The sequence below is a fragment of the Pseudomonas iridis genome, assembly GCF_017980685.1.
Lineage (GTDB): Bacteria > Pseudomonadota > Gammaproteobacteria > Pseudomonadales > Pseudomonadaceae > Aquipseudomonas > Aquipseudomonas iridis.
The window spans coordinates 572,526-628,239 of sequence record NZ_JACXXO010000002.1 but is presented as its reverse complement, the minus strand read 5'-3'; the positions used below and the strand labels follow the sequence as shown (position 1 = coordinate 628,239).

The window sequence follows — 55,714 nt, the reverse complement described above, 5'->3', positions numbered from 1 at the left end:
CTCTCAGACCAGTTACGGATCGTCGCCTTGGTGAGCCATTACCTCACCAACTAGCTAATCCGACCTAGGCTCATCTGATAGCGCAAGGCCCGAAGGTCCCCTGCTTTCTCCCGTAGGACGTATGCGGTATTAGCGTTCCTTTCGAAACGTTGTCCCCCACTACCAGGCAGATTCCTAGGCATTACTCACCCGTCCGCCGCTGAATTCAGGAGCAAGCTCCTGTCATCCGCTCGACTTGCATGTGTTAGGCCTGCCGCCAGCGTTCAATCTGAGCCATGATCAAACTCTTCAGTTCAAACATCTTTGGGTTTTTAAGAAACCCTAAACTTGGCTCAGCAATCGTTGGTTACATCTTTGATTTCTCGCGGAGTAACTTGTGATGCTGATAATCTTGTTGACTATCAGTCTGACTCCACAAGCACCCACACGAATTGCTTGATTCAGTTGTTAAAGAGCGGTTGGTTAAGATCTTTCGTCTCAACCGAGGCGCGCATTCTACAGCAGCCTCATTTGCTGTCAAGTGATTATTTTCAGAAGTTTTCGAAGAATTCTTCAACAACTTCAACCACTTGCGCTTCCGATCTCTCGTTAGCGGGAGGCGAATTCTACAGCGTTACTCGCTGTTGTCAACACCTCTTTTTCTCCGCTTTCGACCGAGAAGATCGAACCGTTAAAAGAGCCAAACATCACCGCTCTTTCAACTCCTTCCAGACTTCGATGAACTGAAGCGACCTCTCTCGAAACCTACTTAACTCATTGAATCTCAAGGAGTTTTCCGTTTCGACTGCGCCGGAAGTGGGGCGAATTATAGACGTCTGGAATCTGCCGTCAACCGCTATTTTCATAATTCTGTCATATCAGTCAAAAAAGCCCGAAAACACAAAGGCCGACCTTAATAGGTCGGCCTTCTGCATGCCCTTCTACTTATAAGCTAGGGAATGCGAACTGCGAAGCCTCATGGCTCGCACGCTGAGGCCAGCGCTGAGTGATCGCCTTGCGACGGGTATAGAAGCGCACGCCATCCGGGCCGTAGGCATGCAGATCGCCGAACAGCGAACGCTTCCAGCCGCCAAAGCTGTGGTAAGCCACCGGCACCGGCAGAGGAACGTTGACGCCAACCATGCCGACTTCGATCTCATCACAGAACAGACGCGCCGCTTCACCATCACGGGTGAAGATGCAGGTGCCGTTACCGTATTCGTGATCGTTGATCAGTTGCATAGCCTCTTCCAGGCTGTTGACGCGAACAACGCACAGCACCGGACCGAAGATCTCTTCTTTATAGATGCGCATCTCAGGGGTGACGTTGTCGAACAGGCAGCCACCCAGGAAGAAGCCTTCCTCATGCCCTGCCACGCTCAGACCACGACCGTCGACCACCAGAGTCGCGCCCGCCGCCACGCCGTCATCCACATAGCCGCTGACCTTGTCGCGAGCCTGACCGGTAACCAGCGGTCCCATGTCCAGACCACAGGAAGTGCCGGCACCAATTTTCAGCGCCTTGATCTGTGGAACCAGTTTGGCCACCAGCGCATCCGCAACCTGGTCGCCCACACACACGGCTACCGAAATCGCCATGCAGCGCTCACCGCAGGAACCGTAAGCCGCGCCCATCAGTGCGCTGACCGCGTTGTCCAGATCTGCATCGGGCATCAGCACCGCATGATTCTTCGCGCCGCCCAGTGCCTGAACGCGTTTGCCCCGCTTGGTGCCTTCGGCGTAGATGTATTCCGCAATCGGCGTCGAACCGACGAAGCTCAGCGCTTTGACTTCCGGCGCTTCGATCAACGCGTCTACCGCAGTCTTGTCACCGTGTACCACGCTCATTACGCCTTTTGGCAGACCCGCTTCCAGCAGCAGTTGAGCGATCAGCAGCGTGGAACTTGGATCACGCTCGGACGGTTTGAGGATGAAGCAGTTGCCGCAGACGATCGCCAACGGGTACATCCACAGCGGCACCATGGCCGGGAAGTTGAACGGCGTGATACCGGCAACAATGCCCAGCGGCTGGAAGTCCGACCAGGCGTCGATGTTCGGGCCGACGTTGCGGCTGTACTCGCCCTTGAGGATTTCCGGGGCAGCGCAGGCGAACTCGACGTTCTCGATACCGCGCTTCAGCTCGCCGGCAGCGTCTTCCAGGGTCTTGCCGTGTTCTTCGCTGATCAATTGCGAGATGCGCGCCTCGTTCTGCTCCAGCAGTTGCTTGAAGCGGAACATCACCTGGGCACGCTTGGCCGGTGGCGTGTTGCGCCAGGCCGGGAACGCAGCCTTGGCGGCATCGATGGCTTTCTGGATGGTTTCGCGGGTGGCCAGTGGCAGCTTGTGGATCGCCTGGCCAGTAGACGGGTTGAATACATCAACCGCGCGACCGTTCTCGGTCACCAGTTCACCATTGATCAAATGCGGGATAACGCTCATCGAAAACTCCTGAAATTTTGTCCACAGACACCCGAGCGGGGTGCCTGTGTTTTGTAGGTATATATAGAAGGAAAAATCAGTCGAGCTTGTTCAGCACTTCGCCGACCGCGTCGAACAGACGATCCAGGTCTTGCGGCTTGCTGTTGAAGGTTGGGCCGAACTGCAGGGTGTCGCCGCCGAAGCGCACGTAGAACCCGGCTTTCCATAACGCCATGCCCGCTTCGAACGGACGCACGATGGCATCGCCATCACGACCGGCAATCTGAATCGCGCCGGCCAGACCGTAGTTGCGGATGTCGATGACGTTCTTCGAGCCTTTCAGCCCGTGCAGCGCGTTCTCGAAATGCGGAGCGACTTCGGCGACGCTCTGCACCAGGTTTTCCTTTTGCAGCAGATCCAGTGCTGCCAGGCCAGCGGCGCACGCCACCGGGTGCGCCGAGTAGGTGTAGCCGTGCGGGAATTCCACGGCGTATTCCGGGGTCGCCTGGTTCATGAAGGTCTGGTAGATCTCGGAGCTGGCAATCACCGCGCCCATCGGGATCGCGCCGTTGGTGATTTGTTTGGCGATGCACATCAGGTCCGGGGTGACGCCAAAGCTGTCGGAACCGAACATCGAGCCGGTGCGGCCGAAACCGGTGATCACTTCGTCGAAGACCAGCAGGATGTTGTGCTGGTCACAGATTTCACGCAGACGTTTCAGGTAACCCTGCGGCGGCACCAATACACCGGCGGAACCGGCCATCGGTTCAACGAACACCGCGGCGATGTTCGATGCGTCGTGCAGTTCGATCAGCTTCAGCAACTCGTCGGCCAGGGCGATACCGCCCTGCTCCGGCATGCCACGGGAGAACGCATTGCTCGCCAGCAACGTGTGCGGCAGGTGATCGACGTCCATCATCGACTGGCCGAACAGCTTGCGGTTGCCGTTCACGCCGCCGAGGCTGGTGCCGGCGATGTTCACGCCGTGATACCCCCGGGAACGACCGATCATTTTGGTCTTGGTCGCCTGACCTTTCAGACGCCAGTAGGCACGGACCATTTTCACCGCCGTGTCGGCGCACTCGGAGCCGGAGTCGGTGAAGAACACGTGGTTCAGGTTGCCCGGGGTCAGGTCAGTGATTTTTTCGGCCAGTTGAAAGGACAACGGATGGCCGTACTGGAAGCCCGGCGAGTAATCGAGGGTGCCCAGTTGTTTCGAAACCGCTTCCTGAATTTCCTTGCGGGTGTGCCCGGCGCCGCAGGTCCACAGACCCGACAGCGAGTCGTACACCTTGCGGCCTTTGTCATCGATGAGCCAACTGCCTTCTGCACCAACAATCAGACGCGGATCGCGCTGAAAGTTACGGTTGGCGGTGTACGGCATCCAGTGCGCGTCCAGCTTCAGTTGGCTGGCCAGTGGCGACGGAGCGTTTTCGGGCATGTTCATCGGGCAAAACCTCGCAGGGCTTAAGCTTCAGGGAGATAAAAGTCGTTGTTGCAGCTAAATTGCCACGCGGATAAAGTCGGTGAAATCCAACTCTTCTAACCTTCAGTTAGACCATCACTAAACTTTGAGCGATTAAACATGAGCAGCCGCCGCCCCGATCCGCTGGCCCAGGTCAGTGACTTTGATATTCGCCTGCTGCGGATCTTTCGCAGCGTGGTGGAATCCGGCGGCTTCTCGGCGGCGGAAACCGTGCTCGGCATCGGGCGCTCGGCGATCAGCCAGCAGATGAGCGATCTGGAGCAACGCCTCGGATTGCGTTTGTGTCAGCGTGGCCGTGCCGGATTCTCCCTGACCGAAGAAGGTCGCGAGGTCTATCAATCAGCCCTGCAGTTATTGAGTGCGCTGGAAAGTTTTCGCACCGAAGTTAACGGCCTGCACCAACACTTGCGTGGCGAGTTGATCATCGGCCTGACCGATAACCTGGTCACCCTGCCCCACATGCGCATCACCCACGCCCTCGCCCAATTGAAGGAGCGCGGGCCGGATGTGCAAATCCAGATCCGCATGATTGCGCCGAATGAAGTCGAACAAGGCGTGCTGGACGGTCGCCTGCATGTCGGCGTGGTGCCGCAGGCCAGTGCGCTTTCCGGGTTGGAATATCAACCGTTGTACAGCGAGCGCTCACTGCTTTATTGCGCGGTCGGTCATCCACTGTTTTATGTCGATGACAAACAACTCGATGACGAACGCCTTGATAGTCAGGACGCCATCGCCCCGACATTTCGCTTGCCGGGGGAAATCCAGGCGCATTATCAGGCGCTCAACTGCACTGCCAGTGCCTCCGACCGTGAGGGCATGGCGTTTCTGATTCTGACCGGCCGCTACATTGGTTATCTGCCGGATCATTACGCCAGCCTTTGGGTGCAGCAAGGGCGTTTACGCGCACTCAAGGCCGACACACGTTTTTATGATTTGAGTCTGGCATCGGTCACGCGCAAGGGACGGCGCCCTCATTTGGTGCTGGAAAGCTTTCTGGAGAGTCTGGCGGCGACACGTTAAAAATTGCCCGCCGCCCAGCCACGTTAGGCCTTAGAGACAAAACCAAGCAATAACCTGAGCAAGTGGACAGCTTTTTGCAAAGCAGGATCAACCTCGATCCTTCAACAAGAAGCCCAACGCCATGCAGCCAGATTCCGAACCGTCCAGCGACTTGATCTACGGCCTCAACGACCGCCCGAAACCGCTGGCCGCAACCCTCGCCGCCCTGCAACACGTGCTCGCCAGTTTCGTCGGCATCATCACCCCACCGCTGGTGATCGGGTCGGCGCTTGGGCTTACCGCGCATTTGCCTTACCTGATCAGCATGGCGCTGATGGTGTCCGGGGTCGGCACGTTTATTCAGGCTCGCCGGCCGTTCGGGATCGGCGCCGGGATGATCTGCTTGCAAGGCACCAGTTTCGCCTTTCTCGGCGCGGTGCTGTCGGCCGGGTTTCTGGTCAAGCAGCGCGGCGGTAGCCCGGAAGACATTTTGGCGATGATCTTTGGCGTGTGCTTTTTCGGCGCGATTGTGCAGATCGTGCTCAGCCGTTTCATTGGTCAATTGCGCAGGGTGGTCACGCCGCTGGTGACCGGGATTGTCATCACGCTGATCGGCATCAGCCTGATCAAGGTCGGCATCACCGATCTCGGCGGAGGCTTCAATGCCCCGGACTTCGGCGCGCCGGGCAATCTGGCGCTGGGCGTATTCGTGTTGCTGACGATCATTTTGCTCAACCGCTCGAACACGCCGTGGGTGCGGCTGTCGGCAATCATCATTGGCCTGCTGCTCGGGAGCCTGGCGGCGTGGTTCAGTGGGAAACTGGTCCCGCAGCCATTGCCTGGATTGCCGCTGGTGAGTTTTCCTACACCGTTCAAGTTCGGATTCAGTTTTGACTGGACCGCTTTCCTGCCAGTCGCGCTGATCTATCTGATCAGCACCATCGAAACCGTCGGCGACCTCACCGCCAATTGCATGCTCGCCCGCCAACCCATCAGCGGCCCTTCTTATATAAGCCGCTTGCGCGGCGGTGTACTGGGTGATGGCGTGAGCTGCATGATCGCCGCAACGTTCAGCGCCTTCCCCAACACCACGTTTGCGCAGAACAACGGCGTGATTCAGCTGACCGGCGTTGCCAGCCGCTACGTTGGCCTTTACATCGGCGCGATCCTGTTTTGTCTCGGCTTGTTTCCAATGATTGGTGCGGTGCTGCAACAGATACCGAAACCAGTACTCGGCGGCGCCACTCTGGTTATGTTCGGTGCCGTCGCCGCTGCCGGTGTGCGCATCCTCGCGCAGTCGCCGCTGGATCGGCGCAGCATGCTGATCATCGCCACTTCGTTCGGCGTCGGCCTGGGCATCGCTGCGCAACCGAACCTGCTGCACCTGCTGCCGAAACTGGTGCAAAACCTGTTCGACTCGGCGATTACCAGCGGCGGGCTGACGGCAATCATCCTTTGCCTGCTGCTGCCGGAAGCCAAAACGGCACCCGCTGAAGTGCAAGTGCCGCTGAACAAGATCGAACAGGCGTAACGGTTTTATCGCCTGAGGACTTGTCGGATGCTTGTGGGTGCGCTATCAACGCAACTGGTTGCACCCACAGACAAACCCGGAAGTGCCTATGACCTTTGAAGTCCCCGCTCACGGCGGCAAGCCCGCCAGCCGCATTCGTCAGAAGAACGAAGAGACCATTCTCAAAGCCGCCGAAGACGAGTTTGCCCGCCACGGGTACAAAGGCACCAGCATGAACACCATCGCCCAGAATGCCGGGTTGCCCAAGGCTAACCTGCATTACTACTTCACCAACAAATTGGGGCTGTACGTGGCGGTGCTGAGCAACATCATCGAGTTGTGGGACAGCACCTTCAACACCCTCACCGCCGAAGACGATCCGGCCGAAGCGCTGACCCGTTACATTCGCGCCAAAATGGAATACTCGCGCCGCCAGCCACAAGCCTCGCGAATCTTTGCGATGGAAGTGATCAGCGGCGGCGAATGCCTGAGCGAGTATTTCAATCAGGATTACCGCGCCTGGTTCCAGGGCCGCGCGGCGGTGTTTCAGGCGTGGATCGATGCCGGCAAAATGGACCCGGTCGACCCGGTGCACCTGATCTTCCTGTTGTGGGGCAGCACCCAGCACTACGCCGACTTCGCCACGCAGATCTGCCGCGTCAGCGGGCGCAGCAAGTTGACCAAGCAGGACATGGAAGACGCCGGCAACAACCTGATCCGCATCATTCTCAAAGGCTGCGGCCTCACTCCTTCTCTATAAGACGTTTATGCCTTTCACCCTCAGCGGTTTTTGCGAGTACCGCGAAGAGATTCGCAAAAGCCGCTTTATCACTTTCGCTGCCCCCATCAACAGTTCCGCTGACGCGCAGGCGTTCTTCGAACAGCACAGCGACTTGAACGCCTCGCACAATTGCTGGGCGTGGAAACTCGGCGATCAATATCGCAGCAATGACGACGGCGAACCGGGCGGCACGGCCGGGCGACCGATTCTGGCAGCGATTGAAGCGCAGGATTGCGATCAGGTCGCGGTGCTGGTGATCCGCTGGTACGGCGGCATTCAACTGGGCACTGGCGGTTTGGCGCGAGCCTATGGCGGGGGTGCGAACAAGTGCCTGCAAACGGCGGCGAAAGTCGAGTTGATCAGCCGCGTACCATTGCGTTGTGCCTGCGGCTTTGCCGAGTTGGCGTTGGTGAAGCTGCGGGTGGCGGATCTGGATGGGTTGATTGTCGAAGAAAACTTCACGGCAAACGGCGTTGAGTTGAAGTTAGCTGTGGGAGAAGCGCAGATCGAGGTCTTGCAAACGCAGCTAGCCGATTTGAGTCGTGGGCGGATTTTGCTTCAACGATAAAAGATCAAAAGATCGTCCGATCGCGGCCCGAGCGTTCCGCAGCTCCTACACTTGAAATGCATTCCCCTGTAGGAGCTGCCGAAGGCTGCGATCTTTTAGGGCATCACCCTTTTCCGTTATTACCCGGACTTGCCCACATCGGCTGTGCACCCGGCTGTGGATAACCTGAGCACATACCGCTGTAACCCTTCTGTCATGCGGCTTTGCGCGATTTGTTCACTTTTCGTTCAATTCCCCCGACGAAATGAAAATCCCACGCAAAAACAATCAGTTATCTTGGTTTATCACCATTAGAAGAAAGCACCACGGTGCTTATGCCCTTGATTCCATGTTGCGCACAAATACTGTGGAACAACCTGTGGATAAGCCGTTCATGACTGGCGCAGTTGCAGATTGCACATAGCTCCGACGCAGTTGCTCGTTTTTTGATCAGTTGCCTGCGGGCAAAAGTGGAGCTTGATCAACGGCCTCGCCCCCAAGTGGTGCTCGTTGTTATGCCGAATTTACTGCAAGTGCTCTGCGACAGGCGCAAAGAATAGGTGTCTTCAGGTGTTCCTGACTCAATGGCCAGGAAATTGCTTTATCCACAGGCACAACTCCAAGCAAGTCGAGCCTGTCATGCCCATCGCCCCTCCTGTCCCGCGCCTGCAACTGCGCCATATCAGCAAACGCTACCCCGGATGTCTGGCCAATGACGCTATTGATCTGAGCATTGCGCCCGGTGAAATCCATGCCTTGCTCGGTGAAAACGGCGCAGGCAAAAGCACGCTGATGAAGATCATCCACGGCGTCACTCAGGCCGACGCGGGCGAGATGCTCTGGCAAGGTCAGCGCGTGAACATGCGCAACCCGGCCCAGGCGCGACAGCTGGGGATCGGCATGGTCTTTCAACATTTCTCGCTGTTCGAAACCCTCAGCGTGGCGCAGAACATTGCCTTGGCGATGGGTGCGGCAGCGGGCACTCCGAAACAGCTTGAGCCAAAGATTCGCGAAGTGTCGCGGCGCTACGGCATGGCGCTGGAGCCTGAGCGACTTGTCCACAGCCTGTCGATTGGCGAGCGGCAACGGGTGGAAATCATTCGCTGCCTGATGCAAGACATCCGTCTGCTGATTCTCGACGAACCGACTTCGGTGCTGACGCCGCAGGAGGCCGACGATTTGTTCATCACCCTGCGCCGTCTCGCCGCTGAGGGGTGCAGCATTTTGTTTATCAGCCACAAGCTCGGAGAGGTTCGCGCCTTGTGCCACAGCGCAACGGTGTTGCGCGGCGGGCGGGTGGCCGGGCATTGCGTACCGGCCGAATGCTCGGATCAACAGTTGGCGCAGATGATGGTGGGCGAAGCGGCGGCGTTGATTGGCGACTATCAGAAGGTCAGCGGTGGCGCGGTGTTTTTGCAGATCAGCGGTTTGAGTTGGCATAACCCGGACCCGTTTGGCTGCTCACTGGCAGGCATCGACTTGCAGGTGCGCAGCGGTGAAATCGTTGGCATCGCCGGGGTCGCGGGCAATGGTCAGGACGAATTGCTTGCCCTGCTCAGTGGCGAGCAAACGCTGTCACGGGTCGAGGCCGAAACGATTCGTTTCGGTCATCAGGCCGTTGCTGATTTACGCCCCGATGCACGACGCAGACTCGGTCTGGCTTTCGTCCCGGCCGAGCGCCTCGGCCATGGCGCGGTGCCAGAGCTGAGTCTGGCCGACAACGCGCTGCTGACAGCCTTTCAACAAGGGCTGGTGAGCAACGGTTTGATCGAACGCGGCAAAGTCGATGCCCTCGCCCGGCAAATCATTCAACGCTTCGGGGTAAAAACGCCGAATACGCAAACCGCCGCCCGCAGCCTGTCCGGCGGCAATCTACAGAAATTCATCCTCGGCCGGGAAATCCTCCAGCAACCAAAACTGCTGATCGCCGCGCACCCGACCTGGGGCGTGGACGTCGGCGCCGCCGCGACCATCCACCGCGCGTTGATCGCCTTGCGCGATGCCGGCGCGGCGATTCTGGTGATTTCCGAAGACCTCGATGAACTGTTCCAGATCAGCGACCGCCTCGGCGCCTTGTGCGGCGGCAAGCTGTCGGCGCTGCAAAACACCACGGACACGCAACTGAGTGACGTCGGCGGCTGGATGGCCGGTCAGTTCGATACCCCTCAACAACACGCCACGGTTTAACGGAGTTTCAAACATGCTGCTTTCCCTCGAACCCCGTGGCCAGCAATCGCGCCTGATGCTCTGGTGCTCACCGCTGTTGGCGGCGGCGCTGACGCTCGGTTGCGGTTCGCTGCTGTTCATCGCCCTCGGTCATGATCCGCTGCAAACCTTGCACACGCTGCTGATCGCGCCGGTCAGCGACTTGTACGGTGTTTCGGAATTGCTGGTCAAAGCCTTGCCGATTCTGCTCTGCGCGCTGGGCCTGGCGGTGGCCTACCAAGCGCGAATCTGGAATATCGGCGCCGAAGGTCAATTGCTGCTGGGCGCGCTCGCCGGCAGTGCCTTGGCGGTGAATATCATCGACATGCAAAGCCGTTGGGCGCTGGTGCTGATTCTGCTGACCGGTACCCTCGCCGGCGCCGCATGGGCGGGGCTCACCGCATGGCTGCGCACACGCTTCAACGCCAACGAAATCCTCACCAGCATCATGCTCAATTACATCGCGCTGAACTTGCTGCTGTTCTGCGTACATGGGCCGCTGAAGGACCCCGCTGGTTTCAATTTTCCCGAGTCGGCAATGTTCGGCGACGCCAGTCGTTTGCCGCTGTTGCTGGAGGATGGCCGCGTGCATGCCGGGGTGTATTTCGCCCTGCTCGCGCTAGTCGCGGTGTGGGTGTTGTTGCAGAAAAGTTTTATCGGCTTCCAGATCAAAGTGCTCGGGCTGGACAAGCGTGCGGCAGGGTTCGTCGGCTTTCGCGAGAAGCGTTTGATCTGGCTTGCCCTGTTGATCAGCGGCGGGCTCGCGGGGCTTGCCGGGGTCTGCGAAGTCACCGGCCCCATCGGCCAATTGGTGCCGCAAGTGTCACCGGGTTACGGCTACGCGGCGATCACCGTGGCGTTTCTTGGGCGGCTCAACCCCATCGGGATTCTGTTCTCCAGTCTGCTGATGGCGCTGCTGTACATCGGGGGCGAGAACGCGCAGATGAGCCTCAATCTGCCGCAGGCGATCACGCAACTGTTTCAGGGAATGATGCTGTTTTTCCTGCTCGCCAGTGATGTGCTGATTCTCTATCGGCCACGCCTGAATCTGCGCTGGGCACGGCGCACACAGACCCCCACCGTAACCGCCGGAGCGCTGTGATGGATATCGATCTGCTGAGCAATATTTTCTTCGCGATGGTGCGTTGCGGCACGCCGCTGCTGTTGGTGGCGCTGGGTGAACTGATCTGCGAGAAGAGCGGCGTGCTCAACCTCGGGCAGGAAGGGATGATGCTGTTTGGTGCGGTGATCGGTTTTATCGTCGCGCTCAACAGCGGCAACCTGTGGCTCGGCGTATTGCTGGCGATGCTCGCCGGGATGCTGCTGTCGTCACTGTTTGCTTTGGTGGCGCTGGTGTTCAACGCCAATCAGGTAGCGACCGGGTTGGCCCTGACGATTTTTGGCGTGGGGTTGTCGACTTTCGTGGGGGCGGCGTGGGTCGGCAAACCATTGGCTGGATTCGAGCCGTTGGCGATTCCGTATCTGAGTGAAATCCCGCTGATCGGGCGGATGCTGTTCGCGCAGGATCTGCTGGTGTATCTGTCGTTCGGGCTGTTTGCCTTGGTGGCGTGGGTGATCATCAAAAGCCGTGTCGGGCTGATCATTCAAGCGGTCGGCGAGAACCCGGATGCGGCCAGTGCGATGGGCTTGCCGGTGTTGACCGTGCGCACCTTGGCGGTGCTTTTCGGCGGCGCGATGGCCGGGCTGGCCGGGGCGTATCTGTCGCTGGCGTACACGCCGATGTGGGCGGAAAACATGACTGCCGGGCGTGGCTGGATTGCCTTGGCGCTGGTGGTGTTTGCCAGTTGGCGGGTGTGGCGGTTGTTGCTTGGGGCGTATCTGTTTGGCCTCGCCAGCATCCTGCACCTGGTGGCGCAGGGGTTGGGGCTGGCGATTCCGTCGAGCCTGCTGGCGATGCTGCCGTACGTGGCGACGATTGTGGTGCTGGTGTTGTTGTCGCGCGATGCACTGCGGACACGGTTGTATGCGCCGGTGTCGTTGGGGCAGCCGTGGCAGTCGGGGCATTAATGCGGTGATTTCACGGGCATCATCGCTGGCAAGCCAGCTCCCACAAGGATCTCGGGTGTGAACGAGGTCCATGTCACACAACAGGAACCTGTGGGAGCTGGCTTGCCAGCGATGGGGCCCGAACAGGCAAAACCTGAGCAATGCCCCACGCCAGTTCGAAGACGAGGAAAATCAGCAGAATCGAACTGGCGCCATGGACCAGGGCATACCCCTGCCAAGCCGCAAACAGAAACCGCGCCACCGCGTCATAACGTCCATAACGCGCCTGCGGATCACGAATCCGCAGCACCGCCCACACACAAACCACCGAGCCCAAAAGATTCGCCATCAACATGTGCATCGGCGCGAACGCCGGCAACTCACCGGGCAGATCCAGCGCCTGACCGAGCGCGGTCAAAACTCCGTGCAACGCGGCAAAACTCCACGGCGTCACAAACGCAGCCGTGACGATCAGGTCGTACCAGGCGCTGCCGCGCACCACGTTTCGATATTGTGTTGAAGTCCACATCGTCCCTGCTCCAGAAATTTGAGGAGCAACCACGGTAAAGCCTGGAGTATGCTCCAGGGTCAAGCCCTCTTCAGAGCATCACAAATGCGCATCGGTGAATTGGCACAGGCCAGCGCAGTCAGTCGCGACACGCTGCGTTTCTATGAGCAACGCGGATTGATCGCGGCGCAACGCAGTGCCAATGGTTATCGCGACTACCCGCCGGAAATGCTGCAACTGGTGCTCTACATCAGGACGGCGCAGCGTTTGGGTTTTACCCTCGGCGAGATCGGCGACAGCGTTGCCGCACTGTGGAACACGCCCGATCCGCAAAACGCTGTGGCGCAATTGCTGCGCGACAAGCTACAACTGATTGAAACCCGCATGAGCGAACTCGACGCGCTACGACATGAGCTGCAACTACGGCTCGGTCAGGCCTGTCCATTGAACCCTGAACGATAATTTTCAAGGAACCCATCATGTCCCAGGCAAAAAATGCACTGATTATCGGCGCCTCCCGTGGCTTGGGCCTCGGCTTGGTGAAGACCCTGCTGGGCGACGGCTGGCAAGTGACCGCCACCGTGCGCAATCCCTCGAACGCCGAGGCGCTGCAAGCGCTGGGCAACGTGCGGATCGAGAAGCTCGACATGGATGACCAGCAAGCGGTGATCGCCTTGAGCCAACAGTTGAAGGGTGAAACTTTCGACCTGCTGTTCGTCAATGCCGGGGTCAAAGGCCCGGCAATACAGACCCCAGGCGGCGCGACCCTGGCGGAAGTCGGTCAGCTGTTTTTCACCAACGCGGTAGCGCCGATCAATCTGGCGCAACGCTTTGCCGGACAGATCCGCGATGGCAGCGGCGTGCTGGCGTTCATGAGTTCGGTACTCGGCAGCGTGACCATGCCGGATGCGCCGGAACTGGCGCTGTACAAGGCGAGCAAGGCTGCGCTGAACTCGATGACCAACAGTTTTGTCACGCAACTGGGCGAACAGAAACTGACCGTGCTGTCGCTGCATCCGGGTTGGGTGAAGACCGACATGGGCGGTGAAGGGGCTGACCTTGATGTGGACACCAGCACACGCGGTCTGATTGATCAGGTGAATGCGTTTACCGGCAAGGGTGGGCATCACTTCATCAATTACAAAGGCGAAACCATTCCCTGGTAAATGCACATATCCTGTGGGAGCCGGGCTTGCCCGCGATGACGGAGTACCAGTCGCCACATAAGGTGGCTGATCCGACGCATTCGCTGGCAAGCCAGCTCCCACAGGGATGAACGGTGTCCTGTCGGGTGGGGCTTGCCCGACGCAGTGATTTGTTTGAAACTGCGTACCTCGTCCGTCGCGGCGAACCTGGATCAGCAGACAGGGCAACACTGAGCTGGCAACCCTGAACCCACTTTCAGAGGAGCCGGCGACAATGCCTGCGACCCGTACCTGGTTAAAAAACCCCCTCGCCATTTTCACCTCCAACGAGCTCGATGCCCGTGGCGGTCTGGTGCTGCAAGACGGCGTGATCGTCGAAGTGCTCGCCGCCGGTCAACAGCCGTCAGCGCCGTGCAATGAAGTGTTCGATGCCCGCGAGCATGTGATCCTGCCGGGCCTGATCAACACCCACCATCACTTCTATCAAACCCTGACACGCGCCTGGGCGCCGGTGGTCAATCAGCCGTTGTTCCCGTGGCTGAAAACCCTGTACCCGGTGTGGGCACGTCTGACGCCGGAAAAACTCGCCCTCGCCACCAAAGTCGCTTTGGCCGAGTTGCTGCTGTCGGGTTGCACCACCGCTGCCGACCATCATTACCTGTTCCCGGACGGCCTGGAAAACGCCATCGACGTGCAAGTCGAAACCGTGCGTGAACTGGGCATGCGCGCCATGCTCACCCGTGGTTCGATGAGCCTCGGCGAGAAGGACGGCGGCCTGCCGCCGCAGCAGACCGTGCAAGAAGGCCAGGTGATTCTCGACGACAGTCAGCGCCTGATCCACGAGTACCACGAGCGTGGCGACGGTGCGCAAATCCAGATCGCGCTGGCACCATGCTCGCCGTTTTCAGTGACTCCGGAAATCATGTCGGCCAGCGCCGAACTGGCGAATAAGCTCGACGTGCGCCTGCACACGCACCTGGCCGAAACCCTCGACGAAGAAGATTTCTGCCTGCAGCGTTTCGGCCTGCGCACCGTCGACTATCTGGACAGCGTCGGCTGGCTCGGCCCGCGCACCTGGCTGGCCCACGGCATCCACTTCAACCCCGACGAAATCGCCCGCCTCGGCCAGGCCGGCACCGGCATCTGTCACTGCCCAAGCTCGAACATGCGTCTGGCCTCGGGCATTTGCCCAAGCATCGATTTGACTGACGCCGGTGCGCTGTTCGGTCTGGGCGTGGATGGCTCGGCGTCCAACGATGCGTCGAACATGATCCTTGAAGCGCGTCAGGCGCTGTACATCCAGCGCCTGCGTTATGGCGCCGAGAAAATTACCCCTGAGCGCGTGCTGGGCTGGGCGACCAAGGGGTCGGCGAGCCTGTTGGGCCGTACCGACATTGGTGAGCTGGCGGTGGGCAAACAGGCTGATCTGGCATTGTTCAAGCTCGATGAACTGCGCTTCTCTGGCAGCCACGATCCGATTTCGGCGCTGCTGCTGTGCGGCGCAGATCGAGCGGATCGGGTGATGATTGGCGGCAAGTGGCGCGTGGTTGATGGCCAGGTCGAAGGACTGGATCTGAAAGGCCTGATCGCCGATCACAGCCAGGCTGCTCGCCAGCTGATCGCCGGTACCTGATCCCAGCGGATCAAAACGGTGGGAGCGAGCCTGCTCGCGAAGAAGGAGCATCAGGCAACTTTTTTGTTGAATGACACTCCGCTTTCGCGAGCAGGCTCGCTCCCACAATTGTTTTGCAGTGGGCTTAAAGGCCTAGCAGGGACAGCATGATGAACGTCGCGAACAACACGAAGTGCGTCATGCCTTCAATGGCATTGGTCTCGCCGTCATTGAGATTGATCGCGCTGACGATCAATGTGAGAAAGATCATCACCGTCTGCACCGGGGTCATTGCCATCTGAAATGGCTGACCGGTGTACAGCGCCATCGCTTCCATCACCGGCACGGTGAGGATCACCGTCGACAGTGACGCACCCATCGCAATGTTGACCACCGACTGCATGCGGTTGGCCAACGCCGCACGCAACGCGGTCAAAATCTCCGGTGCCGCTGAAATCGCCGCCACCAGAATCGCCGTGATCACCGGCGGTGCGCCCGTGCCTTCCAGGCCCAGATCGAGGGTCTTGGACATCACCTCGGCCAATGCGCCGATCACCACAATGCCAAACACCAGAATGCCGATCGACAGGCCGATGCTCGGTGCTTTCGCCTGCGCGTCCTGCGGCTCTTTCTTGCGACGTTTGTCCGGGTAGCTGTAGCTGAAAAAGTAACTGTGCGGGCCGACCTGCATGCGCAGGAACAGCGCGTAAAGCAGCACCATTGCACCGATAGTGAACGCCGAATAGATCTTCCAATTGGCCTCGGGAATGAACTCCGGCACCACCATCGACACGCCCATCGCCGTGAGGATCATCACGCTGTAGCTGCGCGCCGAATCGTCGTTGTAGGACTGCTCGCCATGCTTGATCCCTCCCATCAGCGCAGCGAGGCCGAGGATGCCGTTGATGTCGAGCATCACGGCCGAATAAATCGTGTCGCGCACCAGTGTGGGCGACGCTTCGTTGCTCATCATGATCGCCAGAATCACCACTTCTACCAGCACGGCGGCCAGCGTGAGGATCATCGTGCCGTAGGGGTCGCCGACCTTTTCGGCGAGCAATTCGGCGTGATGGGCGACGCGCATCGAAGCGGCGACGATGAACGCGATCAGCACCAGACCGGCAGTCAGTGCGACGATCTGGCCGCTGTGCAGCATCCAGTGTTCCAACGGATAAGCGACGACTGCGGCGAGCAGGGCCAGCAGCAGCAAGCTTTCTTGCTTGAGGATTGAGAGCATGACAGGCCTTTTAACGCAGAGATTCCAATGAGCTACTGACTACGGCGCGGCGCTAACGTTTCGTTACACATTAGCGCACCAAGCAATGGCGAGACTTTTGCCTGATGCACTTTTATTGGCCTGACCGGCCCCTTCGCGAGCAGGCTCGCTCCCACCTTGGAATGCAATCCCCTGTGGGAGCGAGCGTGCTCGCGAAGGCGTTCACACGGTTTCAAACCAGTTTGTTGTCTTGTTGGTCAGCAATTTGCATTGCCCCTGACCACACACAACAAAATGGAGCTCCAATTCATGCATATACGTCCGCTGCACAAACTGCTGTGCGCCGCCATTGGTCTGGGGATAAGCCTGAGCGCCAGCGCTGCCGATCCGCTGAAGGTTGGTTTCGTCTACATCGACCCCATCGGTGACCACGGCTGGACGTATCAGCATGAACAGGGGCGCAAGGCGCTGGCGGAGAAATTCGGCGCGCAGATCACCACCAACTACGTGGAAAACGTCGCCGAAGGTGCCGACGCCGAGCGGGTGATCCGCAACATGGCGAAGGACAAGTACGACCTGATCTTCACCACGTCCTTCGGTTACATGAACCCGACGCTGAAAGTCGCCAAACAATTTCCCAAGGTGACCTTCGAGCACGCCACCGGCTACAAGCAGGACAAGAACCTCGGCACCTATCTGGCGCGCACCTACGAGGGCCGTTACGTCGGCGGCTTCCTCGCGGCGAAGATGACCAAGACCAAAAAGATCGGCTACGTCGCCTCCTTCCCGATCCCGGAAGTGATCCGCGACATCAACGCCATTCAACTGGCCCTGAACAAGTACAACCCCGGCACCGAGATCAAAGTGGTGTGGGTCAACTCATGGTTCGATCCGGGCAAGGAAGCCGATGCCGCCAACGCGCTGATCGATCAGGGTGTCGACGTGGTATTCCAGCACACCGACAGCCCGGCTCCGATTCAGGCTGCCGAACGCCGCGGTGTCTACGCGGTGGGTTACGCCTCCGACATGGCCCACTTCGGGCCGAAAGCGGTGCTGACCTCGATCGTCAACGACTGGGCGCCGCATTACATTCAGGCGACTCAAAGCGTGATCGATCACAGCTGGAAGTCCCAGGATTACTGGGGCGGGCTGAAGGAAGGCACGGTTGAACTGCCGATCAGCGACCTGGTGCCAGCACCGGTCAAAGCAGAAGCCGAGCAGATCATTGCCGATATCAAGAGCGGTGCGTTGCAGCCGTTTACCGGGCCGATCAAGGATCAGGCCGGGGTCGAGAAAATCCCCGCTGGTTTGAGTGCGACCACGGCGGAACTGGCGTCGATGAACTATTACGTGGAAGGCATGAAGGCCGAGATGCCGAAGTAATCCTCCCAGAAACACCACCGAACCTGTGGGAGCTGGCTTGCCAGCGATGAGGCCATTACCTTCAACATCATTGTTGCCTGGGAGATCGCTATCGCTGGCAAGCCAGCTCCCACAGAGATCTCCGTTGCTTTTCAGTCTGAGTTTCTTCAGGACAAACGTATGAACAGCCTTCCCATCATCGACATCAGCCCGCTCTACACCGACAACCAAAACGCCTGGCCCGCCGTTGCCGAGCAAATCGACCAGGCTTGCCGCGAGTGGGGTTTCTTCTACATCAAGGGGCATCCGATTTCCGCCCAGCGCATCGACGCCCTGCTCGATCACGCGCAGCGTTTTTTCGATCTGCCGGCGGCAGAGAAGCTCAAGATCGACATCACCCGGACCCGCCACCATCGCGGCTACGGCGCCATCGCCACCGAACAGCTCGACCCGAACAAACCCAGCGACCTCAAAGAAACCTTCGACATGGGCCTGCACCTGTCGGCGAACCATCCCGAAGTGCTGGCGGAAAAACCCTTGCGCGGGCCCAACCGCCATCCGGCAATTCCCGGTTGGGAGGCGCTGATGGAACAGCACTACCTCGACATGCAGGCCCTCGCGCAAACGCTGCTGCGCGCCATGACCCTTGCCCTGGACATCGAACGCGACTTCTTCGACAAGCGCTTTCTTGAGCCCGTGAGTGTGCTGCGCATGATCCATTACCCGCCGCGTCACACCGCCAGTTCCGCCGAGCAGCAAGGCGCCGGTGCGCACACCGATTACGGCTGCATCACCCTGCTGTATCAGGACAGCGCCGGTGGCTTGCAAGTGAAGAACGTCAAAGGCGAGTGGATCGACGCTCCACCGATTGACGGGACGTTCGTGGTCAACCTCGGCGACATGATGGCGCGCTGGAGCAATGACCGATATCGCTCGACACCGCACCGGGTGGTCAGCCCGCTCGGAGTGGATCGCTACTCGATGCCGTTCTTTGCCGAGCCTCACCCGGACACCCGTATCGAGTGCCTGCCCGGTTGCCAGAGCGCAGAATACCCGGCGAAATATCCGACGACCACTTGTGCTGAATTCCTGCTGTCGCGCTTCGCCGATACCTACGCTTATCGACGGGAACAGGAAGCGGTGTGACGGATCGCTTGGTCAGGTTTTGCCAATTATTTCAGCAAGCATCTGTAGAATGCCGCCATTGCACCTGATGAGAAAAGAATATGTACGACTGGCTCAACGCCCTGCCCAAGGCCGAACTGCACCTGCATCTGGAAGGCTCGCTGGAGCCTGAGTTGCTGTTCGCTTTGGCCGAACGCAACAAGATCGCCCTGCCGTGGAACGACGTCGAAACCCTGCGCAAGGCTTACGCCTTCAACAACCTGCAGGAATTCCTCGACCTGTATTACCAAGGCGCCGATGTGCTGCGCACCTCGCAGGATTTCTACGACCTGACCTGGGCCTACCTGCTGCGCTGCAAGGCGCAAAACGTGATTCACACCGAACCGTTCTTCGACCCGCAGACCCACACCGACCGTGGCATCCCGTTCGAAGTGGTGCTCAACGGCATCGCCGCCGCGTTGAAGGATGGCGAGCAGCAACTGGGCATCACCAGCGGTTTGATCCTCAGCTTCCTGCGCCACTTGAGCGAAGAAGAAGCCGAGAAAACCCTCGATCAGGCGCTGCCGTTCCGTGACGCGTTTGTCGCCGTAGGTCTGGACAGCTCCGAAATGGGCCATCCGCCAAGCAAGTTCCAGCGCGTGTTCGACCGTGCCCGTCACGAAGGCTTCCTGACCGTCGCCCACGCCGGTGAAGAAGGCCCGCCGGAATACATCTGGGAAGCCATCGACCTGCTGAAAATCCAACGCATCGACCACGGCGTACGCGCCATCGAAGACGAGCGCCTGATGCAGCGGATCATCGACGAGCAGATCCCGCTGACCGTGTGCCCGCTGTCGAACACCAAACTTTGCGTGTTCGATCACATGTCGCAGCACAACATCCTCGACATGCTTGAGCGTGGCGTTAAGGTGACGGTCAACTCCGATGACCCTGCGTACTTCGGTGGTTACGTGACCGAGAACTTCCATGCGCTGTACGAACACTTGGGCATGACCCAGGATCAGGCCAAACGCCTGGCACAGAACAGCCTGGATGCACGGCTCGTAAAACCTTAAGAGCAATACTAAAACTGTGGGAGCGGGCTTGCCCGCTCCCACAGGTACAGTGTTAGCTGATGGATTCGGGCTCAGGCAGCGATTTCACAGGCTCTGCTACGCCAGTTCCAGCTCTGTTTCCTTGGCGAATCGATGCAGCTCCCGCTGGCCAATAGCGGTCAGTTGCAACGCCCTGGAGTCATGGGGCAAGGTCAGCCAACCGGACTGCATGAACAACTGCAGCAACGCCGCGCCGAGTGAACCGCCCATGTGCGGACGACGCTCGCTCCAGTCCGGGCAGGCACAGGCCACTTGCACGTTGCGATGGGCCAGCGCCTGGATGAACACGCCACGCCCGGCCAACTTGCTCGCGCCTTTATGGGTCACCACCACGCGTTGCTCAAGCTGTTCGATCCAGCCGGCGTCGAGCAGGCGTTGATAAAGATCGGCCGCCAGCGTGCCGCCCAAATGGTCATCACAGAAACGAGCGCGCAGCAGTGAAGACGGCGCCGCCGCTACCTTGGCCATCGGCGTATTGCGTTTGAACACCTCGGCGACTTCTCGCGGGGCACTGGCGATGGTGGCGCTGGCCAACGCTTCGATCGCAGCCCCTACCTCCGGCGCCGAGAGGCGGAAAAACCGTTTACGCCCCCGGACTTCGACCTTCAACAGACCGCCAGTGGACAACCGTGCCAGATGCGCACTGGCCGACGACGGCGACAGCCCTGCCAGTAGCGCAAGCTCCTCGGTCTGCCGGGCCGAGCCATCCATCAACGCCCACATCATCGCGCTGCGCTTGGGGTCGGCCAGCAACGTGGCGATCTGGCTGATGCAAGGTGCATGTTCCATGTATTCACTCCCTGTGGAATCGTATCGTCTACTGCTCGGAGACATCTTGACCAGTAATGAGCCAGCGGCCAAGACGCGAAAAACGCCCTGAGCCGGGGCAAGGCAGGCCATTGGCACAACATGTTCCGGCGCCGAACCCGCAACCGCAGCAGTACCCGAAGTTAAACAAGGCAGCTCAGCATTGATGGCGTTCGGGCCGGGTTTCGGTACTGGCGTGAGGCGGGCGCTAGTATAAGCGGGATGCACGCGCCGTCCCGCGCTGCGGACTGCACGGGTGGTGATTGTTCCTGACAGAAATTTCTCTATTTACCTGCGACTAATGATCAACTTTCGAGAAAGCGGGAAATTGACTACTTAGATCAGCGCATCGGCTGGCGAGCATCTCCTTTAAAAGGTTCACAGGCTTACTCAATTGTGCGCGATGGGCGCACAACAAATTCAGCGGAGCGCGCTCACACAGCAGCTCCGGCAACAGCACTTTGAGGCGCCCGGCGAGAACATCGGCGCCCACGTCCAGCCAGGATTTATAGGCAATCCCGGCACCTGCCACGGCCCACAGACGTACCACGTCGGCGTCGTCACTGAAGCGGTCCCCCGTGACAGTAAGGCTGACTTCGCGCCTGCCGTCAGTGAAGCTCCAATGGTCATGGACCCGACTGCCGAGCATAAACAACAGGCAATTGTGCTGGGCCAGTTGTTCGAGTTGCCGCGGTTCGCCGTGCTGCGCCAGATACGCCGGTGACGCGCACAACACGCGGCGGTTGTGCGGCGCGATCGGCAAGGCAATCAGGCTGGAATCTTCCGGTTCGCCATACCGCAGGGCAATGTCCACCGGTTGGCGAAACAGGTCGGCAATGCGGTCGCCGAGCAGCAAGCGTACGGTCAGTTTCGGGTGCTCGCGCTGGAACTCGTCGAGCCACGGCAGCAACAGGTTGCGGCCAAAGTCCGAAGGCGCCGACAGTTGCAAGACCCCGCTGACCTGATCCTGCCCGCTGGCCAGCAAACGTCGCCCCTCATCGAGATTGCTCAACGCCGCCCGAGCGTATTCGAGGAAGCCTTCGCCCTCGGCCGTCAGGCGCAAGCTGCGCGTCGACCGGGCGAGCAGACGCGCACCGAGTTGCTGTTCGATCCGTTTCAGCGCCGCGCTGGCCACTGCCGAAGACATGTCCATCACCCGCGCCGCCGCCGACAGACTGCCCAGATCCGCTGCTCGGACGAACAATTGCAAGTCATCGAAACGCAGCATGTCAGCCTCGATTATCAAAAAAACATTGAAAGAGAGTGCTGTTTTAGCCGGTTTTATCTTGCAGAGAAATAGCTAATCATCAGCACCATCTTCTACTACCTGTGCGGAGCCTTCCATGAAAGCCATTGCCTATTACGCCTCACTGCCCATCAGCGACGCCAAATCCCTGCAAAACATCGATCTGCCGGAGCCTGTAGCCGGCCCGCGTGATTTGCTGGTAGAGGTCAAAGCCATTTCGGTCAACCCGGTCGACACCAAGGTGCGGCAGAATGTGGCGCCTGAAGGCGGGGCCGCGAAAGTGCTGGGCTGGGACGTGGCCGGCGTGGTCAAGGCGGTTGGCAGCGAGGTGACGCTGTTCAAGGCTGGCGACAAGGTTTTCTACGCCGGCTCCATCGCCCGCGCGGGCGGCAACAGTGAACTGCACGTGGTCGATGAGCGGATCGTCGGCCATATGCCCAAGTCCCTCGGTTTCGCCGAAGCCGCGGCCCTGCCGCTGACCGCGATTACCGCATGGGAGTTGCTCTTCGAACGCCTGCAAGTCAGCGAGGGACAAGTCGATAATGGCCAGAGCCTGCTGATCGTCGGTGCGGCGGGTGGCGTCGGTTCGATCCTCACCCAATTGGCCAAGCAACTGACCGGTCTCAAAGTGATCGGCACCGCCTCCCGTGCACAGACTCGCGATTGGGTCAGCGAACTGGGGGCGGATCTGGTCATCGACCACAGCCAACCGCTGAGTGAAGAACTCAAGCGCGCCGGCATCAACCACGTCACCCACGTCGCCAGCCTGACCCAGACCGATCAGCATCTGGATCAACTGGTCGAAGCCCTGGCGCCGCAAGGCAAACTGGCGCTGATCGACGACCCGAAGTCGCTGGACGTGACCAAACTCAAGCGCAAGAGCCTCTCGCTGCACTGGGAGTTCATGTACACCCGCTCGCTGTTCGAGACACCCGACATGATCGAACAGCACAAACTGCTCAACCGCGTGGCCGAGTTGATTGATGCAGGCACATTGAAGACGACCGTCGGCGAGCACTTCGGCGCGATCAATGCGGCGAACTTGCGTCGCGCGCATGAGTTGCTGGAGAGCGGCAAAGCCAAGGGGAAAATTGTTTTAGAAGGTTTCTAAGGATCGGAAGATCGCAGCCTGAGGTAGCTCCTGCAAGGCCTGCGATCTTCTTTTGCCGTCAGTCAGATGCTTGACCGTTGTCACAATTGCGATCGTATTCAGGTCTACAATCGAAGCCTCTGCGATACATCTTTTACGCAAGGGAGGTCAGCAATGAAGATCCTGATAAAAGAAGTTGCAAAGTCTCAATGGCAGGTCCGACTCGACCAGCACGCCGTGACATTCCGCAGTGAGGCCGAAGCGCTGGCCTTCACTCGCACCCTCGAAGCGCGACTCTGCGCGCCCCACAAGATTCCCGATCAAGGCCAGCAACGCGCGGCCGGCTGAGGTTCAAGCCTCGGCTTGGGCTTGAGCCAGGGCTCGGGCATTTTGCAGACGTCGGGTGAGCATCGCGACGCTCACCACCAGAAAACCGCACATGCTGATGACGATGGCCATCGGCACGGCTGTGCCATCGTGCAATATCCCCACCAGTGCCGAGGCGCCGGCCGCGACACTGAATTGCATGCAACCGAGCAACGCTGACGCGCTGCCGGCGCGCGCGCCCTGTCCGTTCATCGCGCAGGCGGCAGCGTTGGGGCTGATGCAGCCGAGGCTGGACACGCAGATGAACAATGGAATCAGCAACGGCCAAAGCGCATTGGTGTGCAAGGTGCTGACGGCCAGCAATGTCAGCCCGGCAGCCAGGTAAACCCAGACTGCACGCGACAGCAGAAACGCCGGGCCACGCTTGGCCAACAACCGCGCATTGACCTGCGCTACCAGAATGAACCCCGCCGCGTTCGTACCGAACAGCCAGCCGAAATGCTCGGCCGGGACGCCATACAGTTTGATGAAGATGAACGGTGAGCCGGCAATGTAAGCAAACATTCCGGCGATGGCGATGCCGCCGGTCAAGGCATGGCCGAGGTAAACCCGATCCTTCAGCAGCCTTCCATACTGACGCAGTGCACCGGACAGCGGCTGGCGCGGCATGTCCGCGGGCATACTTTCCGGCAGGCCGAGCGCCACGGCCAGACCTGCCAACGCGCTGAACCCGGTCAGCACCAAAAAGATCGACTGCCAACCCGTGGTGTTGACCAACAGCCCGCCGAGCATCGGCGCCAGTATCGGCGCCAGGCCCATCACCAGCATCAACTGCGAGAAGACTTTCGCCGAGCCCACGGCGTCGCATTTATCGCTGACCACCGCCCGGGCGATCACCATCCCTGCACAACCGCCCAACGCCTGCACGAAACGTGCGCCGATCAGCCATTCCAGGTTCGGTGCATAAGCACAGGCCAGAGATGCCAGCGTGAACAGCGCCAGACCAATGAGCAACGGAACCCGTCGACCGAAGCGATCGGCCACCGGGCCGTAAGCCAGCTGGCCGATGGACAGACCGAGAAAATACGCTGCCAACGTCATCTGCACATGTTTCTCGTCGGTGCCGAACGCGAGCGCCATGGACGGAAATGCAGGTAAATAGAAGTCGATCGCCAACGGACCGAAAGCGGTCAGGGCTCCGAGAATCAGAATGGTACGAAAGTTCATCAGGCATCCACGTTGGCAGGTCGGCAGCCCGACAGTCTAGCCGGGCATGGACGCCTTGAACATTCCGATAGCTGGCTAACAATCAGAAACCCGGATATCAAGATCAAAAGATCGCAGCCTTCGGCAGCTCCTACAGGGGATTTGCTTTGCTCTTGTAGGAGCTGCCGAAGGCTGCGATCTTTTGGCTTTTTTTAGTCAGGAACAATCAGGCGAGTTTCACCGCGTACCCTTCTTCGCTGATGATCTCGATGACCTGCTCGGCACTCAATGTACTTTCGACGCCGACCTCTTTTGCGGCCAGGTCAACGCGCACACTGGCCGAAGGATCCTTTGCCTGGACGGCTTGAGTGACGGCTTTGACGCAGTGACCGCAGGACATGCCTTGAACATTGAACACTTGCATGGGATGACTCCTTCAGTGAGATTGCCGGCAGTTTCGAGCTTGCCACGATGGCAAGGTCAAGTTCTTGAATAAACTGCCGGGCTGGCAATCGGCGTCGCGCTCGGCCAAGCTGCATCCATCAATGATATGAATTCAGGAGATTCAGCCATGCGCTGGTCAGCTTTCAGCCTGTTGGGCTTTCTCGGCCTCTTTGCCGCCATCCCTTCGGTGCACGCCGCAGGTGAAGACTATGGTGTGCTGATCATTTCCCGCGAGCGTCTTGAAGTAGCGACCTCCTGCGAAATCGGCGTGTACATCCAGGATCAACTGTCGGCGCGGCTGTTCCAGGAACAAAGTGCCTCGTTCAACCTGCCGCCAGGCACCGTGTCGTTGCGCCTGAAATTGCTGCCGGGGCAGGTCGTCGGTTGCAGTCCGGGAATGCTGGCGCCGGGCTCGCAGGAGATCAAATTGCAGGCCGGTGAAATCCAGAAGTACCGGATCGCGATGACGCAGGAAGGTATGTACCTCAAGCGCGCCGACCTCGGTTACTAAGCAAACTCATGTGGGAGCTAGCCTGCTCGCGAAAGCGGTGTGTCATGCAGCACGATATTGACTGACATGACGCCTTCGCGAGCAGGCTAGCTCCCACATTTTGGTTTTGCGACCACATCAAGATTGGCGCTTGACCTTGCCCGCATGGCAAGGTTGATCCTGTAGGCAACTTCTACAGGGAGCGTGACCGATGTCCGAATCCATCACTTTCGATCTGCCGATAGCCGGCATGACCTGCGCCAGTTGCGCCGGGCGTGTCGAGCGGGCCTTGAGTAAAGTCAGCGGCGCCAGTGCCGTCAGCGTCAACCTCGCCACCGAACAGGCCCGCGTGAAGGCGCCCGGGGACAGTCTGCCGGCGTTGATGGACGCCGTTGAACGTGCCGGTTACAGCGTGCCGCAACAGACCCTCGAATTGAGCATCGACGGCATGACCTGCGCGTCCTGCGTCGGTCGTGTCGAGCGCGCCCTGAACAAAGTTCCCGGGGTTAACAGCGTCAGCGTCAATCTGGCCAACGAACGCGCTCACCTCCAGTTGCTCGGTCAAATCGATCCGCAGGTCCTGCTCGACGCGGTGAGCAATGCCGGTTACGCCGCCAGCGTCTGGCAAGCCGAACACCCTCAAAGCGATAACCAGCAACAGCGTCTGCAACGTGAGCGCTTGGCACTGATCTGCGCCATCGCCCTGGCCTTGCCGCTGGTGTTGCCGATGTTGCTGCAACCGTTCGGCATCCATTGGATGCTCCCGGCCTGGGCGCAGTTTGCCCTCGCCACCCCCGTGCAATTCATCTTCGGTGCGCGGTTTTACGTGGCGGCGTGGAAAGCCGTGCGCGCCGGGGCCGGCAACATGGACTTGCTCGTCGCCCTCGGCACCAGCGCCGGTTACGGCTTGAGTCTCTACGAATGGGCCACCGCCGCCGGGCGCATGCCGCACCTGTATTTCGAAGCGTCGGCGGTGGTCATCGCGCTGGTCCTGCTTGGCAAATATCTGGAAAGCCGCGCCAAACGCCAGACCGCCAGCGCCATTCGCGCCCTCGAGGCTTTGCGTCCGGAGCGGGCGATTCAAGTGATTGACGGCCGCGAACAGGATGTCGCCATTAGCGCGCTGCGCCTCAACGATCGGGTGTTGGTCAAACCCGGCGAGCGCTTCCCGGTCGACGGCGAAGTGCTGGAAGGCCAAAGCCACGCTGACGAAGCGTTGATCAGCGGCGAGAGCCTTCCGGTGCCGAAACAGCCCGGGGACAACGTTACCGGCGGCGCCATCAACGGTGAAGGCCGGCTGCTGGTGCGCACCACCGCCCTCGGCGCGGAAAGCGTGCTGGCGCGCATCATTCGCCTGGTAGAAGACGCCCAAGCGGCGAAAGCACCGATCCAGAAACTGGTGGATAAAGTCAGCCAGGTGTTCGTCCCGACCGTGCTGGTATTGGCCTTGGCGACACTGGTCGGCTGGTGGCTGTACGGCGCGCCTCTGGAGACAGCGCTGATCAACGCCGTCGCGGTATTGGTGATCGCCTGCCCCTGCGCCCTCGGCCTCGCCACACCCACCGCGATCATGGCCGGCACCGGCGTGGCTGCGCGCCACGGCATTCTGATCAAGGACGCCGAAGCCCTGGAACGCGCCCATGAAGTCAGCAGCGTGGTGTTCGACAAGACCGGCACGCTGACCTCCGGCACGCCGCGCATCGCGCACTTCAGTGCCGTCGACGGCCATGAAGATCATCTGCTGCAACTGGCCGGCGCCCTGCAACGCGGCAGTGAACACCCGTTGGCCAAAGCGGTGCTCGACGCCGCCGCTGAACGCAACTTGAGCGTGCCGGACGTCAGCGATAGCCAGTCGCTGACCGGTCGTGGCATTGCCGGCAATCTCGACGGTCGGCGTCTGGCATTGGGCAATCGGCGAATGCTCGAAGAAAGTGGCCTGAGCGCAGGTGACCTGGCTGAGTCAGCGAAGACCTGGGAAGCCGAGGGCCGTACGCTTTCGTGGCTGATCGAACAAAGCCCCGAGCCCCGTGTGCTGGGCTTGTTCGCGTTCGGTGACACCCTCAAAACCGGTGCACTGGAAGCGGTGCAACAGCTTGCCGCTCGAAATATCCAAAGCCATTTGCTGACCGGCGATAACCGGGGCAGCGCGCGCGTGGTGGCTGAGGCTTTGGGCATCAACAACGTCCACGCCGAAGTTCTGCCTGCCGACAAAGCCGCCACCGTCACCGAACTGAAAAAAACCGGCGTCGTGGCCATGGTCGGCGATGGTATCAACGACGCCCCGGCGCTCGCGGCGGCCGACATCGGCATTGCCATGGGCGGCGGCACCGACGTCGCCATGCACGCGGCGGGCATTACGCTGATGCGCGGGGATCCACGGCTGGTGCCGGCGGCACTGGAAATCAGCCGCAAGACTTACGCGAAGATTCGCCAGAACCTGTTCTGGGCCTTCGTCTACAACCTGATCGGCATTCCGTTGGCGGCGTTCGGCTTTCTCAACCCGGTGCTGGCCGGCGCGGCGATGGCACTGTCGAGCGTCAGCGTAGTGAGCAATGCGCTACTGTTGAAAACCTGGAAACCCAAGGATCTGGAGGAGCATCGATGAACATCGGCCAAGCGGCCCGACAAAGTGGCCTGAGCGCGAAAATGATTCGCTATTACGAGTCGACCGGCCTGCTCAAAGCGGCCCATCGCACCGACAGCGGCTACCGGGTCTACGGCGCTGATGACTTGCACACACTGGCCTTCATCAAGCGTTCGCGAGACCTCGGTTTTTCACTGGAAGAAGTCGGCAAGCTCCTGACGCTCTGGCAGGATCGTCAACGAGCCAGCGCCGATGTGAAGGCGCTGGCGCGTCAGCACATCGACGAACTGAACCAGAAGATCCGCGAACTCGGCCAGCTGCGCGACACGTTGCAGGACCTGGTCGAGCACTGTCAGGGCGATCATCGCCCCGACTGCCCGATCCTCAAGGAACTGGCGTCGGGCTGCTGCGCGCAACCCGCCCGCGCCTGAGCGCCAGCCCCTTCACCGTCAGCAACGTGCCGAGTGGAATGCCGTGGAACAACATGACCACGGCACCCGGCGTCCACCATGCGTAAAACGGTGCGGCGATCAGCATGCCGACGCCGAACCCGGTCATCTGCAGTAACGTCAAAAAGCTGAAAATCGGCAAGCGCAAATGCTCGGGCTCGCGTTGCAGGCGCGACATCAGACCGACCTCGGAGAAACCGTCACCCAGCCCCGCCGGCAACGAAAACAACAGCAGTCCATACAGGCTGTGCTGCTGGAACATCAGGATAAAACCGCAGGACATCAACGCCACCCCGAAGAAAAACCGACGCTCCAGATGAATGTTGTCCGAGCCTTTCAAACGGCTGGCGATCCGCGCGCCGAGCAGTTTGCCACTGGCCCACACCGCCAGCATCAGGCCCAGGGTTGTGCTCGCTGAATCCGGTGACAGCAGTTTGGATATGATCGGAAATCCGACGTTATGCGCGGCGCTGCCCAAGGTGTCGGCCATCGTCACTGCGAGCATCGCCGCAATCACCGGAGCACTGCGCAAACCTTGCTTGAGGGCCGACCACTCGCCACGCTCGGGCGCTGGGTTGATAGTCACAGGCTCGAAACGCAACGGCACAATCAACAACGCCGCCAGCAAATAGGTCAGTGCGTTCAGGGCAAATACCGTTTCGAAACCAAACCCCGCTACCAGCAACCCTGAAACCAGGCTGCCACCGACCATGGCTGCGGAAGAAGCCGAGGTGATCCAGGCGTTGGTCTTGAGCAACTGCGAAGGCTCGATCAGCCGTGGTAACTGACTGTTGAGACCGATGGCAAACATCGAATTGCCCAAGCCCAAAGCGAAGGCAATCACCGGCAACAGCAGCGCTTGCTGACTGAGCGGCACGATCAGCAACAAACCGAGCACGCCGGCGCGCAACAGATCAAACGCGATCAGCGGCAGACGCCCGCTCCAGCGTCTATAAAAACGCGTGCCGATCAGACTGGCGAAAATCCCGCCCCCCACGCGGCTGGCAAGGAAAATCCCCACGCTCATGGCGCTGTTGCTGAGCAGATAGACGTAGGTGGCCAGCGCGACCATGTTGAGGAAGGCGCCGAAATCGGAGATCAGCCGGGCCGTGATGATCAGATGGGCGTTGCGGGTGGTGGTCACATTCAGTCCTTGAGTGTGGGTTGCAGCGGTGGACAGTAGACGCGAATTTGTCAGGATCTAGAAGCCCCTCACCCTAACCCTCTCCCGGAGGGAGAGGGGACTGACCGAGTTGTTTGGCAGGATACGCCGACGTGGGATATCGAGTTGAACTCAGGTTTTGAAAACTGTAGAGATCGGCTCCCTCTCCCTCCGGGAGAGGGCTGGGGTGAGGGCAATTCACACCCACAAAAAACCCGGCCGAAGCCGGGTTTCTGTTCAGGCAATCACTGCATCCACGGGGGAGGCGGTGGCTCGTCCGACTTGCCCTTCGGCTCGTCATCCGCCGCACGAATCGCTTGCTTGCGCTCTTCATCGAGTCGCGCCGCTTCGATCTCGCGCAGAATGCCGCCAACATCCGCCTGCTCTTCCGGATCGTCAAACTCACCGGTCAGCACGCTGGCCGGGTGCAAGGTGCCGGCTTCGTATAGCGCCCACATTTCCTTGGCGTACTTGGTCTTCTTCAACTCCGGCGCAAAACGTCCGAAGTACGAAGCCATGTTGCCAACGTCACGCTCGAGCATGCTGAACGCGTGGTTGTTGCCCGCCGCATCGACTGCCTGCGGCAGATCGATGATCACCGGGCCGGTTGGCGTCAGCAGCACGTTGAACTCCGAGAGGTCACCGTGCACCAGACCGGTACACAACATCAGCACGATCTGCGAAATCAGGAACGCGTGATACTCTCGCGCCTGATCCGGCTCCAGCACCACGTCGTTCAGACGCGGCGCGGCATCGCCGTACTCATCGGCCACCAGCTCCATCAACAGCACGCCTTCAAGGAAGTCGTAGGGTTGCGGAACCCGAACGCCAGCGCCGGCCAGCCGGAACAGCGCGGCGACCTCAGCGTTCTGCCAGGCGTCTTCGGTTTCTTTCTTGCCGAACTTCGAGCCTTTGGCCATCGCTCGAGCCTGTCGGCTGTTGCGAACCTTGCGACCTTCCTGATACTCGGAAGCCTGGCGGAAACTGCGTTTGTTCGCCTCCTTGTAGACCTTTGCGCAACGTAACTGATTGCCGCAGCGCACCACATAAACAGCTGCTTCTTTACCACTCATCAGTGGGCGCAGCACTTCGTCGACCAGACCGTCCTCGATCAGGGGTTCAATGCGTTTTGGAGTCTTCATCAGCTTTTATTGTGGGTCCTTTATTACCAAACACGCGAATGTCACTCGTTATACGGCAATCCTCGCGCTTCGGGGAGGGGTTGCCGACCTGTGAACCTCATGAATGCACACACTGTGCCGAAAATCGACCGCAGCGAATCATAGCTGAGCCGGTGGTAAATGTTGGTAAACGGTGTTGAGGGCATTTGCGACAGAATCTGACATGGGGTGTTATGGCCCTTGTCCCTCACCCCAGCCCTCTCCCGGAGGGAGAGGGGGCCGACCGAGTCGTCTTGCGTCATCCATCGACCTGATATTCCGTATCGATTATGGATTCGGTAAAACCAGATCAGGTCGGTGTATCTCTCAAGCATCTCCCAATCGGTCCCCTCTCCCCTAGGGAGAGGGTTAGGGTGAGGGGCTCTTCTAGCGCTCAATAATCGCAGTAACACCTTGTCCCCCCGCCGCGCAGATCGAAATCAAGCCCCTTCCCTGCCCCGCCGCATCCAGCAACTTCGCCAGATTCGCGACAATCCGCCCGCCGGTTGCGGCAAACGGATGCCCCGCCGCCAGTGAGCTGCCTTTGACATTGAGACGACTGCGGTCGATAGAACCCAGCGGCGCATCGAGCCCCAGACGGGTTTTGCAGTACTCGGGATCTTCCCAGGCCTTGAGCGTACACAAAACCTGCGCGGCGAATGCCTCATGAATTTCGTAATAGTCGAAATCCTGCAAGGTCAGGCCGTTGCGCGCCAGCAACCGGGGTACCGCGTACACAGGCGCCATCAGCAGGCCTTCGGCGCCGTTGACGAAGTCCACCGCCGCCGCTTCGCCATCGCGCAGGTAGGCCAGGATCGGCAAGCCACGCTCCTTCGCCCATTCCTCACTGCCAAGCAGCACCACCGACGCACCGTCCGTGAGGGGTGTGGAATTACCCGCCGTCAGCGTGCCTTTGGCGCTTTTTTCGAACGCCGGTTTCAGCGCGGCGAGTTTTTCCAGAGTCAGGTCCGGGCGCAGGTTGTTGTCACGGGTCAGGCCGAGGAACGGCGTCATCAGATCGTTGTGCCAGCCTTCGCCATAAGACGCAGCCAGTTTGTGATGACTTTCGAGGGCCAACTGATCTTGATCTTCGCGAGCAATATTCCAGGTCTGCGCCATCAACTCGCAGTGTTGGCCCATCGACAGCCCCGTGCGCGCTTCGCCGTTGCGCGGAAACTCCGGGATCAGGTGTTGCGGGCGCAGTTGCAGAAACGTTTTCAGTTTTTCGCCGGTGGTCTTCGCGCGGTTGGCTTGCAGGAGGATTTTGCGCAGGCCTTCGCTGACGCTGATCGGCGCGTCGGAAGTGGTGTCTACGCCGCCGGCAATGCCGCAATCGATCTGGCCGATGGCGATTTTATTGGCCACCAGCAACGCCGCTTCGAGCCCCGTGCCGCAGGCTTGCTGGATGTCATAAGCCGGGGTGGCTGGTGACAGGCGTGAGCCGAGCACGCATTCGCGGGTCAGATTCATATCCCGTGACAATTTAAGCACCGCGCCCGCCACCACTTCGCCAATGCGCTGGCCGTGCAGGTTGTAGCGTTCGATCAGGCCTTCAAGGGCGGCGGTGAGCATCGCCTGATTACTGGCCGCGGCATAAGGGCCATTGGAACGGGCGAAGGGAATACGGTTACCGCCGATGATCGCGACGCGGCGCAGCTGACTCATGAAAAGCTCCTGTCTGGATTTCCAGATTCACATAGCCCTCTGTAGGAGCTGGCATGCCAGCTCTTACAAAGGCGTTGGTCTACTCTGCTGTTCTAGCGTAGGCCTTATTGCGTGGATCGAACGATTGATTGCCTTGGGCAGTCCACACTTTGAACCCCAACTTCTGGAGAGCGTTCCATGTCTGACCGCTATATCGACTTCGCCAACTCGTCCATCGGCCATCGCCTGGTCGGGGCTATGGGCCTGCCGTCGCCGGTGCGACTGGAACGCTGGCAGGCCGGGCGCCTGCGGCCGGTGGAAGGTGCGCTGCTGATCGGGGGTGGCCCGCTGACCGAGCGCATCAGTGCTTTCGCCAACCGTCTGACCGAGGGGATTTACCGTTACGGCGAGCAACCGGCGAAGGCCACTGAGTGGATTCCAGGCCTTGGCCCAAAACTCAAAGCCGTGGTGTTCGACGCCAGTGACTTGCAGCACACCGACCAGCTCAAACAGCTGCGCGAGTTCTTCCAGCCCCTGATGAAAAACCTTGAGCACAGCGCCCATCTGGTCATTCTTGGCCGTGCGCCGGAGGGCTTGCGCGATCCGTTCGCGGCCAGCGCCCAACGTGCACTGGAAGGTTTTTCCCGTTCGCTGGCCAAGGAATTGCGCAGCGGCGGCACGCTGCAACTGATCTATGTCGGTGAAGGCGCCGAGGATCAACTGGAAGGGCCGCTGCGGTTTTTCCTTTCGCCCAAAAGCGCCTTTGTCTCCGGGCAAGTGATTCGCCTGACCACGTGCGAAAAACAGGTGACGGACTGGACGCGGCCACTCGCCGGGCGCAAGGCGTTGGTTACCGGTGCGGCGCGCGGTATTGGCGCATCGATTGCCGAGACGCTCGCGCGCGATGGCGCTGACGTCATCCTGCTCGACGTGCCACCGGCCAAGTCCGATCTGGAAGCCCTCGCCGCACGCCTGGGTGCTCGCAGCATCACCCTCGATATCTGCGCCGAAGACGCCGCCGCGCAGTTGATTGAACAGTTGCCGGACGGCCTCGACATTCTGGTGCACAACGCCGGGATCACCCGCGACAAGACCCTGGCCAACATGACCCCGGAATTCTGGGACGCGGTGCTGGCGGTCAACCTCAACGCCCCGCAGGTACTGACCAAGGCCCTGCTCGACAGCGGCACCTTGCATGACGATGCGCGGGTGGTCCTGCTGGCCTCGATCAGCGGCATCGCCGGCAATCGCGGGCAGACCAACTATGCCGCGAGCAAAGCCGGTTTGATCGGCCTCGCGCAGGCCTGGGCACCGACATTGCAGGAGCGCGGCATCAGCATCAACGCCGTGGCCCCGGGTTTTATCGAAACCCAGATGACCGCACACATCCCGTTTGGCCTGCGTGAAGCCGGCCGACGCATGAGTTCGCTGGGCCAGGGCGGCTTGCCGCAGGACGTCGCCGAAGCCGTGGCGTGGCTGGCGCAGCCGGGCACCGGCGCGTTCACCGGGCAGGCGCTGCGCGTCTGTGGGCAAAGTGTTCTGGGGGCATAGGCATGAGCATCGAATGGCACACGCTGGATCGCGAACCGAGTCTGCCCGGGCTGTACGCGCGGGCCGCGACACGGCGCAAAATCACCGGCACGCAACTGCCCGACAGTGGTTTGCGCTGCTGGGTCGATGTCGACGGCAAACGGCTGGCGGACTATCGCAAGGTCTGCGGTTTTAACGACGATGGTCTGCTGCCGCCGACTTATCCACACATCCTCGCGTTTGCCTTGCAGATGCAATTGCTGACGGCCAAGGATTTTCCCTTTCCCCTGCTGGGGTTGATTCATTTGAGCAACCGCATTCGCGTGCTGCGGCCGATGGGCGGGATCAGTCGGGCGCAAGTCAGCGTGCGCGTGCACAACCTGCAACCGCATCCCAAAGGGGCGACGTTCGATCTGTTGACCACCCTGGACGATCAGCTCGGACCGCTGTGGGAAGCCGAAAGTCAGATGCTCTGTCGCGGTGTGAAACTCGACGGTGAGGCCGTCGAGCAACACTGGGAACCGTCGCAAGCGCTGACTGAAGTGACGCACTGGAAAGCACCGGCAGACATCGGCCGGCAATACGCCAAGGTGTCCGGTGACTACAACCCGATTCACTTGAGTGCGGCCAGCGCCAAGCTGTTCGGTTTCCCCACGGCCATTGCCCACGGTTTGTGGAACAAGGCACGCACACTCGCGGCATTGGCGGATCATTTGCCCAAGGCCAATTTCGAAGTCACCGTGCACTTTCGCAAACCGGTGCGATTGCCGAGCGAGGTGACATTGCTCGCGAGCGAGGCAGGGTCCAGCGGCCAATTGCGACTGGTGGGCGCGGGGGACCTTGAGCACATGGTGGGTAATTGGCAGCCGATTGCCTGAATGCCATTGCGATCGTGTCGGGGGGCAAGCCTGTAAATTGTGTATATATCACTTAAGTTTTTCCGCGCTCTGCCCCCCGCTCCGACAAATCCCCAGCCTTGATTTTCAAGGCTTTTTTTTGTGCGTTTATATCGTGGGTATTAGTCCTTAGGCGCTGAACGGCACCTTATATATAAAGGCGTTAATACCAACTTGAGAATGGTGCGAACCCTGCCCCCGGACTGAGATTGACACAACGGACGAGGCATCACCGACAGCAGATCGGCGAGCCATCGAATACAACGAACGTTGTGACTGGTGCAAGGAATACGATCATGAAAACTCAAAACGTGTGGTGCAAATCGGCAATCGCTCTGGCATTGATGCTTTCCCTCGGCCTCACCGGTTGCAGCAGCGGCGGTGGCGGTCACAAGAGCACTCCCGGCAGCTCTTCTTCGGACACCACCGCCGGCACCGATGGGACTGGTGGAACGGGTGGAACCGGTGATACTGGCGGCACTGGCGGCACTGGCGGACCCGGTGATACCGCCGGTACAGGTGGAACCGGTGGCACGGGGGGGACTGGCGGTACCAATCCGACCAACCCGACTGACCCAACCAACCCGATCGATCCAACCAACCCGACGGATCCTACGGACCCAACCAACCCGACCAATCCAGGCCCTGCGCTGGTGACCACCACCCTCATCCAGGATGTCGGTAAAACAGTCAGCGGCGTCGGCGATGGTGTCGGCCAAGTGGGCGACTCCCTGAGCGGCGTGCCTGTGGTCGGTGGCGTGGTGCAAAGCGCGGTCAACACCACTGGCAACGTCGTCACCACCCTGGGCGATGGTGTAACCAACGGCATCGGTAAACTGGCGACTGATCCAAAAGGCCTCACCACCACCGTCTCTTCGGTCGGCGGCGTGGTGCAGGATGTCGGCGACGGCGTGTCTGATCTGAGCGGCAAACTGGCGACCGCAACCAATAGCGTCCCGGTGGTTGGCGGCGTGGTCACCAAAGTGGCTCCACTGGTCGATGGCGTCGGCGAGAAAGTCACCATGCTTGGCGATACGCTCACCACCACGTTGACCAATGGACCGACCGGCAAGCTGACCGACGCGGTCGGCGGCAAACTGGTACCGGTGATTGCCATGGTTGAAAGTACTACGGGCAAAATCGGTAGCGCTACCGGCCTGGGCACTCCGCTCAAGGGTGTGATCTCGCAAGTCGGCGGCGCGGTGAATGGCTTGGGCGGCAAGGTCACTGACGCCGGTAACGGCAATGCCTTGACCAACACCCTCGGCGGTGCGCTGAGCAATACCGGCACAGCCGTCGGCAAGGCCGGTGGGCTGGTGTCCAACGGCACGGGTTCAGGCACCGGCGGAATTGGTGGTGTCGGCGGCGGTCTCGGTGGCACAGGCCTGCTGCAAACCGTCGGCGGCGCAGTGGCCAATGTCGGCGCAGGCTTGAATGCCGGCAGCACCAGCGGCGTGGTCAGTGCAGGTGGAGTCACCGCGGGTGGTTTGGGTAATACCATCGCTTCGCTCAACACTGCACTTGGCGGATCGGGCACACCGATCACCGCTCCGACTTCAGCACTGGCTACCGTCGGCGCCACTGTGGGTGCTGGCCTGAACCCGGTTACCAGCGCTGTCACCAGCCTGACCCAAAATGTCGGCGCAGCCACCGGTATCTCCGCACCTGTGGCCGGTCTCACCACCCAGGTCGGCGGCGCAGTCAGCAACATCGGCAACACAATCGCTGCCACCAACAACCCGCTCACTACAGCCGTCGGAGGTCTGGTCAACAACGTGGGGGCTACCGTCGGCGCCGTCGGTGGGCTGGTCAATGGCGGTGCCGGTACAGGCACCACCGGCGGCACCACAAGTGGTGGGCTGGGCGGTGTGCTCGGTGGTTTGACCGGCGCTCTGGGAGGCAATAAACGCTAAATTGCACCTGGCCGATTCGACGGCCTTACCTACAGCGCCTACGCTTGGTTGAGGGCGGAAGATTCCCACGAGTCTTCCGCTTTTTTCTTAGGAAAAACCAGCCCCTTGCTGTGTTCTGACCATGGAGTGTCCTATGCGCGTTATGGCATCCCTGCTGTTCCTCAGTCTCAGTTCCGCCACCCTCGCCGACACCCTGCCCAGCTTTCTCAATAGCAACGAAACCACCCGCAACCTGCCCGTGCCCAACCTGCCGGCCGACGCTTATCGCCCGAGCGCCAAGCCGCTGGAAGTGCCTGACCCCGGCGCTGCCGCGCAACCGTTGCAAATGGAGACCAGGATCAATCTGAGGACCGTGCAGATCGAAGGCGGAACGATTTATCCGCTCAACGAACTGGCCGAAGTCTACAAGCCGTTGATCGGCCGCCAGACCCGCCTCGCCGACCTGATCGAAGCCACGCGCAACATCACCCGACGCTATCAACAGGACGGCTATCTGTTGTCCTACGCCTTCCTGCCGCAACAGAATTTCGACGACGGCGTGGCGCGAGTGGTGCTGGTCGAAGGCTACGTTCGCGATGTGCAGATGCAGGGCGATGTCGGTCGGGTCAAAGGCCTGCTCGACAAACTGGCGGCGAAAATCCAGGCCGAACGGCCGCTGACGCGCAAGACCTTCGAGCGCTACACCACGCTGATGACGCGCATCCCCGGCGTCACGATTCAGGCCCAGGTGCCGCCGCCCGGCACCACTGACGGCGCTACGACGCTGATCGCCGAGGCCAGCCGCAAACCGTTCACCAGCACGCTGAGCGCCACCGAAAACAACCGTAACGGCACGCAAGCGTTGCTCGGTGTCAGCAGCAACTCGCAGACGTCCATGGGCGAGCAACTGACCCTCAGCGGCCTGTTCCCGCCAGGGGATGACCACGAACGTTACTATCGCCTCGACTACAGCCAGTTCCTCGATGCTGAAGGCACACAACTGAATCTGTCGGCCTCGCGTTATCGCGCCGACCCCGGCACCGAGGTGCTGGTCAACAATGGCGGCCGCCTCGATACCCACCGCGAAAACGACCGTTACTCGATCGGCTTCAGCGTGCCGTTGATTGCCTCCGCCAACGAACTGCTGACTGCCGGCTCGCGCCTGTACGCGGTCGACGACAAGACCCGCTACGACGGCATCAACTTTCCGTTCAGCACGGAGTTTCGCACCGACATCCGCGCCCTCGCCTTCGAAGGCGACTGGCGCAAGGCCGATGCCCGCCAATTGCGCATCCTCAGCGCTGGCGTCTATCAGGGTTTCGACAGCCTGGGCGCGCATACCAACTTCGACGACATCGACCTGGACTTCTTCCGCGCGCGACTCTCCGGCGTGCAGAGCGACAAGTTCTTCGATAACTGGCAAGGCGTGCTGTCGGCGGCGTTGTACTGGAGCGACGACACCCTGCCCGACAGCGAGCGCGCCGTGTTCGGCGGGCAGAATTTCGGTCGCGGTTATCCCGATGACCAGGCGTCCGGCGACAAGGGTTGGGGGGTGGCTTACGAGGTCAACTACAGCTTCAACCGTGAAGGCAACTGGGTGCGCATCCTGCAACCGTACGTAGTGCTCGACCGCTCACGCAGCTGGTTCAATGATTTGCCGGTGCAGGCCAATAACCTGTCATCGGCAGCAATCGGGTTAAGGTTTGGTGACGCCAGGTACTACAACATTGCGTTGGAGGCGGCGAAGGCGATGTCCGATGAGGCACTGGACACCTTCAATCGCAAACCGCGGTACAGCATCAGCTTCAGTTATCAGTTGTAGGGGACAGCCCCATTTGCGGGCGCCGACAGACCGCCATCGCTGGCAAGCCGGCGCGGCGAAGCTGCTGGCAACAAGCCACCCCAGTTAGCGGCATCAACCTGAAATGCGGTTCATGGGATATCTACGAAACCTGTGGGAGCGGGCTTGCCCGCGATGGCGGTGTGTCAGACACATCAATCTTGAATGTGCCGCCGTCATCGCGGGCAAGCCCGCTCCCACAGGGTCTGAGGTCACTCAGAAGAAATCAGCGCGGTGGATAGTTGGCGAGGATGCGCGCGACTGTCTCGCGTATGGCGCTGCTGCGGTCCTCTGGATTTGGCCTGCTGGCGAGCATCTGCTCATCGCTGCCGCGCCACACCAGTTTGCCGTCCTTGCCATCGAGCAGGTCGACCTGGATGGTCGCGACCTTGTAGGTGATGTTGCGGGTTTCGTTGTACATCGGCGCGCCCCAATAACCATTCCATGGGCCACCCCAACCGCCGCCGTAGTTGGTCGTCACTTGCTGCTGGCGATCCTCGACAATCAAGTAAGTCTGCACGTTCAGGTCACCCTTCACGCCCGCCGCAGCGGGACGCAAACCACGTTGATCGAGCTGATCGGTCACCGCCTGACGAATCCTTTGTTCGGTCAGGTCGCTCTTGATCCGTGGATCATCCGGGCGATATTGCAGGGCGGGATCTTTCCAGCTCCAGCTGCGATAGGCCGCGAAGTCGCGGCTGGCATCAAAGTCATGGTTGACCTGGTTCGAGGCGCAGGCGCTGAGCAGCGCGGCCATGGCCAGTAAAGCGAGACGGCGGAACATGGGTTTTCTCCACTCGTAGGCAGGAAGCTAACTCGGAGGATACGCCGACATGGCCTTTTCCACAGCCTCGCGAATCGCATCGGTGCGGTCGATCTGGCTGCCTTTGTTGGCGGTTTCGGCGCTGGCGCTCCACACCGGTTGACCGGTCCCGGCATCGAACAGATCGACCCGCACCACCACGACCTGTTCCTGATAGGTACGGACGATCGGTACAGTGTTGTACATGCCGTAACCGCGTCCGTATCGATCATGGCTGCCGTACCCGCCGTATCCGCCGTAGTAACCGTAATCGTCCCGCTCCTGACGCAAGCGGGTTTCCAGACGCAGGTCGGCGGTAACGAAGAGATCCGCCGGGCGATTGTCGTGCAACGGCCGTAACCCACGCTGATCCAGCGCATTGCTCACCGCTTCGGCCACTTGCGCCGAATCTGCCCACGCAGTGCCCGGCGGCAATTGCCCGTTGAGCCAGGCCCAACTGCGGTAACGCCCATAATCACGCGGTGGCGCCGGGTAGGCACTGCGGTCAAACGTGTTGGCGGCTTGCGGCGGCGCCGGTGGCAAGGGCCGCGACTGCGCCACATACGGATTGCTGCCCTGGCAGGCAGCCAACCCCAGACAGATCAGCAATAACCCGGATTGAGCTTTCATGTCGCGCTCCGATCAGATCGGCCGGCAGATCCAGTGCAAATAACGCCCAAGCCCGGCGAAGCTTGGGTGACGACGGTGGGCGAGCTCCATCTCGAGTAAATCCGCGAGTTCGACGCGGGCCTGGAATTCCACCGGCATGTAATCGTGGAAAACCCGCACTCCGCTTTGGCTTTCGACCTGCCACAAGCCTTCGAGTTGCGTTGCAAGTTCTCGCGGGTCAAGGGGCTGCTGCGGGGTCAGGCTCTGCTTTTCGCCCGCCATGACGTTCTTGCGCATTTTCTTGAAATGGCCCTTGAGCAGATTGCGATAAATCAGCGCATCGCGGTTGTAGAACGCCAGCGACAACCAGCCACCGGGCTTGGTCAACTGATGCAGCACCGGCAAAATCGCGTGGGGTTCGGCCAGCCATTCAAGCACGGCGTGGCAGATCACCAGGTCGTAGGGTTCAGTGAGCTGGCCGGGCAGTTCCTGCCACGGCGCCTGAATGAACGTCGCCGTTTGCCCCGCTTCGGCAAAGCGCTGGCGGGCGCCTTCCAGCATCGGTTCGGCCGGCTCGGTAAAGGTCACATCGTGGCCACGCTCTGCCAGCCACAGCGACATGTGCCCCAGACCACCACCGATATCGAGCACCCGCAACGGGCGATCCGGCAGCGCTTCGGCAAGGTCAGCCTGCAACACCGCGAGGCGAATGGCACCTTTGGCGCCGCCATAGATTTTTTCGGCGAAACGCGTCGCCAACTGATCGAAATGCCGGTCGCTCATCAGCTGAACCGCCGTTCGCTGTCGGCGAGTTTGCTGCGCACCACTTCATTCATGTCCAACCCCAACTCGCTGCACAGCAATAACAGATACAAGACAATGTCACCCACTTCCTGCCCGGCGTGGGCGAGTTTGTCCGCCGGCAACTGGCGCGACTGGTCTTCCGTCAGCCACTGGAAGATCTCCACCAGTTCGGACATCTCGACGCTGGCGGCCATGGCAAGGTTTTTCGGGCTGTGAAATTGCCGCCAGTCATTGCGATCGCGAATGGCGTGCAGGCGTTCGGTCAGTTCAACAAGGTTCATCGGGTTCTCCTGAAGGCGTATAGCTTCGGGGGGAAGGCGACTGAACGCAAGCGAACATGCGGTGCTTTTGTGGGAGCGAGCCTGCTCGCGAAAGCGTTGGGTCATCCACGTTGATTTACCTGAAACGACGCCTTCGCGAGCAGGCTCGCTCCCACAGGAACCGTGCAACCCTCTATAGTTGCAGGGAACTCGGCCACCTGCGTTGTGGCCCAAGGCTCAGCTCTTTCATCAGGATGCACACATGCAGGTAGAAAGCTTTTTCGAATGGCTCGGCCAAGCACTCGGTGCGGTCATCCGCTTTATCGTCGATGGCCTCAGTGGTTTGTTCAACATACTGAGCAACGCCGGTGGCAACTTTGTCGACGGCCTGGCCAGGACGCTGGGGATGGACACTTCGATCATCAGCATCATTGCCCTGATTGTTGGCTTGATGCTGCTGTGGTCGGCGATCCGTGCGTTCATGAATGCGTCGATCATTGCCGGGATTATCTGGTTGTTGCTGGGGTTGTGGTTGTTGAGCTGGATTATTCACTAGACCTCTGGAAGCCCCTCACCCTAACCCTCTCCCGGAGGGAGAGGGGACTGACCGCGGTGTTCTGTGGCTATACGCCGACGTGAAATACCGAGTCGAATTCAGGTTTTGAAAGCAATGGAGATCGGTTCCCTCTCCGGGAGGGAGATGGACTGACCGTGGTGTTCTGCGGCTATACGCCGACATGAAATACCGAGTCGAAATCAGATTTTGTAAACGACGGAGATCTGCCCCCTCTCCCTCCGGGAGAGGGCTGGGGTGAGGGTGCTTCTAGCGCTACAATCCCCGCTCCCCCAAGGAGCCCGCATGTCCAACCTGATTGCCGACTGGCGCGACCGCCCGACTCACCGCAAGGTCTGGGTGCTCGCGGCGCCCATGATCCTTTCCAATATTTCCGTGCCGCTGGTAGCGCTGGTCGACAGCACTGTCATCGGCCACTTGCCCCACGCCCATCAACTGGGCGCGGTGGCTGTCGGCTCCAGCCTGTATACCTTTCTCGCCTGGGCCATGGGCTTCCTGCGCATGGGCACCACCGGGTTCGCCGCACAAGCGGCCGGGCGCAGTGACGGCGCGGCGCTGCGGCAGATTCTGTTGCAAGGCTTGCTGCTGGCAATGGGACTGGCGCTGGTACTCGGCACTTTGGGCGTTCCGCTGAGCGGCGTGGCGTTGCACTTCATGCAACCGTCAGCGGAGCTTGATCAGCTCACTCGCGACTTCTTCCACACCCGACTGTTCGGCCTGCCTGCCGCGCTGGCCAGTTATGCGCTGGTCGGCTGGTTCCTCGGCACCCAGAACGCGCGGGCGCCGCTGGCGATTCTGCTGACGACCAACCTGATCAACATCGTCCTCAATCTTTGGTTCGTCATCGGCCTGGACTGGGGCGTGGTCGGCTCCGCTCGGGCATCGGTCATCGCCGAATGGAGCGGCGCCCTGCTCGGCTTGCTGCTGACCCGCAAAGCGTTGCGCGCCTATCCCGGGCATATCGCCTGGGCCGCGCTGAAGGTGTGGCAGAGCTGGCGACCGCTGCTGGCGGTCAATCGCGATATCTTCATCCGCAGCCTGGCGCTGCAATCGGTGTTTTTCCTGATCACGGTGCAAGGTGCGCGGCTCGGTGATGCGACGGTCGCCGCCAACGCGCTGTTGCTCAATGGCTTGTTGCTGACCGCCCATGCCCTGGATGGTCTGGCTCACGCGGTTGAAGCGCTGTGCGGACACGCCATCGGTGCCCGTGATCGCTTGGCCTTGCGCCGTTCACTGGTGGTTGCCGGTGGCTGGTCACTGATCGCCAGTCTCGGCTTTGCCCTGCTGTTTCTCCTGGCCGGGCACCTGTTCATCGAGATGCAAACCGACATCCAGAACGTGCGCGACACCGCGTTCGTCTACCTCCCCTACCTCGCCGTGCTGCCATTGGTTGCGGTGTGGAGCTACCTGCTCGACGGTCTGTTTATCGGCGCCACCCGGGCCCGGGAAATGCGCAACGGCATGCTCGTGACGGTGATTTTGCTCATGCCGTTCGCCTGGGCGCTGCAAGGTCTGGGCAACCATGGCCTGTGGATAACGTTCCTGCTGTTCATGGTGCTGCGCAGCCTGACCCTCGGTGCGCAAGCCTGGTGGCTGAAGCGCAACGACGGCTGGTTCACCGGCGCCGCTCACTGAGTCGGCGTGTGCTTGATGAAGCCGACCACCTGATCGAGCACCGGCGCCAGTCCACGTAACGGTCGCGACAGCGTCGCCACCAGCGTTATGTGATTGGGCCGCGAATAGTAGAAATCCTGCACCGGCACCCCGGCCACGCGCAGTTTGTGCGCCAGGCCGCCGGTGTTGCGCGTCGGGTTGACCAGATCATCCTCGCTCGCCGCGATCAGCAGCGCGGGCGGCGCATCGCGACTGACATGATTGATCGGCTGCGACTGCGGCGGCGAGTCCGGCCAGAAAAACACCGGACGCACAGCGGGGTTCTCGATCGGCAGAAAGTCGTACGGCCCGGCCAGACCGATCCAGCCGCGCAGGTCCTTGGGGGACATGCCCGCCGCAGCGAGCAGATCGCCGTCCAGTGCCAGCATCGCCGCGTTGTAGCCACCCGAGCTGTGCCCCATCAGGTACAAACGCTGTGGATTGCCGGAAAACTCGCGGATGTGCGCCTTGGTCCATGCCACCGCCCGCGCACCGTCCTGCAGAAACAGTGGATAACGCACCTGCGGATACAGCCGATAATCCGCCACAACCGCGACAATGCCCCGCGACGCCAACGCCTCGCCAACAAAGTTGTAGTCCTCGCGTGCACCGCTGTTCCAACTGCCGCCGTAGAAAAACACCACGACCGGCGCATCGGGCAAAGCGTGGCGCGGCACGTACACATCAAGTTTTTGCCGTGGATCGTCGCCATAAGCAATACCGGCGGTTTTGTCGAACGTGCTGTCCGGAGTCAGCGCATTGAGCAGCTTGACCGGCGAACAGGCACTCAACACCAACAGCAAAAAACCGCCGAACATTGCACCGAATCCTTGCCGGAAAAAACCTGCCATACGCGCCGAACCTCAGGTCAAATTTGATCGCTGCGCCATTGGCGCCGCACATGGTCGAGCCGCTCTTGCTGGGTCAAATCCTGCGGCGGCGGCACCAGCACTGCACGCGGATGCTGCAAGCGTAGCCACAACCAGCCTTCGAGCACGGTGCGGTCGCTGAAGCCCAACGCCAGGCCTTGTTGAACATGGGAGGCCATCGCCGCGTAATCGGTTCCCAACGATTGGCACCAGCGCCAGATGTGTTGCTCCAGCAGGCAGGTTTGCAGGCGTTCGCACTGTCGGCGGGTAAGGCTTTCTTCGATGCTCAACGGCTCCACGGCCAGCCCCGGATTGCGCAACTGCTGCCAGCCCTGACTGCCGATGGCGCGATCGGCCCAAGTGCCACCGAACCAGTGCAACAGGCGGATGGGCCCGAGCCAGCGACTCAGTTCCGCGGCGTCGCAGGCGTCGAAAAAATAGCTCGCGGTCTGGCGGTTGTAATAGCTGAGCAGGGCCCGATGACTCATCCCGAATGAAACCGTGAGCATGCGTTGCAAGTGGCTCAGCAGTTCCCGAGGTGATGCTTCACTGTCCATCAACAGCCCGCGCCAGGTGTCCGGATCGGTGTGACACAACGACGCCAGCGCCGGGCTGTCGCGCATATCGACAAGCACGGGACCGTGTTCACTGACCGGCTCAAACTCGGTGCCGTCGAACAGCTTGAAACTCGGCAACCCGGCGAACCCCTGGCGCAGCGTCGTCAAGGCCCGCGTTGCGTCCGCGCCGTCGAGCAACAGCCACTGCGCTATCGGCTCAAGCGCCACGCCGCTCATTTTGCGCTGCTCTGTTCAAGCGTGGTGACCAGCCGGCAACTGCAAACCGCCTCTGTGCAATGGTTGAAACTGCCGCCCCCAGGGATCAGGCATAACAACAGCAATGGCTCGCCTGACGTCAGCATTTGCTGCAAGCCTTCACTCGCCAGGCTTTCCGGCAGCGGCGGCGTTGGCGCATCGCTGTTTTGCGCAGCAGCGACTGACGACTGTAAAACGCCGCTGATCATTGGCTGATCCGGGTCACCCTCAAAGAAGCTCACCACCACTTCAACACCATCGCCCAACGCCTGCAAAGGTGCTTCGGCCAAGGCCGGCGCGAGCGGCAGCCAACAATGACTCGGCGCCGCACCTTCGCCCTGGTAGAGCCAGTCGAACTGCACCGCCACCGGCCTGAAACGGTCGGGTTGCGGTTCGTCTACGGTCACCACCCAGGCCCGTTGCAGGCTGTGCATGCGCAAGCGCGACGGCGCCGATGAGGGTAACTGCGCGGCGGCAAACAACCGGTTGGCATACGGCAAATCAAGGGAAAGATCAGCGCTGTGTTCGATTCGGGTCAACAACCATTGCCGATTGCATTCGGGGAAAGGATGCCCGACCAGGCGCAGCCAATGCCCGCTGCGCAACGCCGCGAGATTACTGCGTCCTTCGGCATTTGTTGCCTGCCGCAAACCTTGCGAGCCAGCCTGCATCGCTTCATGCAACTGCCAATGGTGCACCGCAGGACAGGTACTTTTGCCGTCTTGTTCACCCTGATAGACCGCGGCGCCGGTCAGCGGAAAATGCGCCGGATCATCGCCGAACACCAGGCAATGCCTGCCGTGCGTATGTTCGAAGAAATAGTGAATACCCGCCTGTGTGCACAAGCGTTGCAGCAGTTGCAGATCCGATTCGCGGTATTGCGTGCAGAACGTGCGGGCCGGGTAGTCGCCACGCAATTCGAAGCGTCGCTGGGCACCGACGATCCCGTGCTCCCTGAGCACCTGCTCGATGATCTGTGGCACCGAGCGACCGCTGAAGATCCGCTGGCTGATGCGCAGATCAAGGCAAGCGAGTTTCGGTCCCAGACGGATCCGGCTCAACCGCGAACCGTGTCCGTGCTCATGCTGGGCAAGGCTCTGCAACTGCCCGTGCACGCCCTCCCCCGACGGTCCGAAACAGAGGAACGCCGAACGATAAAGCAGGCCGGCGAGGTCCAGTTGCGGATCGTCGATCAACACATCGATTTCGAACGCAAAAGGTTCGTTGAGGGCTTCGCTACCGGTAAAGGCCAGGACTTCGAAAGGGTCGGACAGGCCCGCTACATCGAGACGAAACGACGACTCGTTGACTGGATCGAACATAGGCAGATCTCTACAGGAGGGGCGGTCGGGGATTCTCGCCGAGAGCCATGGCCGAGTAGAGAGCTGAAGTACAACTTAGGAAATGACCTACGCGAAAAGCAGACCGGATGACTTTGCTGACCGGGATAGCCAAACATATCGCGAAGATTTTGGGATATATCCCACCGGGCTATCCGAAATTTCCACAGCAATGGGGAAAATTTCAGACAACCCGGCGAGACAGCAACCTGGTCTCAGGAAGACAGGTAGGAGGAGCGGGTCAGGCCCAGACGCAAGGCATCGAGAAATTGCGTGCGCTCGCTGGCACTGATGCGGGCACTGGCGCACTTGTCGCGGTAGTGGGTCATCAGTTCTTCCGGCGACAAGTGCACATAACGCAGCATGTCTTCGATGGTGTCGTGGGTCTCGATGCCGGCGTGGTACACGCTGCCATCGGCGTTCTGATAGATGTTCACCGAGTCGGTGTCACCGAACAGGTTGTGCATGTCGCCGAGGATTTCCTGATAGGCGCCGACCAGGAACACGCCCAACAGATAGTCCTCGCCTTCGTTCAAGCCGTGCACAGGCAGGCTGGTCTCGATGCTCTGCTCGTCGACGTACTGGTTGATCTTGCCGTCGGAGTCGCAGGTCAGATCCTGCAACACCGCACGGCGCAACGGCTCTTCGTCGAGACGGTGCAGCGGGATGATCGGCAGGACCTGATCGATCGCCCAGGTGTCCGGCAGGCTCTGGAATACCGAGAAGTTGCAGATGTACTTGTCGGCCAGCTTGTCGTTGAGCTCGTCGAGCACCTGACGGTGCGAACGCTGACGGGCCTTCAGAGAGTTATGCAGGCGGCGGCACACGGCGAAGTAGCACTGCTCGGCCAAGGCTTTTTCAGCCAGGGTCAGCTTGCCATCGGCGTATTGCGCGGCCACGTCGCTCATGTAGTGGGTGGCGCGCCAGTAGGTTTCGGTGACCATTTCGATGTCGGTCGGGCCGAGCAGGTCAACCAGCCACTGCACGGTTTCCGGCAGCGACTCCTTGTTTTCGATCTTCGGGATCTCGTCGTTGTGCTTCTCGACGTCAGTCACCTGCACCACCAGCATGGCGTGGTGCGCGGTCAGCGAGCGGCCGCTTTCGGAGAAGATGTGCGGATGCGGCAGGCTCTGCGCGTCGCAGAATTCCTTGAGCATGCCGACCACCACACCGGCGTAATCGTCCATGTCGTAGTTGATCGAACTGGCGTTGCGCGAGTGCGTGCCGTCGTAGTCGACACCCAGACCGCCACCGACGTCGATGTGATCGACCGGCAGACCGAGATTGCGCAGCTCGCCGTAGTAACGGATCGCTTCCTTGAAGCCGTGCTGATAGTCGGCCAGGTTGGCAATCTGCGAGCCCATGTGGAAGTGCAGCAGGCGGATGCCCTGATCCAGGCCGGCCGCGCGGAAGCGCTCGACCACCGACAGCAATTGCGCTGCCGACAGACCGAATTTGGATTTCTCGCCGCCAGTGTCCGCCCACTTCGACGAAGCCAGCGACGACAGACGCACGCGCAAGCCGACCTGCGGCTTGACCTTGAGCGAGGCCGCTTCTTCGATCACGAGCGCAACTTCGGACTCTTTCTCGATCACGATGAACACGTTGTGGCCGAGCTTCTGGCCCATCAGCGCCAGGCGGATGAACTCGCGGTCCTTGTAACCGTTGCAGACGATGGTGCCGCCCTTCGGCGCCAGCGCCAGCACGGCCAGCAATTCCGGCTTGGAGCCGGCTTCCAGACCAATGGAGACGTCCTTGGTGGCGATGATGTTCTCGATCACCGCTTCTTGCTGGTTAACCTTGATCGGGTACAACGCGGTGTACTTGCTCTGGTATTCCAGACGCTCGATGTTCGCATCGAAGGCGCCGGTCAGCTGGCGTACACGGTCTTGCAGGATGTCGGGAAAACGAACCAGCAACGGCAAGGACAAACCGCTTTTGCGCAGTTGGTCAACTTGCTCGAACAGGTCGATAGGCGAGCTGCTCGGGCCGTTCGGACGAACTTCGACGCGACCGGCGTCATTGATCGCGAAATACCCGGCCCCCCAATGGCGAATCCCGTAAACACTGCGGCTGTCCGCAACTGTCCATTGGCTGCCATCGTCTTTGCGTGTGCGTCGTACGGACATCGAAGTCCCCTATAAAGAAGTCATAGTGCGTCGCCTGATCTCAGGCTGGCGCAGTCTAAAGTATGAAAATGACGGTTCGTCAGCGCGGCGGTAGACCGCGCTGACCGCGTGGAGTTTAGAAACCGGTCATGAACAGGCTCTGTGAAAACCATGGAGCGACGCCGGAGCTGAACCTGTTCAGCTCCGGATCAAGCCGCTGGTGGCTTTCACAGAGGCTGCTAGCCGCCGGATTTCCTGGCTTTGAAACCGTGCTTGATCAGTTCCGCCAAGAGTAGCTCGACATGATCGCCCTGGATTTCGATGATCCCGTCCTTCAACGCCCCGCCGGTGCCGCAACGTTTCTTCAACGTTGTCGCCAGCTCCTTGAGCGCGTCTTCGGCCAGTGGCACGCCGCTGATGGTGGTCACCGTCTTGCCGCCCCGGCCCTTGCTCTCGCGACGCACGCGGGCAATGCCGTCACCGGCAGGGATCACGGTTTGTTTGCAGATACAGGCGTCCACCGGCTGACTGCATTCCGGGCAATGACGACCTGCGTCGGTGGAAAATACCAGACCGCCAAGGGCGGCGAAGGATGCGGCTTTTTTGGCCACCGGCAATCCTCTTGGGAGGACAAAGACTGATCGCAACCTTGGGCAAGGTTATCGACCGCGAAGCCCCACTCAGGCAGGGGCAGCGCTACTGCACCGGAATGTGGACTGAACTGTAGGAGCTGCCGAAGGCTGCGATCTTTTGATCCTGATCTTTACAAAGCAAGATCAAAAGATCGCAGCCTTCGGCAGCTCCTACAATAATTCAGCAGGCCAACATCAAGCGATTCGGTGCAGCTTGAAAAGGTCGCGCAGTGTAACGGCAAAAAAGCCAATTGCTAAGTGCCAATCAGCGCCAATTTATGTGTTCTTTGCGACGTCGCTCTGCTGCGCCTTCAGATAGCGCTTCAAAGCAGCCAGAGAGTCCGGGCAATAAGGCTTTTGCCGGATTTCCTGCATGACCTGTTCGACCGGAATAAAGCGTGCTTCCAGGACTTCTTCCGGCTGCAGTTTCAGCGGGCCGTCCCACACGGCGGAAAACGCCGAACACCACAGACGATTGCCAGTGTCCTCGAAGTAAAAATGATCGTGAGCGGTGAGTTCCACACCGCTGACGCCCAATTCTTCCGCCAGCTCACGGGCAGCCGACTCGGCATAGGTTTCGTGGGCCTGCACCATGCCGCCCGCCGCCACGTCCCAGTAACCGGGGTAGATCGCCTTGCTCAAGGTTCGCCGGTGCACACAAAGCTCACCGGCGGAATTGAACAACATGATGTAAGTGCCGCGACCGATCAGCCCGCGTTCACGCAAATCGGCACGCACCAGGGCGCCGAGCAGGTTGTCCTGCTCGTCGACCCAGGCAATCTGTTCGGCATCCGACGCGGCGCGATGGGCCGCCTCTTTGGCGTTCTGACTCATGTATCAGCCCTGATTGAGCAGTTGACGCAAGTCGATGACTGCCGCGTTGGCCCGGGAAATATAGTTGGCCATGACCAGCGAGTGGTTGGCCAATACGCCGAAGCCGCTGCCGTTTAGAATCATCGGGCTCCACACTGGCTCTTGCGACGCTTCCAGCTCACGGATGATCTGACGCACGCTGACGGTGGCGTTCTTCTTCGCCAGCACATCGGCGAAGTCGACCTCAATGGCACGCAGCAAGTGCGAGAGTGCCCAGGCCTGGCCGCGCGCTTCGTAGAACACGTTGTCGATCTGCATCCACGGGGTTTCGACGACTTCTTCGTCAAGTTGCGGCACTTCGCCGACGGCCGGGACTTCGGTTTTCAGCGCAGTGTTGAGTTTGACCCGACCGACACTGGCCGACAGCCGTTGCGACAGCGAACCCAGACGCGTGCCGACATCGCCGAGCCAGTTGTTGAGGTTGTCAGCGCGTGCGTAAAACAGCGCGTTTTTCTGCGTTGGGTCAGACAGGCGCGCCTGATAGCGGCTCAGGGAGTTGATGCCTTCCTGATACTCGGACTCACTCGCCGGCAGGATCCAGCTCTTGTTGTCGAAGTTGAAACGCGGTTCGGCCTTGGCCAGATCGGAGTCTTCGGCCGACTGCGATTGCGAACGGGCGAAGTCTTTGCGCAAGGCGCGGGTCAGGTCACGGACCTGCACCAGTACGCCGTATTCCCAGCTCGGCGTGTTGTCCATCCACAGGCCAGGGGGAAAACGGTCGTTGGAAATGTAACCGCCCGGCTTGTCGAGCAATGTGCCGGCCACGGACTTCAAGGTTTCGACTGTGGTGTAGCCGATCACCATCTGCTTGCCTTCTTTCTCGGCGGCCACTTGCGCATTTTGCGCCACCGGAAATAACGCCGGCTCCTGGCTCCAGTACCAGCCCAGGCCAATGGTCACTAACAAATAAATACCGAGCAGAGTGGCCAACGCACGGCTGAACAAAAGCCCGCCGACATAGCTGCGGGCGGCCGACTTGGGCTCGGCGGCACGTTCAGGCGCGGCGCCCGCGCGGTTTTTCCAGTCCAGCATGGCGATATCCTTTCAATCACTTGGGGTCAACGGTTCGACCACAACCATACAACAACGTGCCAAGGCCGGGCACCTGCGCGTGAAGATATGCCGCAAATGGTGCAGGCGCTCGACGCATCCGTCAGGCCTAAGGGAATCCCTGATGCCATTCACCTGACGCCGAGCCGTTAAAACCCGCTTGCCCAATTGGTGTGAGGCGCACAGAGTTACCTGAAATGTTAGCCGCTATATATTAAAGCGCCCTGCTTACAGGGACTTTGCCCACGTCCGGAGCGAAAACAAAACCACTCGGTCAGAAACTGAATGGTGACGCATTACAGATTATTGACGTACGACACTCGTCTAAGGGAAAAGAGGTGCTAGCATAGAGCCACCAGTCGATCTCAGCATGCACCCTAACTAGTAGTCAGGATATGACCGAGCCAGAAGACCCCAGCCGTGAGCGTCTCAAGCACCACTTTGCCCAGCGGGTAATTCATCAGGCACGTCAGATTCTTGAGATATGGCAGCGCCTGCAACGCAGTGAATGGTCCACCGTCGACCTCGCCGAACTGAGTGAGGCCAACCTGCGCCTGCTGCGCTTTGCCGAGCGCTTCGAACAGCCTGAACACACCCAGCTCGCGCGCCACATCAGTCAGTCGCTGGAAGCAGTGGACGCCAATCGTGGACGCCTGAGCAGTGGCTTGATCACCGACCTCAATCGTTTGATGCAGCGCTTGTCGCGTACCGGCCTGCGCCAGGGCGATCAGCTCGACCAGACCTTCCTGCCACCGCTGCGCAAACCAATCTACGTGATGCTGCAGGATCACGACCGCGCCGAGCGGCTGGCCAAGCAACTGGAATTCTTCGGCCTCAGCGCGCAGTCGCTGGACAGCGTCGCGGCGTTTCGCTCTTCGATGGTCGAGCGCTTGCCGGCCGCGATAGTCATGGACGTGGATTTCAGTGGTGCCGGCGTTGGCCTGAAACTCGCTGCCGAAGCCCAGGTCGGTCTCGAGGAACCGTTGCCGTTGCTGTTTTTCAGCCTGCACGAAACCGACACCCCGACTCGCCTTGCGGCAGTGCGCGCCGGGGGCCAGGAATTCCTCACCGGCACCCTCGAAGCGTCGAGTCTGCTGGAAAAGATCGAAGTCCTGACCTGCGTCGCCCAGTACGAACCATATAAAGTGCTGATCATCGATGACTCCCGCGCCCAGGCCATGCACACCGAACGCCTGCTCAACAGCGCCGGGATCGTGACCCGCACCTTGATCGAACCGATTCAGGCCATGGCTGAACTGGCGGATTTCCAGCCTGACCTGATCATCCTCGACATGTACATGCCAGCCTGCACCGGCACCGAACTGGCCAAGGTGATCCGCCACAACGACCGCTATGTCAGCGTGCCGATCATTTACCTGTCGGCCGAGGACGATCTGGACAAGCAGCTCGACGCCATGAGCGAGGGCGGCGACGACTTCCTGACCAAACCGATCAAGCCGCGCCATCTGATTACCACCGTGCGCAACCGCGCTGCCCGCGCGCGCAACTTGAAAGCACGGATGGTGCGCGACAGCCTCACCGGTTTGTATAACCACACGCATATCCTGCAACTGCTCGAAGACTGCTCGTTCCGCGCCCGCCGCGAGAACAAGCCGCTGAGCTTTGCCATGCTCGACATCGACCACTTCAAACGGGTCAACGACAGCCACGGCCACCCGATGGGCGACCGTGTCATCAAGAGCCTTGCACTGTTTCTCAAGCAACGTTTGCGCAAAACCGATTTCATCGGCCGTTACGGCGGCGAAGAGTTCGCCATCGTCATGCCCGACACTGACATGGAAGCCGCACACAAGGTGCTCGACGAGATCCGCCAGCGCTTCGCCGAAATCCATTACCCCGCGCAACCTCATGACTTGTGGTGCACCTTCAGCGCCGGTGTGGTGGAGATGCGCGATGATTCCGACAGCCTGATGATGGCCAGCCAGGCCGACGAGGCGCTGTACCGCGCCAAGAATGGCGGGCGCAATCGGGTGCAAAAGGCGCGGGACTCAAAGCAAAGTGCCACTATTTCATCGGAATCAACCTCGGTCATAACCCTGTAATAGAACCGCAATAAATTCAGGCGCTTACCATTTCTGTCGTTGGTAGCTGTCATGCGCCTGAAGTTGCTCACAAATCTTAATACCCTGCTGCTGGTCGCCGTGTGCCTCGCACTCGGCGCCACGCTGTGGTGGTCGCAAAAAGCGCTGGAACGCCCGTATCTGTTGATGGAGCGTTATCTGGGGCTGTCGCAGCAGTTTCAGAACGAGGTGGCGCGCAACGTCGAGGACTACCTCGCCAGCGGCGATGCCTTGCGTCTGAGCGGCGCCAGTCAGGCCATCGACAGCGTACAAAAACAACTCGGCGAACTGCCACCGGCGCTGGCCGATACGTTGCGCCCGAGCCTGTCGGGCCTCGATGAATTCAGCAAAACCGACTTACTCGCCGCCGGCAAACTGGCCGGTGATCCGCAGGCATTGCTGTTGCAGGCCGAGCGCGAATTGAGCGCCAGCCTTGAGCAACTCAGTGCCTATGCCAGCGGCAACGCGGCCTACCTGACGCCGCTGCTGGCTGCCTCTCAGCACTTGGGCAAACTTTCACTGGCGCGAGACAAACTGGTCAGCAGCGGCCGCAGTGAACTGGCGGTCGACGTCGAGCGCGAAGTCAGCAATATCCGCGCTCAGGCACAGTTGATCGATGCCCTGCCCCTGCTGGGTGTAGTGGCCAGTAACGAATCCAGCAGCGACGACTTCGCGGCGATGATGGGCATCGAAAGCAGCGAAAAAGCCGTTGCCGAGGATGCCGGTGTCGGCCTCAAACGTGAACTCAACAGCCTGCTCGGTCGCTACCCGGCAGAGCTTGCGCGCACCCGCGAGCAAATCCAGAAACGCAGCGAACTCAGCACCGCCACCCACGCGAAAATCGCTGCAGTGGAACACGCCATCGCCGGTCTGGAGCCGGTGGTCCGTGCCCAGCACGGGCAAATTCAGAGCGAAGTGCGGCTGATGCAAGGCGTGATGATCGGCCTGATCCTGCTGATTGCGCTGCTGATCGACACCCTGCAACGGCGTCTTGCGCGAACACTGACCAACCTCGCGCCGGCATTGTCCGTTTGGGCCGACGGCGATTTCAGTCGCGACATTCAACTGGGCAAGACCAACCGCGAACTGCACGACATCGAGGCCTCGCTCAATCGCTTGCGCGCCTATCTGGTGGATCTGGTCGGGACCATTCGTGGCAACGCCGAACAAGTCGCGGGCAGCAGTCGCACCCTCGCCGAGTTGAGCAACGACCTGCACAGCGGCGCCGAACATCAGGCCGGAGACACGGCGCTGATTCGCGATTCACTCGGCGAACTGGAGGCGACTATCCAGCAAGTTGCCGGGGACGCGCGTCAGGCCGCCGATGCCAGCCGTCACGCCGGTTTGGCTGTCGAACACGGTCAAACCGTCATCGGCCAGAGCCTCACGGGCCTGCACGCCTTGGTCGGCGAAGTGCAGGGCAATGCGCAGATGATCGAGCACCTGGCTGAAGAGTCGGCGACCATTGGCGGCGTGCTGACGGTGATCCGCTCGATTGCCGACCAGACCAATCTGCTGGCACTGAACGCGGCAATTGAAGCGGCGCGCGCCGGGGAAATGGGCCGCGGGTTTGCGGTGGTGGCTGAAGAAGTGCGCTCCCTGGCGCAGCGTACGGCCGGGGCGACGGCGGAAATTCAAACCCTGATCGCCGGGCTGCAAACCGCTGCCCGGCAATCGGTCGAAGGTATGCGTGCGCAAGTCGAGCACGCCGAAGCGACGGCGAATCAGGCACAAGCGGCGGACGGTGCGCTGGACAAGATTGTCGGTGCGATCCAGACCATTTCCGAGACAGCGATCCGCATCGCCGATATCACCGCGCAGCAAAGTGGCGCGGTCAGCGAGATTCGCGATCACAGTGAGCGGATTCACCAGTTGGGTGGAGATAACTTGCTGCGTATCGGCCAGGGCCGCGAGCAAGGCGAAAACCTGTTGGTACTAGGCGGACAGTTGCATACGGCCGTACAAGCCTTCCGCGTTTGACAACACTCTGTAGGAGTTGCCGAAGGCTCGGGCCGCGATCGGACGATCTTTTGATCTTGCCTTTAAAAGTCAAAAGATCGCAGCCTTCGGCAGCTCCTACACAGTTGCGTGATGCAAATGACCGGATCAGATCACTCGGTCACATATTTTGCGCAAACATCGGCCATCGTGCTGGCTATTGCATAGAACTGGACAGTCATAAAGTCTTTGCGGCATAGTCGCCGGGTTCTGACGACTGCTCATTCATGACAAGGACAACGCAGATGGCAACCCTACTGGTGCTGCACGGCCCCAACCTGAACCTGCTCGGCACCCGCGAACCGGGCACCTATGGGTCGACGACCCTGGCGCAGATCAATCAGGATCTGGAGCGTCGCGCCCGTGAAGCCGGCCATCATCTGCTGTATCTGCAAAGCAATGCGGAGTACGAATTGATCGACCGCATCCACGCCGCACGCGGCGAAGGTGTGGATTTTATCCTGATCAATCCGGCCGCATTTACACAT

At 60.4% G+C, this 55,714-nt stretch carries 49 protein-coding genes and 1 rRNA gene (1 of these 50 running past the window's edge); 27 read left to right on the top strand and 23 right to left on the bottom strand.

Annotated features, from left to right (window positions below; all coding sequences use genetic code 11):
• The 3 genes from IEQ42_RS07645 to aptA all read right to left on the bottom strand — a co-directional run.
• Positions 1-295 (bottom strand): 16S ribosomal RNA (locus tag IEQ42_RS07645); the annotation flags it as partial.
• A gap of 629 nt (positions 296-924) precedes the next feature.
• The gene (locus tag IEQ42_RS07640) at positions 925-2,418 is read right to left on the bottom strand and encodes a CoA-acylating methylmalonate-semialdehyde dehydrogenase (protein ID WP_115145860.1); all 1,494 of its coding nucleotides are present in this window, start codon (positions 2,416-2,418) and stop codon (positions 925-927) included.
• 76 nt (positions 2,419-2,494) lie between these two features.
• Complete coding sequence (aptA, locus tag IEQ42_RS07635; protein WP_210703090.1) at positions 2,495-3,844, bottom strand: omega-aminotransferase AptA; 1,350 nt, start codon at positions 3,842-3,844, stop codon at positions 2,495-2,497.
• A gap of 138 nt (positions 3,845-3,982) precedes the next feature.
• Here aptA and IEQ42_RS07630 point away from each other — a divergent pair, with 138 nt between their 5' ends.
• The 7 genes from IEQ42_RS07630 to IEQ42_RS07600 all read left to right on the top strand — a co-directional run bounded on the left by IEQ42_RS07630 (position 3,983) and on the right by IEQ42_RS07600 (position 11,953).
• Positions 3,983-4,903, top strand: coding sequence for a LysR family transcriptional regulator (locus IEQ42_RS07630; RefSeq protein WP_042557531.1), 921 nt, complete (start codon positions 3,983-3,985; stop codon positions 4,901-4,903).
• Between the two features lie 121 nt (positions 4,904-5,024).
• Positions 5,025-6,413, top strand: coding sequence for a uracil-xanthine permease family protein (locus IEQ42_RS07625; protein ID WP_210703089.1), 1,389 nt, complete (start codon positions 5,025-5,027; stop codon positions 6,411-6,413).
• 88 nt (positions 6,414-6,501) lie between these two features.
• A complete protein-coding gene (locus IEQ42_RS07620) occupies positions 6,502-7,152 on the top strand; it encodes a TetR/AcrR family transcriptional regulator (protein ID WP_150687495.1) in 651 nt (216 codons plus the stop codon).
• A 7-nt stretch (positions 7,153-7,159) separates the two neighbouring features.
• Positions 7,160-7,741 (top strand): IMPACT family protein, encoded by a 582-nt coding sequence (locus IEQ42_RS07615; RefSeq protein WP_210703088.1) that lies wholly within the window; start codon positions 7,160-7,162, stop codon positions 7,739-7,741.
• A 618-nt stretch (positions 7,742-8,359) separates the two neighbouring features.
• Positions 8,360-9,907 carry an ABC transporter ATP-binding protein gene (locus tag IEQ42_RS07610; RefSeq protein WP_210703087.1) on the top strand — a complete coding sequence of 516 codons (1,548 nt, stop codon included), beginning with the start codon at positions 8,360-8,362 and terminating at the stop codon, positions 9,905-9,907.
• 13 nt (positions 9,908-9,920) lie between these two features.
• The gene (locus tag IEQ42_RS07605) at positions 9,921-11,027 is read left to right on the top strand and encodes an ABC transporter permease (RefSeq protein ID WP_042557526.1); all 1,107 of its coding nucleotides are present in this window, start codon (positions 9,921-9,923) and stop codon (positions 11,025-11,027) included.
• A complete protein-coding gene (locus IEQ42_RS07600) occupies positions 11,027-11,953 on the top strand; it encodes an ABC transporter permease (RefSeq protein ID WP_042557525.1) in 927 nt (308 codons plus the stop codon). The genes IEQ42_RS07605 and IEQ42_RS07600 overlap by 1 nt, the downstream gene beginning before the upstream one ends.
• Before the next feature lie 73 nt (positions 11,954-12,026).
• Here IEQ42_RS07600 and IEQ42_RS07595 read toward each other — a convergent pair whose 3' ends face one another.
• Positions 12,027-12,461 carry a hypothetical protein gene (locus IEQ42_RS07595; protein WP_210703086.1) on the bottom strand — a complete coding sequence of 145 codons (435 nt, stop codon included), beginning with the start codon at positions 12,459-12,461 and terminating at the stop codon, positions 12,027-12,029.
• A gap of 84 nt (positions 12,462-12,545) precedes the next feature.
• On the opposite strand from IEQ42_RS07595, the gene IEQ42_RS07590 reads away from it, so the two are divergent.
• The 3 genes from IEQ42_RS07590 (at position 12,546) to IEQ42_RS07580 (ending at position 15,218) form a co-directional block, all read left to right on the top strand.
• Entirely contained in the window at positions 12,546-12,902 is a 357-nt protein-coding gene (locus IEQ42_RS07590) for a MerR family transcriptional regulator (protein ID WP_210703085.1), read from the top strand.
• A gap of 17 nt (positions 12,903-12,919) precedes the next feature.
• Complete coding sequence (locus IEQ42_RS07585; protein WP_210703084.1) at positions 12,920-13,606, top strand: SDR family oxidoreductase; 687 nt, start codon at positions 12,920-12,922, stop codon at positions 13,604-13,606.
• Between the two features lie 253 nt (positions 13,607-13,859).
• Positions 13,860-15,218 carry an 8-oxoguanine deaminase gene (locus IEQ42_RS07580; protein WP_115145867.1) on the top strand — a complete coding sequence of 453 codons (1,359 nt, stop codon included), beginning with the start codon at positions 13,860-13,862 and terminating at the stop codon, positions 15,216-15,218.
• A 124-nt stretch (positions 15,219-15,342) separates the two neighbouring features.
• On the opposite strand, the gene IEQ42_RS07575 is transcribed toward IEQ42_RS07580, so the two are convergent.
• The gene (locus IEQ42_RS07575; protein ID WP_210703083.1) at positions 15,343-16,434 is read right to left on the bottom strand and encodes a calcium:cation antiporter; all 1,092 of its coding nucleotides are present in this window, start codon (positions 16,432-16,434) and stop codon (positions 15,343-15,345) included.
• A gap of 288 nt (positions 16,435-16,722) precedes the next feature.
• Here IEQ42_RS07575 and IEQ42_RS07570 point away from each other — a divergent pair, with 288 nt between their 5' ends.
• From IEQ42_RS07570 to IEQ42_RS07560, 3 genes are all read left to right on the top strand, one after another.
• Positions 16,723-17,796, top strand: coding sequence for a BMP family ABC transporter substrate-binding protein (locus IEQ42_RS07570; RefSeq protein ID WP_210703082.1), 1,074 nt, complete (start codon positions 16,723-16,725; stop codon positions 17,794-17,796).
• A gap of 159 nt (positions 17,797-17,955) precedes the next feature.
• On the top strand, positions 17,956-18,921 hold the full coding sequence (locus tag IEQ42_RS07565) for a 2-oxoglutarate and iron-dependent oxygenase domain-containing protein (protein WP_210703081.1): 966 nt from the start codon (positions 17,956-17,958) through the stop codon (positions 18,919-18,921).
• A gap of 80 nt (positions 18,922-19,001) precedes the next feature.
• Positions 19,002-19,955, top strand: a complete 954-nt coding sequence (locus tag IEQ42_RS07560; protein ID WP_042557518.1) for an adenosine deaminase — start codon at positions 19,002-19,004, stop codon at positions 19,953-19,955.
• Between the two features lie 96 nt (positions 19,956-20,051).
• On the opposite strand, the gene IEQ42_RS07555 is transcribed toward IEQ42_RS07560, so the two are convergent.
• A complete protein-coding gene (locus IEQ42_RS07555) occupies positions 20,052-20,783 on the bottom strand; it encodes an ArsR/SmtB family transcription factor (protein WP_150596144.1) in 732 nt (243 codons plus the stop codon).
• Between the two features lie 316 nt (positions 20,784-21,099).
• Positions 21,100-22,029: a LysR family transcriptional regulator gene (locus IEQ42_RS07550; RefSeq protein WP_210703080.1), complete on the bottom strand. Its 930-nt coding sequence runs from the start codon at positions 22,027-22,029 to the stop codon at positions 21,100-21,102.
• Positions 22,030-22,144: 115 nt separating this feature from the next.
• Between IEQ42_RS07550 and IEQ42_RS07545 the strand changes: the two genes are divergently transcribed.
• Both IEQ42_RS07545 and IEQ42_RS07540 read left to right on the top strand, forming a co-directional pair.
• Complete coding sequence (locus IEQ42_RS07545; protein ID WP_210703079.1) at positions 22,145-23,158, top strand: zinc-binding alcohol dehydrogenase family protein; 1,014 nt, start codon at positions 22,145-22,147, stop codon at positions 23,156-23,158.
• A gap of 153 nt (positions 23,159-23,311) precedes the next feature.
• Entirely contained in the window at positions 23,312-23,485 is a 174-nt protein-coding gene (locus IEQ42_RS07540) for a hypothetical protein (RefSeq protein ID WP_164488104.1), read from the top strand.
• Positions 23,486-23,488: 3 nt separating this feature from the next.
• Here IEQ42_RS07540 and IEQ42_RS07535 read toward each other — a convergent pair whose 3' ends face one another.
• Both IEQ42_RS07535 and IEQ42_RS07530 read right to left on the bottom strand, forming a co-directional pair.
• On the bottom strand, positions 23,489-24,691 hold the full coding sequence (locus IEQ42_RS07535) for a multidrug effflux MFS transporter (protein WP_210703078.1): 1,203 nt from the start codon (positions 24,689-24,691) through the stop codon (positions 23,489-23,491).
• Positions 24,692-24,896: 205 nt separating this feature from the next.
• Positions 24,897-25,094: a heavy-metal-associated domain-containing protein gene (locus IEQ42_RS07530; RefSeq protein ID WP_210703077.1), complete on the bottom strand. Its 198-nt coding sequence runs from the start codon at positions 25,092-25,094 to the stop codon at positions 24,897-24,899.
• 147 nt (positions 25,095-25,241) lie between these two features.
• On the opposite strand from IEQ42_RS07530, the gene IEQ42_RS07525 reads away from it, so the two are divergent.
• From IEQ42_RS07525 to cueR, 3 genes are all read left to right on the top strand, one after another.
• On the top strand, positions 25,242-25,625 hold the full coding sequence (locus IEQ42_RS07525; RefSeq protein WP_210703076.1) for a hypothetical protein: 384 nt from the start codon (positions 25,242-25,244) through the stop codon (positions 25,623-25,625).
• A gap of 190 nt (positions 25,626-25,815) precedes the next feature.
• Positions 25,816-28,209, top strand: a complete 2,394-nt coding sequence (locus IEQ42_RS07520; RefSeq protein ID WP_210703075.1) for a heavy metal translocating P-type ATPase — start codon at positions 25,816-25,818, stop codon at positions 28,207-28,209.
• Positions 28,206-28,619 carry a Cu(I)-responsive transcriptional regulator gene (gene cueR, locus IEQ42_RS07515; protein ID WP_047299627.1) on the top strand — a complete coding sequence of 138 codons (414 nt, stop codon included), beginning with the start codon at positions 28,206-28,208 and terminating at the stop codon, positions 28,617-28,619. Before IEQ42_RS07520 ends, cueR begins: the two co-directional genes overlap by 4 nt.
• Here the strand turns inward: cueR and IEQ42_RS07510 are convergent.
• The 3 genes from IEQ42_RS07510 to IEQ42_RS07500 form a co-directional block, all read right to left on the bottom strand.
• Complete coding sequence (locus IEQ42_RS07510; protein ID WP_210703074.1) at positions 28,573-29,781, bottom strand: MFS transporter; 1,209 nt, start codon at positions 29,779-29,781, stop codon at positions 28,573-28,575. The two genes, cueR and IEQ42_RS07510, sit on opposite strands and share 47 nt — an antisense overlap.
• A gap of 263 nt (positions 29,782-30,044) precedes the next feature.
• Positions 30,045-30,941, bottom strand: a complete 897-nt coding sequence (locus tag IEQ42_RS07505) for a PA4780 family RIO1-like protein kinase (protein WP_042557508.1) — start codon at positions 30,939-30,941, stop codon at positions 30,045-30,047.
• 405 nt (positions 30,942-31,346) lie between these two features.
• Positions 31,347-32,624, bottom strand: a complete 1,278-nt coding sequence (locus IEQ42_RS07500) for an acetyl-CoA C-acetyltransferase (RefSeq protein ID WP_210703073.1) — start codon at positions 32,622-32,624, stop codon at positions 31,347-31,349.
• Between the two features lie 177 nt (positions 32,625-32,801).
• Here IEQ42_RS07500 and IEQ42_RS07495 point away from each other — a divergent pair, with 177 nt between their 5' ends.
• From IEQ42_RS07495 to IEQ42_RS07480, 4 genes are all read left to right on the top strand, one after another.
• Positions 32,802-34,154, top strand: coding sequence for a 3-oxoacyl-ACP reductase (locus tag IEQ42_RS07495; RefSeq protein WP_210703072.1), 1,353 nt, complete (start codon positions 32,802-32,804; stop codon positions 34,152-34,154).
• Positions 34,155-34,156: 2 nt separating this feature from the next.
• Entirely contained in the window at positions 34,157-35,011 is an 855-nt protein-coding gene (locus IEQ42_RS07490) for a MaoC family dehydratase (protein WP_210703071.1), read from the top strand.
• Positions 35,012-35,325: 314 nt separating this feature from the next.
• Positions 35,326-36,942 carry a collagen-like triple helix repeat-containing protein gene (locus IEQ42_RS07485; RefSeq protein ID WP_210703070.1) on the top strand — a complete coding sequence of 539 codons (1,617 nt, stop codon included), beginning with the start codon at positions 35,326-35,328 and terminating at the stop codon, positions 36,940-36,942.
• 133 nt (positions 36,943-37,075) lie between these two features.
• Positions 37,076-38,743, top strand: coding sequence for a ShlB/FhaC/HecB family hemolysin secretion/activation protein (locus IEQ42_RS07480; protein ID WP_210703069.1), 1,668 nt, complete (start codon positions 37,076-37,078; stop codon positions 38,741-38,743).
• Between the two features lie 244 nt (positions 38,744-38,987).
• On the opposite strand, the gene IEQ42_RS07475 is transcribed toward IEQ42_RS07480, so the two are convergent.
• The 4 genes from IEQ42_RS07475 to IEQ42_RS07460 are packed head-to-tail and all read right to left on the bottom strand — an operon-like array spanning position 38,988 to position 41,257.
• A complete protein-coding gene (locus IEQ42_RS07475) occupies positions 38,988-39,545 on the bottom strand; it encodes a DUF4136 domain-containing protein (protein WP_042557488.1) in 558 nt (185 codons plus the stop codon).
• A gap of 27 nt (positions 39,546-39,572) precedes the next feature.
• Positions 39,573-40,193, bottom strand: a complete 621-nt coding sequence (locus IEQ42_RS07470) for a DUF4136 domain-containing protein (RefSeq protein ID WP_200617007.1) — start codon at positions 40,191-40,193, stop codon at positions 39,573-39,575.
• Positions 40,194-40,205: 12 nt separating this feature from the next.
• Positions 40,206-40,955: a methyltransferase gene (locus tag IEQ42_RS07465; protein ID WP_210703068.1), complete on the bottom strand. Its 750-nt coding sequence runs from the start codon at positions 40,953-40,955 to the stop codon at positions 40,206-40,208.
• Positions 40,955-41,257: a MazG-like family protein gene (locus IEQ42_RS07460; protein WP_007951009.1), complete on the bottom strand. Its 303-nt coding sequence runs from the start codon at positions 41,255-41,257 to the stop codon at positions 40,955-40,957. Before IEQ42_RS07460 ends, IEQ42_RS07465 begins: the two co-directional genes overlap by 1 nt.
• A 241-nt stretch (positions 41,258-41,498) precedes the next feature.
• On the opposite strand from IEQ42_RS07460, the gene IEQ42_RS07455 reads away from it, so the two are divergent.
• Entirely contained in the window at positions 41,499-41,792 is a 294-nt protein-coding gene (locus IEQ42_RS07455; protein ID WP_150594113.1) for a hypothetical protein, read from the top strand.
• A 303-nt stretch (positions 41,793-42,095) separates the two neighbouring features.
• Complete coding sequence (locus IEQ42_RS07450) at positions 42,096-43,445, top strand: MATE family efflux transporter (RefSeq protein WP_210703067.1); 1,350 nt, start codon at positions 42,096-42,098, stop codon at positions 43,443-43,445.
• Here the strand turns inward: IEQ42_RS07450 and IEQ42_RS07445 are convergent.
• From IEQ42_RS07445 to IEQ42_RS07415, 7 genes are all read right to left on the bottom strand, one after another.
• Entirely contained in the window at positions 43,439-44,314 is an 876-nt protein-coding gene (locus tag IEQ42_RS07445) for an alpha/beta hydrolase (protein ID WP_210703066.1), read from the bottom strand. The two genes, IEQ42_RS07450 and IEQ42_RS07445, sit on opposite strands and share 7 nt — an antisense overlap.
• 17 nt (positions 44,315-44,331) lie before the next feature.
• Positions 44,332-45,126, bottom strand: coding sequence for a DUF4123 domain-containing protein (locus IEQ42_RS07440; RefSeq protein WP_210703065.1), 795 nt, complete (start codon positions 45,124-45,126; stop codon positions 44,332-44,334).
• The gene (locus tag IEQ42_RS07435) at positions 45,123-46,466 is read right to left on the bottom strand and encodes a type VI secretion system Vgr family protein (RefSeq protein ID WP_210703064.1); all 1,344 of its coding nucleotides are present in this window, start codon (positions 46,464-46,466) and stop codon (positions 45,123-45,125) included. Before IEQ42_RS07435 ends, IEQ42_RS07440 begins: the two co-directional genes overlap by 4 nt.
• 233 nt (positions 46,467-46,699) lie before the next feature.
• Positions 46,700-48,613 carry an arginine decarboxylase gene (gene speA / locus IEQ42_RS07430; RefSeq protein ID WP_042557480.1) on the bottom strand — a complete coding sequence of 638 codons (1,914 nt, stop codon included), beginning with the start codon at positions 48,611-48,613 and terminating at the stop codon, positions 46,700-46,702.
• Between the two features lie 218 nt (positions 48,614-48,831).
• Positions 48,832-49,203 carry a translation initiation factor Sui1 gene (locus IEQ42_RS07425; RefSeq protein ID WP_210703063.1) on the bottom strand — a complete coding sequence of 124 codons (372 nt, stop codon included), beginning with the start codon at positions 49,201-49,203 and terminating at the stop codon, positions 48,832-48,834.
• A 297-nt stretch (positions 49,204-49,500) separates the two neighbouring features.
• Complete coding sequence (locus IEQ42_RS07420; protein WP_042557479.1) at positions 49,501-50,058, bottom strand: NUDIX hydrolase; 558 nt, start codon at positions 50,056-50,058, stop codon at positions 49,501-49,503.
• A gap of 3 nt (positions 50,059-50,061) precedes the next feature.
• Positions 50,062-51,129: a DUF2333 family protein gene (locus IEQ42_RS07415; protein WP_210703062.1), complete on the bottom strand. Its 1,068-nt coding sequence runs from the start codon at positions 51,127-51,129 to the stop codon at positions 50,062-50,064.
• Positions 51,130-51,542: 413 nt separating this feature from the next.
• Between IEQ42_RS07415 and gcbA the strand changes: the two genes are divergently transcribed.
• The 3 genes from gcbA to aroQ all read left to right on the top strand — a co-directional run.
• Positions 51,543-53,210, top strand: a complete 1,668-nt coding sequence (gcbA, locus tag IEQ42_RS07410; RefSeq protein ID WP_210703061.1) for a diguanylate cyclase GcbA — start codon at positions 51,543-51,545, stop codon at positions 53,208-53,210.
• Positions 53,211-53,261: 51 nt separating this feature from the next.
• Positions 53,262-55,208 carry a methyl-accepting chemotaxis protein gene (locus IEQ42_RS07405; RefSeq protein WP_210703060.1) on the top strand — a complete coding sequence of 649 codons (1,947 nt, stop codon included), beginning with the start codon at positions 53,262-53,264 and terminating at the stop codon, positions 55,206-55,208.
• Positions 55,209-55,471: 263 nt separating this feature from the next.
• A protein-coding gene (gene aroQ, locus IEQ42_RS07400) for a type II 3-dehydroquinate dehydratase (protein ID WP_042557475.1) crosses the window boundary here: on the top strand, positions 55,472-55,714 show its 5' portion. Its footprint extends 210 nt past the window's final position; the window shows 243 of its 453 coding nt (coding positions 1-243); the start codon lies at positions 55,472-55,474; the stop codon falls past the right edge of the window.

Excerpts from the sequence above, each read along its gene's own strand:
- IEQ42_RS07460 (WP_007951009.1), bottom strand. The coding sequence starts at position 41,257 with ATGAACCTTGTTGAACTGACCGAACGCCTGCACGCCATTCGCGATCGC.
- IEQ42_RS07480 (WP_210703069.1), top strand. The coding sequence starts at position 37,076 with ATGCGCGTTATGGCATCCCTGCTGTTCCTCAGTCTCAGTTCCGCCACC.
- IEQ42_RS07500 (WP_210703073.1), bottom strand. The coding sequence starts at position 32,624 with ATGAGTCAGCTGCGCCGCGTCGCGATCATCGGCGGTAACCGTATTCCC.
- IEQ42_RS07600 (WP_042557525.1), top strand. The coding sequence starts at position 11,027 with ATGGATATCGATCTGCTGAGCAATATTTTCTTCGCGATGGTGCGTTGC.
- IEQ42_RS07585 (WP_210703084.1), top strand. The coding sequence starts at position 12,920 with ATGTCCCAGGCAAAAAATGCACTGATTATCGGCGCCTCCCGTGGCTTG.
- IEQ42_RS07520 (WP_210703075.1), top strand. The coding sequence starts at position 25,816 with ATGTCCGAATCCATCACTTTCGATCTGCCGATAGCCGGCATGACCTGC.
- IEQ42_RS07555 (WP_150596144.1), bottom strand. The coding sequence starts at position 20,783 with ATGGAACATGCACCTTGCATCAGCCAGATCGCCACGTTGCTGGCCGAC.
- IEQ42_RS07420 (WP_042557479.1), bottom strand. The coding sequence starts at position 50,058 with ATGAGTCAGAACGCCAAAGAGGCGGCCCATCGCGCCGCGTCGGATGCC.
- IEQ42_RS07575 (WP_210703083.1), bottom strand. The coding sequence starts at position 16,434 with ATGCTCTCAATCCTCAAGCAAGAAAGCTTGCTGCTGCTGGCCCTGCTC.
- IEQ42_RS07640 (WP_115145860.1), bottom strand. The coding sequence starts at position 2,418 with ATGAGCGTTATCCCGCATTTGATCAATGGTGAACTGGTGACCGAGAAC.
- IEQ42_RS07590 (WP_210703085.1), top strand. The coding sequence starts at position 12,546 with ATGCGCATCGGTGAATTGGCACAGGCCAGCGCAGTCAGTCGCGACACG.
- IEQ42_RS07475 (WP_042557488.1), bottom strand. The coding sequence starts at position 39,545 with ATGTTCCGCCGTCTCGCTTTACTGGCCATGGCCGCGCTGCTCAGCGCC.
- IEQ42_RS07630 (WP_042557531.1), top strand. The coding sequence starts at position 3,983 with ATGAGCAGCCGCCGCCCCGATCCGCTGGCCCAGGTCAGTGACTTTGAT.
- IEQ42_RS07570 (WP_210703082.1), top strand. The coding sequence starts at position 16,723 with ATGCATATACGTCCGCTGCACAAACTGCTGTGCGCCGCCATTGGTCTG.
- IEQ42_RS07525 (WP_210703076.1), top strand. The coding sequence starts at position 25,242 with ATGCGCTGGTCAGCTTTCAGCCTGTTGGGCTTTCTCGGCCTCTTTGCC.
- speA (WP_042557480.1), bottom strand. The coding sequence starts at position 48,613 with ATGTCCGTACGACGCACACGCAAAGACGATGGCAGCCAATGGACAGTT.
- gcbA (WP_210703061.1), top strand. The coding sequence starts at position 51,543 with ATGACCGAGCCAGAAGACCCCAGCCGTGAGCGTCTCAAGCACCACTTT.
- IEQ42_RS07485 (WP_210703070.1), top strand. The coding sequence starts at position 35,326 with ATGAAAACTCAAAACGTGTGGTGCAAATCGGCAATCGCTCTGGCATTG.
- aptA (WP_210703090.1), bottom strand. The coding sequence starts at position 3,844 with ATGAACATGCCCGAAAACGCTCCGTCGCCACTGGCCAGCCAACTGAAG.
- IEQ42_RS07565 (WP_210703081.1), top strand. The coding sequence starts at position 17,956 with ATGAACAGCCTTCCCATCATCGACATCAGCCCGCTCTACACCGACAAC.
- IEQ42_RS07620 (WP_150687495.1), top strand. The coding sequence starts at position 6,502 with ATGACCTTTGAAGTCCCCGCTCACGGCGGCAAGCCCGCCAGCCGCATT.
- IEQ42_RS07580 (WP_115145867.1), top strand. The coding sequence starts at position 13,860 with ATGCCTGCGACCCGTACCTGGTTAAAAAACCCCCTCGCCATTTTCACC.
- IEQ42_RS07465 (WP_210703068.1), bottom strand. The coding sequence starts at position 40,955 with ATGAGCGACCGGCATTTCGATCAGTTGGCGACGCGTTTCGCCGAAAAA.
- IEQ42_RS07455 (WP_150594113.1), top strand. The coding sequence starts at position 41,499 with ATGCAGGTAGAAAGCTTTTTCGAATGGCTCGGCCAAGCACTCGGTGCG.
- IEQ42_RS07545 (WP_210703079.1), top strand. The coding sequence starts at position 22,145 with ATGAAAGCCATTGCCTATTACGCCTCACTGCCCATCAGCGACGCCAAA.
- IEQ42_RS07445 (WP_210703066.1), bottom strand. The coding sequence starts at position 44,314 with ATGGCAGGTTTTTTCCGGCAAGGATTCGGTGCAATGTTCGGCGGTTTT.
- IEQ42_RS07540 (WP_164488104.1), top strand. The coding sequence starts at position 23,312 with ATGAAGATCCTGATAAAAGAAGTTGCAAAGTCTCAATGGCAGGTCCGA.
- IEQ42_RS07530 (WP_210703077.1), bottom strand. The coding sequence starts at position 25,094 with ATGCAAGTGTTCAATGTTCAAGGCATGTCCTGCGGTCACTGCGTCAAA.
- IEQ42_RS07535 (WP_210703078.1), bottom strand. The coding sequence starts at position 24,691 with ATGAACTTTCGTACCATTCTGATTCTCGGAGCCCTGACCGCTTTCGGT.
- IEQ42_RS07405 (WP_210703060.1), top strand. The coding sequence starts at position 53,262 with ATGCGCCTGAAGTTGCTCACAAATCTTAATACCCTGCTGCTGGTCGCC.
- IEQ42_RS07435 (WP_210703064.1), bottom strand. The coding sequence starts at position 46,466 with ATGTTCGATCCAGTCAACGAGTCGTCGTTTCGTCTCGATGTAGCGGGC.
- IEQ42_RS07505 (WP_042557508.1), bottom strand. The coding sequence starts at position 30,941 with ATGAAGACTCCAAAACGCATTGAACCCCTGATCGAGGACGGTCTGGTC.
- IEQ42_RS07605 (WP_042557526.1), top strand. The coding sequence starts at position 9,921 with ATGCTGCTTTCCCTCGAACCCCGTGGCCAGCAATCGCGCCTGATGCTC.
- IEQ42_RS07615 (WP_210703088.1), top strand. The coding sequence starts at position 7,160 with ATGCCTTTCACCCTCAGCGGTTTTTGCGAGTACCGCGAAGAGATTCGC.
- IEQ42_RS07450 (WP_210703067.1), top strand. The coding sequence starts at position 42,096 with ATGTCCAACCTGATTGCCGACTGGCGCGACCGCCCGACTCACCGCAAG.
- cueR (WP_047299627.1), top strand. The coding sequence starts at position 28,206 with ATGAACATCGGCCAAGCGGCCCGACAAAGTGGCCTGAGCGCGAAAATG.
- IEQ42_RS07625 (WP_210703089.1), top strand. The coding sequence starts at position 5,025 with ATGCAGCCAGATTCCGAACCGTCCAGCGACTTGATCTACGGCCTCAAC.
- IEQ42_RS07560 (WP_042557518.1), top strand. The coding sequence starts at position 19,002 with ATGTACGACTGGCTCAACGCCCTGCCCAAGGCCGAACTGCACCTGCAT.
- IEQ42_RS07415 (WP_210703062.1), bottom strand. The coding sequence starts at position 51,129 with ATGCTGGACTGGAAAAACCGCGCGGGCGCCGCGCCTGAACGTGCCGCC.
- IEQ42_RS07550 (WP_210703080.1), bottom strand. The coding sequence starts at position 22,029 with ATGCTGCGTTTCGATGACTTGCAATTGTTCGTCCGAGCAGCGGATCTG.
- IEQ42_RS07470 (WP_200617007.1), bottom strand. The coding sequence starts at position 40,193 with ATGAAAGCTCAATCCGGGTTATTGCTGATCTGTCTGGGGTTGGCTGCC.
- IEQ42_RS07595 (WP_210703086.1), bottom strand. The coding sequence starts at position 12,461 with ATGTGGACTTCAACACAATATCGAAACGTGGTGCGCGGCAGCGCCTGG.
- IEQ42_RS07490 (WP_210703071.1), top strand. The coding sequence starts at position 34,157 with ATGAGCATCGAATGGCACACGCTGGATCGCGAACCGAGTCTGCCCGGG.
- IEQ42_RS07610 (WP_210703087.1), top strand. The coding sequence starts at position 8,360 with ATGCCCATCGCCCCTCCTGTCCCGCGCCTGCAACTGCGCCATATCAGC.
- IEQ42_RS07440 (WP_210703065.1), bottom strand. The coding sequence starts at position 45,126 with ATGAGCGGCGTGGCGCTTGAGCCGATAGCGCAGTGGCTGTTGCTCGAC.
- IEQ42_RS07495 (WP_210703072.1), top strand. The coding sequence starts at position 32,802 with ATGTCTGACCGCTATATCGACTTCGCCAACTCGTCCATCGGCCATCGC.